Origin of the sequence: Streptomyces roseicoloratus (assembly GCF_004117935.1) — a bacterium.
Taxonomy (GTDB): domain Bacteria; phylum Actinomycetota; class Actinomycetes; order Streptomycetales; family Streptomycetaceae; genus Streptomyces; species Streptomyces roseicoloratus.
The window spans coordinates 115343-171959 of sequence record NZ_SDOY01000131.1; the positions used below are offsets into that span (position 1 = coordinate 115343).

A 56617-nucleotide genomic window follows, 5' to 3' on the forward strand; every position below is an offset into this window, starting at 1 on the left:
CCAGCCGGTCTCCATGCTGATCCCGCGCGTCGTCGGCTTCAAGCTGACCGGCGAGCTGCCCACCGGCACCACCGCCACCGACCTCGTGCTCACGATCACCGAGATGCTGCGCAAGCACGGCGTCGTCGGCAAGTTCGTCGAGTTCTACGGCGAGGGCGTCGCCGCCACCTCCCTCGCCAACCGCGCCACCATCGGCAACATGTCGCCGGAGTTCGGCTCCACCGCCGCGATCTTCCCGATCGACGGCGAGACCCTGAACTACCTCAAGCTCACCGGCCGCTCCGAGCAGCAGGTCGCGCTCGTCGAGGCGTACGCCAAGGAGCAGGGCCTCTGGCTCGACCCGGCCGCCGAGCCCGACTTCTCCGAGAAGCTCGAGCTCGACCTCTCCACCGTCGTCCCGTCGATCGCCGGCCCGAAGCGCCCGCAGGACCGCATCGTCCTCGCCAACGCCGCCGAGCAGTTCGCCCAGGACGTCCGCAACTACGTCGACATGGTCGACGAGGCGGGCCAGGAGTCCTTCCCGGCCTCCGACGCCCCGGCCGTCTCCAGCGCGATCCCGTCGAACCCGGTCCAGGTCACCGCCCCCGACGGCTCGACCTACACCCTCGACCACGGTGCGGTGACGGTCGCGGCCATCACCTCCTGCACCAACACGTCGAACCCGTACGTCATGGTCGCCGCCGCGCTCGTCGCGAAGAAGGCCGTCGAGAAGGGCCTGACCCGCAAGCCGTGGGTCAAGACCACCCTCGCCCCGGGCTCGAAGGTCGTCACCGACTACTTCGACAAGGCGGGCCTCACCCCGTACCTCGACAAGGTCGGCTTCAACCTCGTCGGCTACGGCTGCACCACCTGCATCGGCAACTCCGGCCCGCTGCCGGAGGAGGTCTCCAAGGCCGTCAACGAGCACGACCTCGCGGTGACCTCGGTCCTCTCCGGCAACCGGAACTTCGAGGGCCGCATCAACCCCGACGTCAAGATGAACTACCTGGCCTCCCCGCCGCTGGTCGTCGCGTACGCCCTCGCGGGTTCCATGAAGGTGGACATCACCAAGGACGCCCTCGGCACCGACCAGGACGGCAAGCCGGTCTACCTGGCCGACATCTGGCCCTCCGAGGCCGAGGTCAACGACGTCGTGGCGAACGCCATCGGCGAGGACATGTTCTCCAAGTCGTACGAGGACGTCTTCGCGGGCGACGCCCAGTGGCAGGCCCTGTCGATCCCGACCGGCAACACCTTCGAGTGGGACGCCGAGTCGACCTACGTCCGCAAGCCCCCGTACTTCGAGGGCATGACCATGGACCCGGAGCCGGTCTCGGACATCTCCGGCGCCCGTGTGCTCGCCAAGCTCGGCGACTCGGTCACCACCGACCACATCTCCCCGGCCGGTGCCATCAAGGCCGACACCCCGGCCGGCAAGTACCTCACCGAGCACGGTGTGGAGCGTCGTGACTTCAACTCCTACGGCTCGCGCCGGGGCAACCACGAGGTCATGATCCGCGGCACCTTCGCCAACATCCGCCTGCGCAACCAGATCGCGCCGGGCACCGAGGGCGGCTACACCCGCGACTTCACGCAGGAGGGCGGCCCGGTCTCCTTCATCTACGACGCGTCGCAGAACTACCAGGCCGCCGGCACCCCGCTGGTCATCCTGGGCGGCAAGGAGTACGGCTCCGGCTCGTCCCGCGACTGGGCGGCCAAGGGCACCGCGCTCCTCGGCGTCAAGGCCGTCATCACCGAGTCGTACGAGCGCATCCACCGCTCGAACCTCATCGGCATGGGCGTCCTCCCGCTGCAGTTCCCGGCCGGCCAGACGGCCGACTCGCTCGGCCTGACCGGCGAGGAGACCTTCTCCATCGCCGGCATCACCGAGCTGAACGAGGGCCGCACCCCGAGCACGGTCAAGGTCACCACCGACACCGGCGTCGAGTTCGACGCGGTCGTCCGCATCGACACCCCCGGTGAGGCGGACTACTACCGCAACGGCGGCATCATGCAGTACGTGCTGCGCAACCTGATCCGCGGCTGAGGATCAGCACGGCGGTAGTGCGGCGGTAGCCCAGCGGTAAGGGCCGGTCTCCATGGAGACCGGCCCTTACCCGTACCCCGTACGGCGTCAGCCCAGCAGCTCCACCTCCGCCAGCTCGCCGCCCGAGGCGCCCCCACCGCCCGAGCCACCCGACCCGCCCGAACCGGCGATCACCAGCCGGTACTTCGCGTACGCGGCCGGCTTCGCCACCGAGAACACCCGGGTCTGCCGGTCCCAGGCGAAGGACTCGCCGTCACGCCGGTCCAGATCCGTCCAGACCGTCCCGTCCGCCGAGCCCTGGAGCACCCAGCCCGCCGGCGCCTTCGTCCGGTCCGCCGACGAGGTCAGCGTGTACCGCACCGCCTTCACCGCCCCCGGCACCGGGAGCTCGACCGCGCCCGCGACCGGCCCCGCCGTCGCCGACGTGTCGTCGAACAGCGGTCCCGTGCCCGCGACCAGGTCCTTCCGCGGCGACGGCACCTTGTCGTCCCGGGTGATCGAGACGGGCGCCGCGCTGTCGCCCGTGCCCCACGCCGAAGGCCGGGGGCCCATCTCGAACGTCAGCGTGCCGCCCTTCGCGAGCAGCTCGTGCGGCAGCGCGGTCGAGCTCCACCGCTTGCCGTTCAGCCGCACGCCCTGGACGTAGATGTTGCGGGCGCTGTTGCGCGGCGCCTCCACGACCAGCGTGCGGCCGTTGTCCATCCGCACCGTCGCCTTCGTGAACAGCGGCGAACCGATCGCGTACTCGCCGCTGCCCATCACCAGCGGGTAGAAGCCGAGCGAGGAGAACAGGAACCAGGCCGACTGCTCGCCGTTGTCCTCGTCGCCGTGGTAACCCTGGCCGATCTCGCTGCCCGTGTAGAGCCGGGACAGCACCTCGCGGACCTTCTCGGCCGTCTTCCACGGCTGCCCGGCCGCGTCGTACATGTACGGCACGTGGTGCGCGACCTGGTTGGAGTGCCCGTACATGCCCATCCGCACGTCGCGCGCCTCGGTCATCTCGTGGATGACGCTGCCGTACGAGCCGGCGACGTCGGGCGAGGCCGTCTCGGGCGTCGAGAAGTAGGCGTCCAGCTTCTTCGCGAGACCCGCGCGCCCGCCGTACAGATTGGCCAGGCCCCGGGAGTCCTGCGGGGCGGTGAAGGCGTAGCCCCAGCCGTTGGTCTCCGTGTAGTCGTAGCCCCAGATCCGCGGGTCGTACGACGCCGAGGGCACCCGCCAGGCGCCCTTGGCGTCCCGGCCCTGGAAGAAGCCGGCCTCGGCGTCGAACAGCGACACGTAGTTCCGTGCCCGGTCGAGGAAGTACGCCGACTCGTCGCGGTAGCGCTTCTCGCCGGTCTTCTCGTAGAGCGCCCGGCCCATCCTCGCGATGCCGTAGTCGTTGAGGTAGCCCTCCAGCGACCAGGACAGGCCCTCGTGGGTCGCGGTCGACGCGTAGCCGGTGAAGGGCGAGGTCTCCATGCCCTTGCGGCCGACGCCGCGGCTCGGCGCCACGACGGTGGCGTTCTTCAGGGCCGCCTCGTACGCCGCCTCCGCGTCGAAGTCGACGCCCTTCACGTACGCGTCCGCGAAGGCCACGTCCGAGGAGGTGCCGGTCATCAGGTCCGCGTAGCCGGGGGAGGACCAGCGGGAGATCCAGCCGCCGTCCTTGTACTGCTGGACGAAGCCGTCGACCAGCTCGCCCGCCTTCCGCGGGGTGAGGAAGGAGTAGGCCGGCCAGGTGGTGCGATAGGTGTCCCAGAAGCCGTTGTTGACGTACGGCCTGCCCTCGACGACCTTCGCGCCGGTACGGGTCGGGGTGTCGGGACCGGCCGGGGCGGAGAACGGGCTGGCGTACTTGTACGTGGAACCGACCTTCTCGAAGGCGGAGTTGGGGTACAGGTACAGCCGGTAGAGGCTGGAGTAGAGGGTGACCAGCTGGTCGTGGGTAGCGCCCTCGACGGTGACCCGGCCCAGCACCTTGTCCCAGGCCTTCCGGGCCCGCTCGCGGACGGCGTCGAAGCCGGTGCCCTCCGGGATCTCGTCGGCGAGGTTCGCCTTCGCCTGCTCGACGGAGATCAGCGAGGTCGCGATCCGCAGGGTGACCGTGCGGTCCTCGCCCGCGTCGAGGCGCAGGTGCCCCTTCACGCCCTGGGCGGCGGAGGAGACGACCGGCGCGTCGAGGACGCCGTACACGAACATCCGGCCCGCGCCCGTCGACAGGCCGCTCTTCACGTCCGAGTAGGCGGTGAAGGAGCGCGTCGCCGGGTCGAGGGTGAGGCCGCCCTGGTCGGTGACGTTGTCGAGGACGAGGCTCGCGTCGTCGCCGGGATAGGTGAAGCGCATGACGGCCGCGTGGTCGGCCGGGGCGATCTCGGCCTTCAGACCGTTCTCGAACGTGACGGCGTAGTGGTGCGGCTTCGCCGTCTCGTTCGCGTGCCGGAACGGCAGGGCGCGGGCCGCCTTGTCGGTGGGCGGGACGCCGGCGGCGGCCGAGGGCATCACCTGGAAGGTCTGCCGGTCGCCCATCCAGGGGCTGGGCTGGTGGCTGGCGGACAGCGCCTGGAGGGTGGGCAGGTTGTCGGCGTTGTTGCCGCGCGCGTACTCGTAGATCCAGCTCTGGCTCGCCGCGTTGGTGACCGGCGTCCAGAAGTTGAAGCCGTGCGGGACGGCGGTGGCCGGGAAGGTGTTGCCGCGCGAGAAGGAGCCGGAGGAGTGGGTGCCGCGGGTGGTCGACGCGTAGTCGGAGAGCCGGCCGTGCGGCTTCACCGGCTGCTTCGGCACGATCGCGAGGTCGTCGATCCAGCCCTGGAACGTGCCCGGTCCCCTGGGCGCGTCGTACGCCACCAGGATCCGGTCCACGGTCTTCCCGTCCGCGACCTCGCCGATCCGCGAGGAGACCTGGTTCCACTGGTTGACGTAGAGCCGCTTGGCGGCGCCCTGGCCGCCCGGGGTGAGCCGCCCGCCGTACGCGTCGGTGGCGCCCAGGTCGCTCAGATAGGTGCCGTCGGTGAAGGCGAGGTCCACGGAGACGTTCGTGGCGGGGTAGTTCAGGTCGGTCTCCGAGGCCGACATCGACGGGAAGACCTTGTACGACAGCTCGGTGTTCCGGACGATCCGGATGTCGGTGTCGAAGACCTTGTTGTACGAATACGCCCGGCCCTCGGCCTTGTGGGTGCCGGCGTAGCGCAGCGCGCGCTTTCCGGTGAAGCCCGCGCCGGCCTTGGCGGTGGGGGAGCCGCTGGGGCCGCGGTCGGTCTGGCTGCGCATGTCCTCGGGGACGGGCTGGGAGGTGTCACCGTTCGAGAACTGAACGTCGGCGAGCTGGGTGAGGCCCGCGCCCGCGTTCCTGGTGATCTCCAGCCGGTAGTGCGCGTACGCGGTGGCGCCGCCGCCGGGGATGTCGTACGTCCGGGTCTCGAAGCGCTTGGCGAAGCTCTCGCCGGTGCGGGTGTCGAGGACCGTCCACTCCTTGCCGTCGGCGGAGCCCTTGAGGGTCCAGTCGCGCGGATCGCGCTCGGCGGCGTCGTTGGCCGAGGTGAGCGCGTAGGCGGCGAGTTCGACCGGGGACTCCAGGTCGAACTCGATCCACGCGGTGGGCTCGAACACCAGCCACTTGGTGCCGGGCTGGAGGTCGACCAGGTTCTCCTTGACCTCGCCCGCGCCGGCGTGCTCGCCGCTGGCCCGCAGGGCCGTGACCTGGTCGGTCACGTTTCCGGGGATGCCGGTGACGAAGCCGCCGTCGACGCCGGACGTCCGCTTCCTCCCGTCGGGCCCGGTGTCGACGGTGTTCCGCCAGGTCGGCTGTGCTTCGTCCGCTTCGAAGGAGGTGGTGAACTCCCGTGCGATTCCGCCGGGTTGGTCCGATGCGCCCGGAACCGCCTGAGCCACCGCGGGGGTGAGGGTCAGGATCAGCGCCGCCGAGGCCGCCAGGGAGACCGCTCTGAGTTGGGGGTGCATGCCGTGTCGTCGCTCCTGCCGCTGGGTCTAGACAACGTTGTCAAACCAATTGCGCGAGAACTCAGGAGAAGGGCAAGCCTCCGGCGGTGTCAAGGGTGTTGACGTCGAAACGGGGGAGGAAACGGGGCAGAAACGGCTCGGATATCCCGCAGGTCTCAACTCGGAGAAGACTGCGCGGGAAAGCTGGTTTCGATCTTGCTCCCGCGACGGGAAGTGGACTATACCTGTCGGCGTCCCGCCCGTCGTAGCAAACCAAGCCCGACCGACGACGGCCCGACGCCTGCACGACCCAGCTGCAATTGACCGCGGTGGCGGGGCCCTTCGCCTGAGGCGAACTTTGTACGGGCGACCGGTACACCGCCTGAGTCCTGAATGAAGGCGAGGACTTGAGCATGGGATCCACCTCCGCCCCGAACAACGAGGGCCTCGGCCGCCGTGATCTGATCAAGCGTTCCGCCGCACTCGGCCTGATCTCGGTGCCCACCATGAGTTTCCTGTCCGCGTGTGCCTCCGGGGGAGGCGGCGACACGAACACGGACAAGCCCAAGGGCGAGATAACGAAGGACAACCCCTTCGGCGTCGCCAAGGGCGGCAAGATCGACGTCGTCGTCTTCAAGGGCGGATACGGCGACGACTACGCCAAGGCCTGGGAAGCCAGCTTCAACAAGAAGTGGGGCGTCACCGCGACCCACACCGGCACCCAGGAGATCACCGGCAAGCTCCAGCCGCGCTTCAACGCCGGCAACCCGCCGGACATCGTCGACAACTCCGGCGCGCAGAAGATCAAGATCGACGTCCTCCACAAGAGCGGCCAGCTGCTCGACCTGGCCGAGGTCCTCGACGCGCCGTCGGTCGACGACCCGGGCAAGAAGGTCCGCGACACCCTCATCCCCGGCACCATCGACGCCGGTCTGCAGGAGGGCAAGGTCGTCGCCCTCAACTACATCTACACGGTGTGGGGCCTGTGGTACTCCGGCAAGCTCTTCAAGGAGAAGGGCTGGACCGAGCCGAAGACCTGGGACGAGTTCCTCGCGATCTGCAAGGACGCCACCGCCCAGGGCATCGGCGGCCTCGCCCACCAGGGCAAGTACCCGTACTACATCAACGTCGCCATCATGGACCTGATCGCCAAGACCGGCGGTCTGGAGGCCATGAAGGCCATCGACAACCTCGACCCCAAGGCCTTCGTCGGCTCCGACGCCGCCAAGCAGGCCGTCGAGGCGATCTACGAGGTGGTCGAGAAGGGCTACCTCATGCCCGGCACCAACGGCCTGGAGCACACCGAGTCCCAGACCCGCTGGAACCAGTACAAGGCCGTCTTCATCACCTCCGGCTCCTGGCTGGAGAACGAGCAGCTCAAGCAGACCCCGGCCGACTTCGACATGAAGTTCATGCCGATGCCGCTGCTGCCCGGCAGCAAGATGCCCTACGAGGCGATCCGGGCCGGCTCCGGCGAGCCCTTCATCATCCCCGCCAAGGCCAAGAACCTGGCCGAGGCGAAGGAGTTCATGCGGATGATGCTCTCCAAGGAGTGGTCCACGCTCTTCGCCAAGGAGGCCAACTCGCTCACCATCCTCGCCGACGGCGTGGACCCGAGCGTCAAGCTCCGGCCGGGCACCCAGTCCACGGTCGAGGCCTCCAAGAGGGCCGGCACCAACACGTTCCGCTACCTGTACACCGAGTGGTACAGCGAGATGGACACCGAGATCCAGAACGCGTCCAACGAGCTGATGGCCAAGCGCATCCAGCCCGCGGAATGGCTCAAGCGGGCCCAGGCCGCCGTCGACAAGGCCGCGAAGGACCCGGCGGCCAAGAACAACCGCCGCGACTGACGCGCCGACCGGGACGCGACACCTCATCCGGGGACATCAGGGACAGGAACGCCATGCGCAAAGGGCAGTACACGTTCGTCACGGGATTCCTCCTCGTACCCGTGGCCCTCTATCTGGTCTTCGTCATCTGGCCGTACGTCCAGACGTTCGGCTATTCGCTGACCGACTGGAAAGGCCAGTCACAGGACTTCTCCTTCGTCGGCTTCGACAATTACGCCGCCCTCTTCGAGGACGACGTCTTCCTGGGAGCGGTCTGGCACAACATCCTGTTCCTGGTGTTCGTCCCGGTGGTCACCATTCTGCTCGCCCTCTTCTTCGCCTTCATGGTGAACGCGGGCGGGCGGAGCCGGGCCGGCGGCGTCGCGGGCGTCGCCGGATCCAAGTTCTACAAGGTCGTCTACTTCTTCCCGCAGGTGCTCTCCCTCGCGATCCTCGCGGTGCTCTTCGGCGCCGTGTACCGCAGTGACGCCGGCGGCATGCTCAACGGCCTCCTCCTCAAGCTCGGCCTCATCGACGCCGACCAGCCGGTGGAATGGCTCAACGAGCCCGACTTCGTCCTGTGGGCCCTCGTCGCGGTCGTCGTCTGGCACGGCGTCGGCTTCTACCTGGTGCTGTTCTCGGCCGCGATGCAGTCCATCCCGCGCGACGTCTACGAGGCGGCGCTGATCGACGGCGCCGGACGCGCCCAGTCCTTCTTCAAGATCACGCTGCCGCTGCTCTGGGACTCCGTGCAGACCGCCTGGGTCTACCTCGGCATCGTCGCGATGGACATGTTCGTCCTCGTCTCCACCATGACCTCCGGCGACTACGGCGGTGGGCCCGACCACCACAGCGAGGTCATGTCGACGGTCATGATGCGCAACTTCCTCTACTTCGGTAAGAGCGGCTACGCCTGTGCCATGGGCGTCGTGATGCTGCTGCTCACCCTGATCGTGTCCGTGGTCACGCTGCGCGCCACCCGCCGCGAGCGCCTCGAGTTCTGAGCGGGAGAACGACGATGACTGCACCCATCCAGAAGTCCGACACCACCGTCCCGGCCGGGGCCGCCGTGCCGCGGCAGCGCGCGGCGGGCAAGGGGCGCGAGCCCGCGTCCGGCCCGGTCCGCGAGGGCATCGTCCTCAACGTCTTCTCGCACGGCTTCCTCGCCCTGTGGGCGCTGATGATCGTGCTGCCGCTGATCTGGCTGGTCCTGAGCTCCTTCAAGACCGACAGCCAGATCGCCGGGTCCGCCTTCGGCTGGCCGGAGAACTGGTCCCTGGACGTCTTCAGCCGCGCCTGGGCCAAGGGCATCGGCGACTACTTCGTGAACACCGTGATCGTCCTGGTGTTCTCGGTGCCGCTGACCATGCTCTTCGGCTCGATGGCGGCGTACGTGCTCGCCCGCTACGAGTTCTGGGGCAACCGGCTCGTCTACTACTTCTTCGTGGCCGGCGCCATGTTCCCGGTCTTCCTGGCGCTCGTCCCGCTCTTCTTCATGGTGAAGATGCTCGGGATGCTCAACACCTACCAGGGCCTGATCCTGGTGTACGTCGCCTACTCGATGCCGTTCACCGTCTTCTTCATGCACTCCTTCTTCCGGACGCTGCCGACGGCGGTCTTCGAGGCGGCGATCCTGGACGGCGCCTCGCACACCCGGGCCTTCTTCCAGGTGATGCTGCCGATGGCCAAGCCGGGCCTGCTCAGCGTGGGCATCTTCAACACGCTGGGGCAGTGGAACCAGTTCATCCTGCCGACGGTGCTCATGCAGCCGCAGAGCGGTGACGACCCGGAGCGCTACGTGCTCACCCAGGGCCTCATCCAGCTGGAGCAGCAGCAGGGCTACGAGACCGACCTGCCGGTGCTCTTCGCCGGCGTGACCATCGCCATGATCCCGATGCTCGTCGTCTACCTGTCCTTCCAGCGGCAGGTCCAGGCGGGTCTCACTTCGGCCACGCTCAAGTAACGAGCCGGTCGCCCGCCGTCCGGCCCCGGAGAGTCCGCTCTCCGGGGCCGGACTTTTTCATTCCGGATTCGACTACCGTCGAGGACTTGACGGCGACAAGCCCCACGAAGGAGCTTGGAGTTCATAACTTGTACACGTCGTAGGGTGGAGAGAGTCAATGGAGACTCCGGGGTCGCAGTCCTCGCTGCACCGGGCCAATCTCGAGCGGGTCGTCCGGGCGGTACGGATGGCCGGATCGCTCACCCAGGCGGAGATCGCCCGGACGACCGGCCTGTCGGCCGCCACGGTCTCCAACATCGTGCGGGAGCTGAAGGACGGCGGCACCGTCGAGGTCACGCCGACCTCCGCGGGCGGGCGCCGGGCCCGCAGCGTCTCGCTCAGCGGCGACGCCGGCATCGTCATCGGCGTCGACTTCGGGCACACGCACCTGCGGGTCGCGGTCGGCAACCTGGCCCACCAGGTGCTCGCCGAGGAGTCCGAGCCGCTGGACGTCGACGCCTCGGCCGCGGAGGGCTTCGACCGGGCGGAACAGCTGGTCAGCCGCCTGATCGCGGCCACCGGCATCGGCCGGGACAAGGTCGTCGGCGTGGGCCTGGGCGTTCCGGGTCCGATCGACGTCTCCTCGGGCCTCCTGGGCTCCACGTCGATCCTGCCGGGCTGGAGCGGGATCAACCCCGCCGACGAACTCTCGGCCCGCCTCGGCGTGCCCGTGCACGTCGACAACGACGCCAACCTCGGTGCCCTCGGCGAGCTCGTCTGGGGCAGCGGGCGGGGCGTCAGGGACCTGGCGTACATCAAGGTGGCCAGCGGTGTCGGCGCCGGTCTGGTGATCGACGGACGGGTCTACCGGGGCCCGGGCGGCACGGCCGGCGAGATCGGGCACATCACCCTGGACGAGTCCGGTCCGGTCTGCCGCTGCGGCAACCGGGGCTGCCTGGAGACCTTCACGGCCGCCCGCTACGTCCTGCCGCTGCTCCAGCCCAGCCACGGGCCCGGTCTGACCATGGAACGGGTGGTCCAGCTGGCCCGCGAGGGCGACCCGGGCTGCCGCCGGGTCGTCGCGGACGTCGGCCGCCACATCGGCAGCGGCGTCGCCAACCTCTGCAACCTCCTGAACCCGAGCCGGGTCGTGCTCGGCGGCGACCTCGCGGAGGCCGGGGAGCTGGTCCTGGCGCCCATCAGGGACTCCGTCTCGCGCTACGCCATCCCCAGTGCCGCCCGGCAGCTGTCGCTGGCTCCCGGCGCCCTGGGCGGGCGCGCGGAGGTGCTGGGCGCCCTCGCCCTCGTGCTCAGCGAGATGGGCGATTCGACGCTTTTGCAGGGATCCGAGGGTGGTTTTTCGGCCGCCTCGAGCCCCAAGTCGCCTGCCTTCACTTAGATAACGAATGGCACCGTTGCCATCTCGTTAAAGATTTACTTCTTGACGTCGCAGCCACGGCCGAGTTGACTTCCAGCCACCTCGGCCGCAACGTCGCGGCCTCGTCAGGGAGGCAACACCACATGAACGCAGTAACGCGTCGCGTCGTCATAGGTACGGCCGCGGTTTCCATGGCCCTCTCGCTCGCCGCCTGTGGCCAGGCCGGCGACAACTCCGACGGTGCGAGCGGCGGCGACGGCAAGACCATCGGTCTGCTGCTGCCCGAGAACAAGACCACGCGCTACGAGACCTTCGACCGCCCGATCATCGAGGCGAAGATCAAGGCCCTCTGCTCCGACTGCGAGGTCAAGTACAACAACGCCGCGCAGGACACCGAGACGCAGAAGAAGCAGTTCGACGCGCTGGTCACCCAGGGCGTCAAGGTGATCATCCTGGACTCGGTCGACTACAAGGCCACCAAGTCCTGGGTCCAGCAGGCTGAGAAGAAGGGCGTCAAGGTCGTCGCGTACGACCGCCTGGCCGAGGGCCCGATCTCCGCCTACGTCTCGTACGACAACGAGAAGATCGGCCGCCTGCAGGGCGAGGCCCTGGTGAAGGCGCTCGGCGACAAGGCGAAGGACGCCAACGTTGTCATGATCAACGGTTCGCCGACCGACCCGAACGCCCCGCTGTTCAAGAAGGGCGCCCACAGCGTCCTCGACGGCGGCGTGAAGAAGGTCGTCTACGAGCAGGACATCCCGGACTGGTCCCCGGACGAGGCCAACAAGAAGATGGGTGCCGCCATCGACTCCCTGGGCAAGACCGGCTTCCAGGGCGTGTACTCGGCCAACGACGGCATGGCCGGCGGCATCATCACCGCCCTCAACAAGCAGGGCCTCAAGCTCCCGGTCGGCGGCCAGGACGCCGAGCTCGCCGGTCTGCAGCGCATCCTCAAGGGCGACCAGGCCTTCACGATCTACAAGCAGATCAAGCCCGAGGCCGAGACCACCGCCGAGATCGCGGTCAAGCTCCTCAAGGGCGAGAGCATCGACGGCCTGACCCCGGTCAAGGTCACCAGCCTCACCGGCGAGTTCAAGGACATCCCGGCCAAGCTGTACGACGCGCAGATCGTGACCAAGGAGAACATCGCCTCCACGATCATCGCGGACAACGTCTACAAGGCGGCCGACATCTGCACCGCCGAGTACAAGGCGGCCTGCGACGCGGCGGGCATCAAGTAGCCCTCCGCCCCACGGAACCGGTCCGGCGCACCCCGCCCCGTCTCACGCCCCGCAAGCGGGGGCGGGGCGCCGGACTCCTCTCGTACCCCTTCTTCTCTCTCCCCGAAGGGGCTCCTCCCTCCCCCTCCCCGAGGGGCGGGAACCCCCGCACCACATCCCCGCCGGTCAGGCGGCGAAGGAGATGATTCACGTGTCCGCTACGCCCGTGCTGGCGTTGCGCGGGGTCTCCAAGCGGTTCGGCGCCGTCCAGGTGCTCACCGATGTCGATCTGGAGATCCATGCCGGAGAGGTCGTCGCCCTGGTGGGCGACAACGGCGCCGGCAAGTCCACCCTCGTCAAGACGATCTCGGGCGTCCACCCGATCGACGAGGGCACCATCGAGTGGGACGGCCGTCCGGTCCAGATCACCAAGCCCCACGACTCCCAGAACCTCGGGGTCGCGACCGTCTACCAGGACCTGGCGCTCTGCGACAACCTCGACGTGGTCGCCAACCTCTTCCTCGGCAGTGAGCTCAGCTCTGCCCGGGTCCTCGACGAGATCGCCATGGAGAAGCGGGCCCGGGAGCTCCTGGACACCCTGTCCATCCGCATCCCGTCGGTCCGCATACCCGTGGCCGCCCTCTCCGGCGGCCAGCGCCAGGTCGTGGCCATCGCCCGCGCCCTGATCGGCGACCCCAAGATCGTCATCCTGGACGAGCCCACCGCCGCCCTCGGCGTCGAGCAGACCGCACAGGTGCTCGACCTGGTGGAGCGGCTGCGCGAGCGCGGCCACGGAGTCATCCTCATCAGCCACAACATGGCCGACGTCCGCGCCGTCGCGGACAAGGTCGCCGTCCTCCGCCTCGGCCGCAACAACGGTGTCTTCGACGTCAAGGACACCACCCACGAGACGATCATCGCCGCCATCACCGGTGCCACGGACAACGCCGTGACCCGCCGGCAGGCCCGTACCGCCTCGAAGGAGGACGCCAAGTGAGCGACCTCACGAAGAACCCCGCCCCGGAGACCCCGGAAACCCCGCAGACCCCGCAGACCCCGGACACCCCGGCCACGGCCGCCGAGGAGTCCGCCGCCCCGGTGCCGGCCGTCGACCCCCGCCTCCTGGTCCGCGAGGAAGGCATCAAGGGCTACTGGACCGAGTTCACCCGCAAGATCCGCGGCGGCGAGCTCGGCTCGCTCCCCGTGATCCTCGGCCTGATCGTCATCGCCGTCGTCTTCCAGCTCCAGAACAGCAACTTCCTGTCCGCGAGCTCGGTCGCCAACGTCGCCGTGTACGCCTCAGGCCTCGGCATCATGGCCGTCGGCATCGTCTTCGTCCTCGTCCTCGGCGAGATCGACCTCTCCATGGGTTCGGTCGCCGGTGTCGGCGCCGCCGTCTGGGCCGGCCTGCAGGTCGGCAACGGCATGAACGAGTGGGTGGCCATCCTGCTCGCCGTGCTCTCCGGCACCGCCATCGGCGCGCTGCACGGCTTCTTCTTCGCGAAGATCGGCGTCCCCGCCTTCGTGGTCACCCTGGCCGGCTTCCTCGGCTGGATGGGCCTCCAGGAATGGCTCATGGGCGGCGAGGGCTCCATCAACACGCCGTCCGGCAGCGTGGTGGAGAACCTCACCAACTACTTCTTCGCCGACAAGATCGCCGCCTACGGCCTCGCCCTGGTCGCCATCGCCGCGTACCTGTACTCGCTGCTGCGCGACAGCAGCCGCCGCAAGGCCGCCCTCCTGCCGGCCCGCCCGCTCAGCGAGATCGTGCTGCGCACCGCCGTCGTCGCGATCCTCGTCCTCGTCGTCGCCTACGTCATGAACGAGCCCGCCGGCGCCCGCGGCCTGCCGCTCGCCCTGGTGCTCTTCCTGGCCGTGCTGGTGCTCGCCGACTTCGTCGCCCGCCGCACCCTCTTCGGCCGCAAGGTGTTCGCGGTCGGCGGCAACGCCGAGGCGGCCCGCCGCGCCGGCATCAACGTGGACCGGGTCCGGATCGCCGTCTTCGCGATCTCCGGCACCCTCGCCGCCTTCGGCGGCCTGTTCATCGCGAGCCTCTCCGGCGGCGCGACCAAGAGCCTCGGCGGCGGCAACACGCTGATGCTGGTCATCGCCGCGGCCGTGATCGGCGGCACCAGCCTCTTCGGCGGCCGCGGCAAGGTCTGGTCGGCACTCCTGGGCATGATCGTGATCCAGTCGATCCAGCAGGGCCTGAACATGATCGGCATGTCCAACGCGATCCAGAACATGATCACCGGCGCGGTGCTGCTCGCCGCCGTCGTGATCGACTCGGTGTCCCGCCGCACGCAGAAGACCGCGGGCCGCGCGTAACGCACATCACGGACAGTCCGCCCGGCGCCGGGAAACCGGCGCCGGGCGCTGCTGCGTCCGGACCAGTGGACGGGGCAGACGGACCAGCGGTGTGTCGGCCATCGGAGTGGTGCGGCAGCGCGGGCCCGATGCCCACGATCCAAGACGGAACATTAGACTCGACAAATCGGCAAGCTCGACCAGTTCAAAGCAAGGAGGCACGGGTGGCTCTGCTGACCCGTATCAGGGGACCGCGAGACCTGGACCGGCTCTCCTCGGAACAGCTGGACCAGCTGGCCGAGGAGATCAGGTCGTTCCTCGTGGACGCCGTCTCCAAGACCGGCGGGCACCTCGGCCCCAACCTCGGCGTGGTCGAGCTGACCATCGCCCTGCACCGCGTCTTCGACTCGCCCAAGGACAAGGTCCTGTGGGACACCGGCCACCAGAGTTACGTGCACAAGCTGCTCACCGGCCGCCAGGACTTCTCCAAGCTCAAGATGAAGGGCGGCCTGTCGGGCTACCCCTCGCAGGCCGAGTCCGAGCACGACGTCATCGAGAACTCGCACGCCTCGACGGTCCTCGGCTGGGCCGACGGCCTCGCCAAGGCCAACCAGATCCTGAAGAAGGACGACCACGTCGTCGCCGTCATCGGTGACGGCGCGCTCACCGGCGGCATGGCCTGGGAGGCGCTGAACAACATCGCCGACGCGAAGGACCGCCCGCTCGTCATCGTCGTCAACGACAACGAGCGCTCCTACGCGCCCACCATCGGCGGCCTCGCCAACCACCTGGCGACCCTGCGCACCACCGACGGCTACGAGCGCTTCCTCGCCCGCGGCAAGGACATCCTGGAGCGCACGCCCGTCGTCGGGAAGCCGCTCTACGAGACGCTGCACGGCGCCAAGAAGGGCCTGAAGGACTTCATCGCCCCGCAGGGCATGTTCGAGGACCTCGGCCTGAAGTACGTCGGCCCCATCGACGGGCACGACATCGAGGCCCTGGAGTCCGCCCTCACCCGCGCCAAGCGCTTCGGCGGCCCGGTCATCGTGCACTGCCTCACCGAGAAGGGCCGCGGCTACCAGCCCGCCCTCCAGGACGAGGCCGACCGCTTCCACGCCGTCGGCAAGATCCACCCCGACACCGGTCTGCCGATCGCCTCCTCCGGCGCCGACTGGACCGGCGTCTTCGCCGACGAGATGGTCGCGCTCGGCAAGGAGCGCGAGGACATCGTCGCGATCACCGCCGCGATGCTCCAGCCCGTCGGCCTCGACAAGTTCGCCAAGTCCTTCCCCGAGCGCGTGTTCGACGTGGGCATCGCCGAGCAGCACGGTGCGGTCTCCGCGGCCGGCCTCGCCACCGGCGGCCTCCACCCGGTCTTCGCCGTCTACGCGACCTTCCTCAACCGCGCCTTCGACCAGGTCCTGATGGACGTGGCCCTGCACAAGTGCGGCGTCACCTTCGTGCTCGACCGGGCCGGCATCACCGGCACCGACGGCGCCTCCCACAACGGCATGTGGGACATGTCGATCCTCCAGGTCGTGCCCGGCCTCCGGCTCGCCGCGCCGCGCGACGCCGACCAGGTCCGTGCCCAGCTGCGCGAGGCCGTCGAGGTCACCGACGCGCCCACCGTGGTCCGCTTCTCCAAGGGCGCGGTCGGCCCGGCCGTCCCGGCGCTGCGCCGGGTCGGCGGCATGGACGTGCTGCGCGAGGCCGGCAGCGACAAGCCCGACGTCCTCCTCGTGTCCGTGGGCGCCCTCGCGCCCATGTGCCTGGAGATCGCCGGCCTCCTCGACAAGCAGGGCATCTCCACCACCGTGGTCGACCCGCGCTGGGTCAAGCCGGTCGACGAGGCCCTCGCCCCGCTCGCCGAGCAGCACCGCGTGGTCGTCACCGTCGAGGACAACAGCCGCGTCGGCGGCGTCGGCTCCGCCGTCGCCCAGGCCCTGCGCGACGCCGGCGTGGACGTGCCGCTGCGCGACTTCGGCATCCCGCCGCGCTTCCTCGACCACGCCTCCCGCCCCGAGATCCTGGCCGAGATCGGGCTGACCGCCCCGGACATCGCGCGTCAGGTCACCGGCCTGGTCTCGCGCCTGGACGGCCGGTTCGAGACGAGCAGTCAGGCCGTGGAGCCCGCGCGCGACTGACGGCGGTACGAGCCCCCGGCGGACTGACTTCCGGTCACCGAGGGTCAGCATTGGGCCGGTCGGACCACCCTTGCGGGTGCCGACCGGCCCTTCCGCGTGCATCCTGGCCTGAGGGCGGGCAGCCCCACTGCCAGGAGGTGCGACGGTGAGTACGGACCAGCAGCCACGCGCGAATTCCGGGATGTTCCGGACCAAGACGGTCGAGCAGTCGATCCGCGACACCGAGGAACCCGAGCACGCGCTCAAGAAATCCCTCTCCGCCTGGGATCTGACGGTGTTCGGTGTCGGTGTCATCATCGGCACCGGCATCTTCGTCCTGACCGGCAAGGTGGCCAAGGAGAACGCGGGCCCGGCCACCGCCCTCGCCTTCGTCGCCGCGGGCATCGTCTGCGCCCTGGCGGCGCTGTGCTACGCGGAGTTCGCCTCGACCGTGCCGGTCGCCGGATCGGCGTACACCTTCGCGTACGCCTCCATCGGCGAGCTGCCGGCCTGGATCATCGGCTGGGACCTCGTCCTGGAGTTCGCGCTCGGCACCGCCGTCGTCGCCGTCGGCTGGTCCGGATACGTCCGCTCCCTGATGGACAACGTCGACTGGCACCTGCCCGCCTCGCTCCAAGGCCCGGACGTGGCCGGCGGCACCTTCGACATCCTCGCGTTCCTGCTGGTCCTCGTGCTGACCGCGATCCTCGTCGTCGGCATGAAGCTGTCCGCCCGGATCACCGCGATCGTCGTGGCCATCAAGGTGACCGTCGTCATGATCGTCATCATCGCGGGCCTGTTCTTCATCGTCGGCGACAACTACAAGCCCTTCATCCCGCCGGCCGTCACCCCCGAGGGCGGCGGCAGCAACTGGGACTCGCCGATGGTGCAGCTGATCTTCGGCTACGAGCCCACCAACTTCGGCGTGATGGGCATCTTCACCGCCGCCTCGGTCGTCTTCTTCGCCTTCATCGGCTTCGACGTCGTCGCCACCGCCGCCGAGGAGACCAAGCTCCCGCAGCGCGACATGCCCCGCGGCATCCTCGGCTCGCTGTTCATCTGCACCGTGCTCTACGTGGCCGTCGCCCTCGTCGTCACCGGAATGCAGCACTACACCGAACTGTCCGTCAGCGCCCCGCTCGCCGACGCCTTCAAGGCCGTCGGGCACCCGTTCTACGCGGGCGTCATCAGCTTCGGCGCCGCCGTCGGCCTCACCACGGTCTGTCTGATCCTGCTGCTCGGCCAGACCCGCGTCTTCTTCGCGATGAGCCGCGACGGACTGCTGCCCCGCTTCTTCTCGGTGACCCACCCGAGGTTCAAGACCCCCTACCGGCCCACCATCCTGCTCGGCGTGGTCATCGCGATCGTCTCCGGCTTCACCAGCATCAACGAGCTCGCCACCCTGGTGAACATCGGCACCCTGTTCGCCTTCGTCATGGTCGCCGCCGGCGTGATCGTCCTCCGCCGCACCCGCCCCGACCTGCACCGCGCCTTCCGCACCCCGTGGGTGCCGGCGCTGCCGATCATCTCCATCGCCGCCTCGCTCTGGCTGATGCTCAACCTGCCCGGCGAGACCTGGTTCCGCTTCGCGGTGTGGATGGTCATCGGCGTCGTCGTGTACTTCGCGTACGGAAGGAAGCACAGCCGCCTCGGCAAGGCGGGCCAGGACGCCACGTACTGACGCCCCGGCTCAGGGCAGACCGCGCGGCCCCACGCACTCCGCGCCCGCCTCCGCCACCCGCCGCCGCAGCTCCCGGTCGGCCGTGACCACCAGGCACGGCCGGCCGGCCGCGTCCCGGGCCAGCTCCACGATCAGGTCGTCGCCGCTCCCGGGCGCCTCCTCGACCCGTACGCCGGGCACCGACTCCACGCCCCGCGCCCGGCCCTCCACGACCAGCACGATCTCGTACGCCCCGCCGTGCGGCCCGTCCGGCGGCCCGCCGCGCTCGGCGAGCCGGTCCCGCAGCCGCTCGGCGGCCCCGCGCCGGTCCTTCCACCACCCGTCGGGCACGGACCCGACCACATTGGCACCGTCGACGATCAGCAGCGGCAGCAGTTCCATGGGGACAGCATGACGGCCCGGCACCACCCCTGTGGTGCCGGGCCGTCACCCGTACGGGTCATGCCGCGGTGTTACGCGGGAACGCTCGCGACGCCCTGCGCCAGGAACCGCTTGCCGTTGACGCGCTCGGAGACGCCCTCACGGTCCAGGTACGGCGTGATGCCGCCCAGGTGGAAGGGCCAGCCGGCACCGGTGATCAGGCAGAGGTCGATGTCCTGCGCCTCGGCGACGACACCCTCCTCCAGCATCAGGCCGATCTCCTGCGCCACCGCGTCCAGGACGCGGTCGCGGGCCTGCTCCTCGGTCAGGACGACGTCGCCCTGCTTCAGGAGCGCGGCGACCTCGGGGTCGAGCTCCGGCTTGAAGCCGTTCTCCGGCTTGTAGACGTAGAAGCCGCGCTTGCCGGCCTCGACGACCGCCTTCAGGTTGGGGGAGACCGTGAAGCGCTCCGGGAAGGCGCGGTTCAGGGTCTCGGAGACGTGCAGACCGATCGCCGGGCCGACGAGCTCCAGGAGGACCAGCGGGGACATCGGCAGACCCAGCGGCTCGACCGCCTTCTCCGCCGTCTCGACGGGGGTGCCCTCGTCGATGATGTTCTGGATCTCGCCCATGAAGCGGGTCAGGATGCGGTTCACGACGAACGCCGGGGCGTCCTTCGTCAGCACGCCCGTCTTCTTCAGCTTCTTGGCGACGGCGAAGGCCGTGGCCAGCGAGGCGTCGTCGGTCTTCTCGCCGCGGACGATCTCCAGGAGCGGGAGGACCGCGACCGGATTGAAGAAGTGGAAGCCGACCACGCGCTCCGGGTGCTGCAGCTTCGAGGCCATCTCCGACACCGACAGCGAGGAGGTGTTGGTGGCGAGGATCGCGTGCGCCGGGGCGACCGCCTCGACCTCCGCGAACACCTTCTGCTTGACGGACATCTCCTCGAACACGGCCTCGATGATGAAGTCCGCGTCCGCGAAGCCGACCGCCTTGTCCAGGACACCGGAGACCAGGCCCTTGAGACGGTTGGCCTTGTCCTGGTTGATGCGGCCCTTGCCGAGCAGCTTGTCGATCTCGCCGTGGACGTAGCCCACGCCCTTGTCGACGCGCTCCTGGTCGATGTCGGTCAGGACGACCGGCACCTCGAGGCGGCGCAGGAAGAGCAGGGCCAGCTGGGAGGCCATCAGACCGGCGCCGACGACACCGACCTTGGTGACCGGGCGGGCCAGGTTCTTGTCCGGCGCGCCGGCCGGGCGCTTGCCGCGCTTCTGCACCAGGTTGAAGGCGTAGATGCCGGAGCGCAGCTCGCCGCCCATGATCAGGTCCGCGAGGGCCTGGTCCTCGGCGTCGAAGCCCTTCTGCAGGTCGCCGTCCTTGGCGGCCTCGACGATGTCGAGGGCACGGTAGGCGGCCGGGGCGGCGCCGTGCACCTTGGAGTCGGCGACGGCACGGCCCTTGGCGACGGCCTGGTCCCAGGCCTCGCCGCGGTCGACCTCGGGACGCTCGACCGTGACGGAGCCGTTGAGGACGCCGGCGGTCCAGATCAGCGACTGCTCGAGGAAGTCGGCGCCCTCGAAGATCGCGTCGGCGATGCCGAGCTCGAAGACCTGCTTGCCCTTGAGCTGGCGGTTCTGGTTGAGGCTGTTCTCGATGATGACCGAGACGGCCTTCTCCGCGCCGATCAGGTTCGGCAGGATCGTGCAGCCGCCCCAGCCGGGCACCAGGCCGAGGAAGACCTCGGGCAGCGAGAAGGCCGGCAGGGCCTTCGAGACGGTGCGGTAGGTGCAGTGCAGACCGACCTCGACGCCACCGCCCATGGCGGCACCGTTGTAGTAGGCGAAGGTCGGCACGGCGAGGCCGGACAGCCGCTTGAAGACGTCGTGGCCGCCCTTGCCGATGGCCAGCGCGTCCGAGTGCTGCTTGAGCAGCTCGACGCCCTTGAGGTCGGCGCCGACGGCGAAGATGAACGGCTTGCCGGTGATGCCGACGCCGACGATCTCACCGTTCGCGGCCTCGGCCTCGACCTGGTCGATCGCCGTGTTCAGGTGGGCGAGCGACTGCGGGCCGAAGGTGGTCGGCTTGGTGTGGTCGAAGCCGTTGTCCAGCGTGATCAGCGCGAACCGTCCGGCGGCCGCCGGGAGTTCGAAGTGACGTACGTGGGCCGAGGTGACGACCTCGTCCGGGAAGAGCTCGGCGGCGCCCTTCAGAAGCTCTGCGGTGGTGCTCACTTGCTGCCTCCGGCGTCCTTGTGGTTCGGGTTCTCCCAGATGACCGTGGCGCCCATGCCGAAGCCGACGCACATGGTGGTGAGGCCGTAGCGGACCTCCGGCTGCTCCTCGAACTGGCGGGCCAGCTGCGTCATCAGACGGACGCCGGAGGAGGCGAGCGGGTGGCCGTACGCGATGGCGCCGCCGTACTGGTTGACGCGGGCGTCGTCGTCGGCGATGCCGTAGTGCTCCAGGAACGCGAGGACCTGGACGGCGAAGGCCTCGTTGATCTCGAACAGCTGGATGTCGTCGATCGTGAGACCGGCCTTGGCCAGCGCCTTCTCGGTGGCCGGGATCGGGCCGTAGCCCATGACCTCGGGCTCGACGCCGGCGAAGGCGTAGGAGACCAGGCGCATCTTGACCGGGAGGTTGTTCTCCCGGGCGAAGTCCTCGGAGGCGATGATCGAGGCGGTGGCGCCGTCGTTGAGGCCGGCCGCGTTGCCCGCGGTGACGTTGCCGTGGACGCGGAACGGCGTCTTCAGGTTGGCCAGCGACTCCAGCGTGGTGCCCGGCCGCATCGGCTCGTCGGCGGTGACCAGGCCCCAGCCGGTCTCGCCGCCCTCGGGCGAGGTGCGGCGGACCGAGATCGGCACCAGGTCCTGCTGGATCTTGCCGTCGGCGTACGCCTTGGCGGCCTTCTCCTGCGAGCGCACCGCGTACTCGTCGGCGCGCTGCTTGGTGATGCTCGGGTAGCGGTCGTGCAGGTTCTCGGCGGTCATGCCCATGAAGAGGGCGGACTCGTCGACCAGCTTCTCGCTGACGAAGCGCGGGTTCGGGTCGACGCCCTCGCCCATGGGGTGACGGCCCATGTGCTCGACACCACCGGCGATGACGGCGTCGTACGCGCCGAAGGCGATGGAGCCGGCGACCGAGGTGACGGCGGTGAGGGCACCGGCGCACATGCGGTCGATCGAGTAGCCCGGGACGGACTGCGGAAGGCCCGCGAGGATGCCGGCGGTGCGGCCGAGGGTCAGGCCCTGGTCACCGATCTGCGTGGTCGCGGCGATGGCGACCTCGTCGATCTTCTTCGGGTCGAGGCCGGGGTTGCGGCGCAGCAGCTCCCGGATGGCCTTCACGACGAGGTCGTCGGCGCGGGTCTCGTGGTAGATGCCCTTCGGGCCCGCCTTGCCGAACGGGGTACGGACGCCGTCGACGAAGACGACGTCCCTGACGGTACGAGGCACGATGGCTCTCCTCCAGGTGCGGGATGGCACTGCTGCTGCTGGGCGCGCGGCCCGGCACGCGGCTAAGCGCGCGCTTGCTCCCCCCATGCTACTTGCGGGTAACCAGGCTGCCCAGTCCCCCCGCCCCAAGCGGCGAAGGTCACACTCTTCCGGACCCCCGTTCCGGGGCGCGCACCCGCCCCGGAAGCCGCCGGTTCCGTGCCCGGGTACGGCGAAGCCCCCGGGACCGGGACGGGTCCGGGGGCTTCGCGAACGGGATCGGGGCGGGCTCAGGCCGTCGCCGTCAGGGCCGTGACCAGCAGCGGCGTCACCAGCTCCACCTGCCACGGGCGGGCGCCGTGGCCGGTGAGGGCCGCCGCGACCGCGTCGGGCGCCGCCGCCGGCGGCTCCCAGCAGACCCGGCGCACCGTGTCGGGCGTGATGAGGTTCTCCTGCGGCAGGTTCAGCTCCTCCGCGAGGGCCGACACCGCGGTGCGGGCCGCCGCGAGGCGGGCCGCGGCCGCCGGGTCCTTGTCCGCCCAGGCGCGCGGCGGCGGCGGACCCGCCACCTGCTGGCCCGGCTGGGGCAGCTCGGCGTCCGGCAGGGCCTTCGCCCGGTCCACGGCGGCCTGCCACTGCTCCAGCTGGCGCCGGCCCATCCGCTGGCCGAAGCCGGGCAGGGCGGACAGGGCGCCCGCGTTCGGCGGCAGCGCCAGCGCCGCCTCCACGATCGCCGCGTCGCTCAGCACCTTGCCGGGCGAGACGTCGCGCCGCTGTGCGATCCGGTCGCGGGCCGTCCACAGCTCCCTCACGACCGCCATCTGGCGGCGCCGGCGGACCTTGTGCATGCCCGACGTGCGGCGCCAGGGGTCCTTGCGCGGCGGGGCGGGCGGCGCGGAGGCGATGGCGTCGAACTCCTGCAGGGCCCAGTCCAGCTTGCCCTGCCGGTCGAGCTCCTTCTCCAGTTCGTCGCGCAGGTCGACCAGGAGCTCCACGTCCAGCGCCGCGTACCGCAGCCAGGGCTCGGGCAGCGGGCGGGTGGACCAGTCGACCGCCGAGTGCCCCTTCTCCAGGGCGTAGCCGAGGACCGACTCGACCATCGCGCCGAGCCCGACCCGCGGGAAGCCGGCCAGCCGCCCGGCCAGCTCGGTGTCGAAGAGCCGCGTCGGCATCATGCCTATGTCACGCAGGCACGGCAGGTCCTGGGTCGCGGCGTGCAGGATCCACTCGGTGCCGGCCAGTGCCTCGCCGAGCCCGGACAGGTCGGGACAGCCGACCGGGTCGATCAGCGCGGTGCCCGCGCCGTCACGGCGCAGCTGGACGAGATAGGCGCGCTGCCCGTACCGGTAGCCGGAGGCGCGCTCGGCGTCGACGGCGACGGGGCCGCGGCCGGCGGCGAAGGCGGCGACCACCTCGGCGAGGGCGTCCTCGGTCGCGACGACGGGCGGAATGCCCTCGCGGGGTTCGAGCAGCGGGATCGGCAGCCCACGCGGAGGGACGTCGTCGTCCGAGGGGGCGCCCCCGGTGGTTCGCAGTGCGGTGTCACTCGCGGTGTCTTGGGCGTCGGTCACCTGTCAAGGGTATCTGTGTGTGGCAAGCGCCGGACGCCGGAACATCCGGACCGGTCGGAGACCGGGCCGGATGCGGGGGAGAGGGGACGGGGGAAGCGGAGGGATACGGAGGGGATACGGAGGGGGAGGTACGGGGCGAGGTGCAGAGGGAACGTTCCGTCGGTGGTCGGACGGTGTCGTCACCCTGTGGGCGGGGCGCCGCCGCTCAGTGGATGATCCCGGTGCGCAGGGCCACGGCGACCATGCCGGCGCGGTCGCCGGTGCCCAGCTTGCGGGCGATGCGGGCGAGGTGGCTCTTCACGGTGAGGGCCGAGAGGCCCATGGAGACGCCGATCGCCTTGTTGGACTGGCCCTCGGCGACGAGCCTGAGCACCTCGACCTCGCGGCCGGAGAGCTCGCGGTAGCCGCCCGGGTGGCTCGGGGCACCCGGGGGGCGGCGGTGGCCGAGCCGGGCGGCGGCGGAACCGATCGGAGCCGCGCCGGGCCGGGTGGGGTGGCCGATGTTGGTACGGGTTCCGGTGACGACGTAGCCCTTGACGCCCCCGGCGAGGGCGTTGCGGACGGCGCCGATGTCGTCGGCGGCGGAGAGGGCGAGGCCGTTGGGCCAGCCCGCCGCTCGGGTCTCGGACAGCAGGGTCAGACCGCTGCCGTCGGGGAGGTGGACGTCGGCCACGCAGATGTCGCGCGGGTTGCCGACGCGGGGACGGGCCTCCGCGATGGACGACGCCTCGATGACGTCGCGCACCCCGAGCGCCCACAGGTGGCGGGTGACGGTGGAGCGGACGCGCGGGTCGGCCACGACGACCATGGCCGTCGGCTTGTTCGGGCGGTAGGCGACCAGGCTTGCGGGCTGCTCGAGGAGAACGGACACCAGGCCTCCTGGGGAAGGTGCGGGACGGAGCCGGCTCGGGGAAGAAGCCGGGGGCGAACCCGTGCTGTGAAGGGGTCACTGACTCCTTCGGCAGCTGGGCCGCCCGCCTTTAGGGAAAGATCACGATTTAGTGAGTAACAATTGGGGCAATTCGGACGCGCGATCGATCATCGTACGAGCCTCACGCGTTCGGCACTCGAAAGTGTCCGAAAAACGATGCTGTGAGACCTCTGTCGGTCACCCGCACGTGACCCGCACGGTCATCCGCCGGTGTGTCGTCACTGCTGCTGCGGTCCCCGCCGCTGAGGCAGGGTGACGACCCCCGCCCCCGACGTCGTCCCCGCGCCCGGCTCCGCCGGCGCCGGCGGCAGCCCCGCCACCTGGCACAGCAGATCGCACCAGGCCGCCAGGTGCGTCCCCGCGTCCGGCACCCCGGCCGGACCCTCCTGCGGCGTCCACGAGGCCCGGATCTCGATCTGCGTCGCCGGCCGCCGCTCCGCGAGCCCGCCGAAGTAGTGCGAGCCCGCCATCGTGACGGTGCCGCTCGCCTCCCCGTACGCCAGGCCCCGCGCCTCGAACGCCCCGGTCAGCCAGGCCCAGCAGACCTCCGGGAGCAACGGGTCCGCCGCCATCTCGGGCTCCAGCTCCGCCCTGACCAGCGTCACCATCCGGAAGGTGCCCTTCCAGGCCTCGTGCCCGGACGGATCGTGCAGCAGCACGAGGCGCCCGTCCGCCAGGTCCTCCTCGCCCTCCACGACCGCCGCCTCCAGGGCGTACGCGTACGGGGCCAGCCGCTGCGGCGGCCGGGTCGGGTCGACCTCGATCTCCGGCCGCAGCCGGGCCGCGCGCAGCCCCTCGACCGCCCGCCGGAACGCCGCCGGCACCGGGTTCCTCTCCGTGGGTTCCACGCTGTCGCCCGCCGTCTGCCTCGTCCCTCGAATGCCGTCGGAATGATCGGAAGAATGTCCCTGAGCCGCAGCCATGCGGGGAAGAGTAGGCGGAACGGGGCCCGTGCGCAGGGAGGGACACCCGGGCGGGGCAAGCGGCTTCTCGCCACATGCGAAGATTCTTGGCGTGAGCGCCAACCACGGCCCCGAGGGGCAGCAGACGAAGCACCAGCAGCAGACGTACGACTCCGCCTTCCTCAAGGCGTGCCGGCGCGAGCCCGTGCCCCACACGCCCGTCTGGTTCATGAGGCAGGCCGGGCGGTCCCTGCCCGAGTACCTCAAGGTCCGCGAGGGCATCCCCATGCTCGAGTCCTGCATGCGGCCCGAGCTGGTCACGGAGATCACCCTGCAGCCGGTGCGCCGCCACAAGGTCGACGCGGCGATCTACTTCAGCGACATCGTCGTCCCGCTCAAGGCCATCGGCGTCGACCTCGACATCAAGCCGGGCGTCGGCCCGGTCGTCGCCGAGCCGATCCGCACCCGCGCCGACCTGGACCGGCTGCGCGACCTGACCCCGGAGGACGTCTCCTACGTCACCGAGGCCATCGGCATGCTCACCGCCGAGCTCGGCGCCACTCCGCTGATCGGCTTCGCCGGCGCTCCGTTCACCCTCGCGAGCTACCTCGTCGAGGGCGGTCCCTCGCGCAACCACGAGCACACCAAGGCGCTCATGTACGGCGACCCGCAGCTGTGGGCCGATCTGCTCGACCGCCTCGCCGAGATCACCTCCGCCTTCCTCAAGGTGCAGATCGAGGCCGGCGCCTCCGCCGTCCAGCTGTTCGACTCCTGGGTCGGCGCCCTCGCCCCCGCGGACTACCGCCGCTCGGTCATGCCGGCCTCGGCGAAGGTCTTCGACGCGGTCGCCCACTACGGCGTCCCTCGCATCCACTTCGGCGTGGGCACCGGCGAGCTGCTCGGCCTCATGGGCGAGGCCGGTGCCGACGTCGTGGGCGTCGACTGGCGCGTCCCGCTCGACGAGGCGGCCCGCCGGGTCGGCCCCGGCAAGGCGCTCCAGGGCAACCTCGACCCGGCCGTGCTGTTCTCCTCGCGGGAGGCCGTGGAGACCAAGACGGACGAGGTCCTGGCCGCCGCGGCGGGCCTGGAGGGCCACGTCTTCAACCTGGGCCACGGCGTCCTGCCGACCACCGACCCGGACGCCCTGACCCGCCTGGTGGACTACGTCCACACCCGCACCGCCCGCTGACCGCCGGGCCCGGGCGCCCGGCCGGGCCGGCTGCCCGCCGGGCCCGCTGACCGCCGGGCCCGGGCGCCCCGGGCAGGATGGCGTCCGCCGAGCCGGTTTCCGTGGCGGCACGCACGCTCGCACGCGAGGCGCGCGTGCGAGCGTGCCACGTGCGTGCCACGGCCGGACCCCGCGGCCGCGAGGTCAGCCCGCCGGCCGGACGGTCAGCCCGCCGCCCGGACGGCCCCGACCGCCTTGCGCGCCGCGACGAGCACCGGGTCCCAGACCGGGGAGAACGGCGGCGCGTAGCCCAGGTCCAGGCCGACCATCTGCTGCACCGTCATGCCCGCCGTGAGGGCCACCGCCGCGATGTCCACCCGCTTCCCGGCGCCCTCCCGGCCGACGATCTGCACGCCGAGCAGCCGCCCGGTCCGCCGCTCGGCCAGCATCTTCACCGTCATGTTCGCCGCGCCCGGGTAGTAGCCCGCGCGGCTCGTCGACTCGACCTTCACCGACACGAACCGCAGGCCCACCGCCCGGGCGTCCTTCTCCCGCAGCCCGGTCCTGGCGATCTCCAGGTCGCACACCTTCGACACCGCCGTCCCCACCACACCGGGGAAGGTCGCGTAGTCGCCGCCCACGTTGGAGCCGATCACCTGACCGTGCTTGTTGGCGTGCGTGCCCAGCGGAACGTGCCGCTCCCGCCCCGACACCAGGTCGAGGACCTCCACGCAGTCACCGCCCGCCCACACGTTCTCCTGTCCGCGCACCCGCATCGACAGATCGGTGAGCAGCCCGTCGTACGTGCCGAGCGGCAGACCGGCGGCCCGCGCCAGCGAGGTCTCCGGCACCACGCCCGTGCCGAGCACCACCACGTCCGCCGGGTACTCGCCGTCGTCCGTCGCCACCGCCCGCACCCGGCCGTCCTCACCCGTGAGGATCTTCGTCACCGGCGCCGAGCCGACCGTCGTGATGCCCAGACCGTCCATCGCCTCGTGCACCAGCCGGCCCATGTCCGGATCCAGCGTCGCCATCGGCTGCTCGCTCCGGTTCAGGACGGTCACCTCGAAGCCGTGCCCGAGCAGCGCCTCCGCCATCTCCACGCCGATGTAACCGGCGCCGACCACCACCGCCCGCCGGCCCTTCGCCCGGGCCAGCGCGTCGATCAGCGCCTGGCCGTCGTCCAGGGTCTGCACGCCGTGCACGCCCGGCGCGTCGATCCCGGGCAGCGGCGGCCGCAGCGGACGCGCGCCCGTCGCGATCACCAGCTTGTCGAAGCCCGTCCAGGACTCGGTGCCGGACTCCAGGTCCCGGGCGCGCACCCGCTGCCGGTCCAGGTCGAGCTCGGTCACCTCCGTGCGCATCCGCAGGTCGATGTCCCGGGCCCGGTGCTCCTCCGGGCTGCGGGCGATCAGCCCGTCGAGGGAGGCGACGTCGCCGCCCACCCAGTACGGGATGCCGCAGGCCGAGTACGAGCTGAAGTGCCCGCGCTCGAAGGCGACGATCTCCAGTTCCCCGGAATCCTTGAGCCTGCGGGCCTGCGACGCGGCGGACATGCCCGCCGCGTCGCCGCCGATGACCACCAGTCGCTCTGTCATACGAACACGCTACGACGACGCGGCCGTTCGGCCGGGGCCTTGGGCGTCTTCCGTGTCTTGGGAGTCTTGGGAGTCTTCGGAGTCTTCGGGGCCTTCGGGGTCTCTGCGTCCTAGGCGTCTGCCCTGTCTTCCGGGTCTTCGGCCCGCGCCGCCGGCACACCCGCCGCGTTCGCCGCGCCCGCGGCGTCCGGAGCCGGCCACGGGCGGGCACCCCGGGCGTCGGCCCGGTCCCGCGCCCGCCGGCGCAGGCGCGGGCGGAGCGCCCGGCGCCACACCGCGTACAGCACCGCCCCGACCGCGAGCCACGGCGCGAGCGCGGCGAGGACCACCAGGATCCAGGCGACGGCCGCGACCAGGGCGTCCCAGCCGCCGCGCAGGGCGTCACCGAGGCCCGGCCGCCGGTCCTCCTCGGCGGCGTGCGGACCCTCGGGCTCGGACAGCCGGAGGGTGATCGTCGCCAGCGTCGTACGGTCCTTCAAGGAGGCCTGCTGGGCCAGCAGCGACTCCAGCTCCGCCTGACGGCGGCTCAGTTCGCCCTCCAGGGTCACCACGTCGCTCAGCCGCGTGGCCCGGTCCATCAGCGCGCGCACCCGGGCCACGCTCGCCCGCTGGGTGGCGACGCGGCTCTCCACGTCCACGACCTGCTCGGTGACGTCCTTGGCGTCCGCCCTGCGGGCCAGCAGCCTGCCCGCGCCCGCCAGTTCGGCGAGCACGGAGTCGTACCGCTCCTGCGGCACGCGGAGCACCAGCCGGGAGGTGACATGGGTGTCGTCGACCCGTTCGGTCGTCTCGTTCTCGACGTGACCGCCCGCGCCGGCCACCACCCGGCGGGCCGCGGCCGCCCCCTTCGTCGCGTCCCCGACCTCGACGTCCAGTTCGGCGGTGCGGATCACGTGCTGCCGGGCCGCCGCCCGGGCGGAGCCGCCCGGCGGTGTGGTGGAGGCGGGCGAGGCTGTGTCCGCGGCCCCGGAGCCGGTGCCGGCGGCCCCGTCGGCCGCGGACTCCGGTCCCGCGTACGCCGGCTTCTCCGCGCTGACGCCCCCCTTGCCGTCCGCCTTCGCTCCGGCCCCGATGTCGTTCGCCCCGCAGCCCGTCAGGACGAGCGAGACGGTCAGCAGCGCCGTGGCGGCGGCCGTACGACCTCTTCGCATCCGAACCCCCCAAGGTCCTCGTGAGTGTGTGTCGCGTCGTGGTGCCCGTTGGACGTGGGCGCGGGGGAGCGGGTTGCGGTCCGGCGGTAGCGAAGCGGTCACGGTACGGCCTCGGATCGGGAGGGCACGGGCGATTTGAGAGAGTGGGTCCCATGAGCGGCCCCAGGAACGCGAACGTGAACGTGAACGCGCAGACCACGCCCGACCGGACCACGCCCAGCCCGACCACGGACGGACGGCCCTCGGCCGGACCGGTCACCGTCGGCCGGTCGCCCGCCGGGCCGCCGCACGTCGTCGTCGTGGGCGGCGGCATCTCCGGACTCGCCGCCGCCCACCGGCTCGTCACCGCCGGCGCCCGGGTCACCCTCCTCGAAGGCGGCTCCCGGCTCGGCGGCAAACTGCTCGCCGGGGAGATCGCCGGGGCACCCGTCGACCTCGGCGCCGAGTCCCTGCTCGCCCGCCGCCCCGAAGCCGTCGCGCTCGCCGAACGGGTCGGCCTCGCCGACCGGATCCAGGCCCCCGCCACCACCACCGCCTCCGTCTGGTCCCGCGGCGAGCTCGTGCCCATGCCCAAGGGCCACGTCATGGGCGTCCCGGCGGACGGCCGGGCCGTCGAGCGGCTGCTCTCCGCCGAGGCCGTCGCCCGCATCGAGCGCGACCGCGAGCTGCCCCCCACCGAGATCGGCGAGGACATCGCCATCGGCGCGTACGTCGCCGAGCGCATGGGCCACGAGGTCGTCGACCGGCTCGTCGAACCCCTCCTCGGCGGCGTCTACGCGGGCGACGCGTACCGCATCTCCATGAAGGCCGCCGTCCCCGCCCTCTTCCGGGCCGCCCGCACCCACGCCACGCTCGGCGAGGCCGTCCGCGCCGTCCAGCGGGCCGGCGCCGCCACCCCGGCCGACGCCGCGGGAGCCGGCACCGGGATCGCCGGCGGCGGCCTCGGCGGCGCCGCCTTCGCCGGCCTGCGCGGCGGCATCGGCACCCTGCCGCTCGCCGTGGCCGACGCCGTCCGCGCCGCCGGCGGCGAGATCCGCACCGGCACCCCCGTCACCGGCCTGCGCCGCACCGGCCCCGACGGCTGGCAGGTCGTGACGCCGGAGCGGACCTACGCCGCCGACGCCGTCGTCCTCGCCACGCCCGCCGGACCCGCCGCCGCGCTCCTCGCGGACCACGCGCCCGCCGCCTCCGCCGAGCTGGACGCCGTCGAGTACGCCTCGATGGCCCTGATCACCCTCGCCTTCCGGCGCGCCGACCTGCCCGACGGCACCGGCCTGCCCGGATCCGGCTTCCTCGTGCCGCCCGTCGACGGCCACACCATCAAGGCCTCCACCTTCGCGAGCCGGAAGTGGGGCTGGATCGCCGACGCCGCGCCCGACCTGTTCGTGCTGCGGACCTCCGTCGGTCGGTACGGCGAGGAGGAGCAGGTCCACCGCGACGACGCCGACCTCGTCGACGTCTCACTCAAGGACCTGGGCGCCGCCACCGGCCTCGCCGCCCGGCCCGTCGCCACCAGCGTGACCCGCTGGATCGGGGGCCTGCCCCAGTACCCGGTCGGCCACCTGGCCAGGGTCGGACGCATCCGCACCGCCGTCTCCGCCCTGCCCGGCCTCGCCCTCGCCGGCGCCGTCTACGAGGGCGTCGGCATCCCCGCCTGCGTCGCCTCCGCCCACCGGGCGGCCGACGAGATCCTGGACGAGATCATCGCCACGTCGCAAAAGGCCGACCCTGGTGCGGGACACTGTCCGTGACGGGCGAGAATAGGCGTATGAGTGCGCCCGAAAAGATCCCGAACGCCGGTAAGAAGGCGAAGGACCTCAACGAGGTCATCCGCTACACCCTGTGGTCTGTGTTCAAGCTGCGCGACAACCTGCCCGAGGACCGGGCCGGCTACGCCGACGAGGTCCAGGAGCTGTTCGACCAGCTCGCCGCCAAGGACATCACGATCCGCGGCACGTACGACCTGTCCGGTCTGCGCGCCGACGCCGACGTCATGATCTGGTGGCACGCCGAGACGAGCGACCAGCTCCAGGAGGCGTACAACCTCTTCCGCCGTACGAAGCTGGGCCGCGCCCTGGAGCCTGTCTGGTCGAACATGGCGCTGCACCGCCCCGCCGAGTTCAACAAGTCGCACATCCCGGCCTTCCTGGCCGACGAGACCCCGCGCGACTACGTCTCGGTCTACCCGTTCGTGCGCTCGTACGACTGGTACCTGCTGCCGGACGAGGACCGCCGCCGGATGCTCGCCGACCACGGCAAGATGGCCCGCGGCTACCCGGACGTGCGCGCCAACACGGTCGCCTCGTTCTCGCTCGGCGACTACGAGTGGATCCTGGCCTTCGAGGCCGACGAGCTCCACCGGATCGTCGACCTCATGCGCCACCTGCGGGCCTCCGAGGCGCGGATGCACGTCCGCGAGGAGATCCCGTTCTACACCGGCCGCCGCAAGAGCGTGCCGGACCTGGTGGCCGGCCTGGCCTGACCGGCCGCCGCTCCTGTCCCGGTCACCGTCCGGCGCCCAGCCGGGCGGTGATCCCTCGACCCGGAAGATCAGACGGCCGGCGGAGTTCCGCCTGCCGCTCCAGCGACACCGGGTCCGGCTCCGGGTGCGGCGCGCATGACGCGCGCCGCACCGGCGTCCCTTCCTTCCCGTCCTCCGCCTTCGCGACGGCCGGCACGGCACCCGTGAGCAGATAGCGCTCCAGGTAGCCGTTCACACAGGCGTTCGGCCCGCCCGCGGTGCCGTGGGTGCCGGCGTTCCGCTCGGTCACCAGCGCCGCGCCCGCCAGCCTGCGCTGCAGCTCCAGGGCTCCCTCGTACGGCGCCGCCGCGTCCCGCTCCGCCGCCAGGATCAGCACCGGCGGCAGCACGCCTCGCCCGGTCCGCACGTCCAGCGGCTTCTGCCGCGGCGCCTTCCAGTACGCGCAGGGCAGGTTCGCCCACACGTTGTCCCAGGTCTCGAACGGGGCGAGCTTCGCGAGCCGGGTGTTGTCCCGGTCCCACAGCGCGAAGTCCTCCGGCCAGGGCGCGTCGTTGCACTCCACCGCCGTGTAGACGGCCGTCGCGTTGCCCGGGTCGGTGCCCTCGGCCGCACCCGCACCCGCGTTCGTGCCGGCGCCGTCCGGCGCGGCCACCGGCGGGGCCGGCGGGGCGGCCTGGGCGACCAGCGGCTTCGGGTCGCCCGCCAGATACGCCCCGAGGGCGCCCGCCCGGGCGGGCCAGAACCGGTCGTCGTACAGCGCCTGGAGCATGGCCGAGTGCAGCTGCCCGGGGCCGACCTTCCCGGCCGCCGGCGCGGCGGCCAGCTCGGCCCGCACCTTCTCGTAGTTCTCGGCCACCTCGCCGGGCGTCGCGCCCAGGCCGTACACCGCGTCGTGCTTCGCCGCCCAGGTGCGGAAGTCCGTCCAGCGGCGCTCGAAGGCGAGCGACTGGTCGAGGTTGTGGACGTACCAGATCCGCTCCGGCGCCGGGTTCACCGGCGCGTCGAGGACCATCCGGCGCACCCGGTGCGGGAACAGCGTCGCGTACAGCGCACCGAAGTACGTGCCGTACGAGGCGCCCAGGTACGTCAGGCGGCGCTCGCCCAGCGCGGCCCGCAGCACCTCCAGGTCGCGGGCGTTGTTGAGCGAGTGGTAGTGCCGCAGTGCCGCGCCGGTGCGGCGGGCGCAGCCCTGCGCGTACGTCCTGGCGCGGGCGATCCGCTCCTGCTTGAAGACCTCGGACGGCACCGTCGGCGCGAGCGTCGGGCCCTTCGCGCGGTCGGCCGGGTCCTGGCAGGAGACCGGCGCCGAGCGGCCCACCCCGCGCGGGGCGTAGCCGACGAAGTCGTACGCGGCGGCGATGCGCCGCCAGGCCGGCAGGTCGGCGGCGAGCGGGAACCAGGTGGAGGAGGCGCCGGGGCCGCCCGGATTGTGCACCAGCGCGCCCTGCCGGCCGTCCGCCGGGCCCGAGGCCTTCACCCGGCTCACGGTGAGCGGGATGCGCGTGCCCTCGGGGTGCGCGTAGTCGAGCGGGACGCGCACCGTGCCGCACTCCACCGGCGCGGGCAGCCGCTCGACCGCCGGACACGGACCGAAGCGGATGCCCTCGGCGGCGGCCTTCCCGGCCGCGACGGCGACGCCCCGGCTCTCGGCGGGCGGCGCGTCGACCGCCGGAGCCGTGGCCGGAAACGCGGCCGCCGGGGCCGTGGCCGCCGGAAGCGCGGCGGCAGGAGCGGTCTGAGCGGAGACGGAGGCGGGCCCCAGGAGGGCGGTGGGGGTGACGAGGGCGGACAGCAGCAGCGCGACGGACTTCATCGGCGCGTCCCCTTCTCTTTCCGGGCCCGGGCGGGCGGGGCGGCACGGGGCGACACAGGGATCGTTGGCGGCCGGGGCGGCCAAGTAAAGGAACTACGACGGGTGTCGGCTGTCATGTCCCCGAAAGGCCGCACGCAGCGCGGGTTCCAGGACGACCGTGCCGCGCCGCGCGAGCGCCGTCATCGGGTCCGTCGACGAGAGCCCGGCGAGCAGCCGCCGCCCGGCGGGCGAGGCCCAGCAGCCCGCTCCGCCGGCCCGCGCGACCAGCAGACACAGCCCGCCCGCCAGCAGCGGCATCGCGAACCACGCCGCCACCGGCACCCGCACGCCCTCCGGCACGAGCAGCACCGCGGCCGCGGCCAGCACCAGGGTCAGCAGGAACGCGCCGAGCAGCCCGCGCCCGCCCGCCACCGAGGTGCGCCGCTCCGCCTCGGGCAGCGCGAGCCCCCGTGCCACCAGGCCGTCCGCGAGCGCCCGTACGCACGAGGTGCCCGCGACCAGCGGCCGTACCGCCCGGACCGGGGACTGGCCGCCGGGCCCGATCGCCCGGAGCACCGCGCGCTCCAGCTCGTCCCGGCCGCCGTTCCCGTCCACGACGGTCGCCCAGCCGGTGTGCGCGAGCAGCACCAGACGGGCCTGATGCAGGCTCACCAGGGCCAGATCGGCGACCCGCAGCGGACCGCCCGCGAGGTACGCCGCCTCGACGACGGTCAGCTCCTCACCGCCCTCGCCCGGGCCCCGCGCGTCGACGAGCACCGCGTCCCGGCACACCCGCGTACAGGCCACACCCGTGACCACGAGCGAGACCAGGAGCAAGGGAACCCACACCATGATCCGGTTGTACGGGAGGGCGGACCGGCCCGCCACCGGACGGCCGGCTCAGGAACTGCCGGAGGAACAGGAGCTGCTGCTGGAGGAGGAACAGGAGCTGGACGAGGAGGAGGAGCAGGAACTGGACGAGGAAGAGCAGGAGCTGCCCCCGGAGGAGCAGGAGCTGCCGCCGGAGGAGCAGCTCGACGACGGCGAACCGGAACCCGAGCCCGAACCGGACCACGAGGAGCACGACACCCCGCCCCCGGAGCACGAGCCGCTCCCGGAGCACGAGCCCGCTCCGCCGCAGCCGCCGCCCCCGCTCTCCCCGCCGGCCGCCGCCGCGCACCACACGACCGGCAGCAGGACGGCCGCGTCGAGGGGGGACGAGGACGACGAGGACGACGAGGACCTCGCGTGGGAGGAGGCGGGGTGGATGACCGGCCGCGGCGGACGGTAGGTCCGGGCCGTCGTGGTCAGCTGCTCGCGCAGCCCCGGGTCCGGCAGCGAGCGCAGCCCCCGCAGGGCGACGAGCAGCCCCGGGTCCGCGTGGCCGCGGTCCCGCCCGTACGCCGCCACCGCGGCACGCCCGGCCGGGGTGACCCGCCGCCGCGCCCTGACCGTGCACAGGACCGCGGCGGTCAGCCAGGCGGCGAGCACCGGCAGCACCAGCAGGAAGAGCGGCACGCCTCCACCCGGACCGGTCAGGTCCGCCAGCGTGAAGAAGAAGGAGAACAGCGTCAGGACGCCGCCGAGGAACCCGAGGAACGTTCCCCACTGCGCGGCCGAGCGGCGCGGCCGGGGCTCCATGAGCAGCCCGCGTGCCGCGAGCGCGTCGCCGACCTCCTGGACGGCGGGGTGCCGCATCACGGCGATCCGCAGCGGTCCGAGCGCCCCGCTCGCCGCGCCGGCCAGCTCCTGGAGCACGGCCCGCTCGACCGGATCGTGCGCGGTCGGCCGCAGCACCCGCACGATGCCGGGGCCGCCGACCGCCAGACGCCCGTCGGCGTGCAGCGAGGCGATGGCCGTGTCGACGACCCGGGCCGGGCCGCCGTTCAGGAACGCCGCCTCGTAACGGTCGTGGACATGGCCGCCCTGGCCGCGCCCCAGCCGGCCCAGCTTGACGAAGAGCACGGCCGTGGCCGGCACGCCGACCAGGTAGGAGAAGACCACGAATCCGGTCATGGCTGCCTCACACCCTTCCCAGGGCCGTACGGATCCGGTGCCCGAGCCGGGCCGCCGGGCCCGGCGGCCGGACGCCCGCGCGTTCCCGCCACCAGGCGGTGAGCCGCTCGCGCGCCGCCGGGTCCTCGGGCCGCCCGGCGACGAGCAGCCCCTCGACGAAGTCGAGGGCGTCGTGCCGGTAGCCGTCCGTCATGGGCCGGTTCCTCGCGTACGAGAGGAACGCGGGCCGGTAGTCCTCGCCGAGGATGTCCGGCAGCTCGGGCGCCACCTTGGCCACGACGTCGGCCCGCTTGGCCGCGAGCGCCCGCCGCTGCACGCCGAGCCGCCGCACGTCGAACCCCTCGGGCGCGGGCGTCCCGGCGACCAGCGCGGAGAGCAGCGCCACTTCGGCGACACCGACCCGCTGGCGGGCGGCGTCGGGGGCGGCGGTGCGGGGGACGGGGACGGCGGTCCGGGCGGCCGGCGCGGCGCCCGGCGGGGCCGGGGCCGGGTCGGGTGCGGGTCCGGGTGCGGGCGGGGGTGTGGGCGTCTGTGCCGGAGCCGGTACGGATGAGGTTGCGGGGACGTGCTCCGGTGCCGGCACCGGCACCGGCACCGGCACCGGCATCGGGTCGCCGGAGACCCGCGCGCCCGCGCCGATGAGCAGCGGCCGGGACCGCGCGGGAGGCTCGGCGTCGACGGCGCCGGTGTTCCTCCGCGTGCTCGCGCTCGTCAGCGTCGTACGGATCGCGTCGAGTTCGGCGGCCAGCTCCTCCGGAGCGGGGAAACGGTCGTCCCGTTCCAGGAGCACGCCCGGCGGCGAGACCCGGGAGGCCAGGTCCGCCAGGATGTCCAGGACCGGCCGCGAGACCGGGTGGGCGTGGGTGTCGTGCCAGACACCGTCGCGCTCGAGACCGCCCGCCACGTGCACGTACGCGAGGGCCTCGACCGGCAGCGCGGCCAGCGCCTCGGCCGGGTCCTCGCCCCGGTTGACGCGGTTGGTGTGGAGGTTGGCCACGTCGACGAGGAGCCGCACCCCCGTGCGCTCCACCAGTTCCGCCAGGAACTGGCCCTCCGTCAGCTCCTCGTCCGGCCAGGAGACCAGGGCGGCGATGTTCTCCAGGGCGAGCGGCACCGGCAGCGCGTCCTGGGCGATCCTGACGTTCTCGCAGAGCACGTCGAGGGCGTCCCAGGTGCGGGGCACCGGCAGCAGGTGCCCGGCTTCGAGCAGGGGCGTCGCGGTGAGCGGACCGCCGGCCCTTACGAACGCGATGTGCTCCGTCACCAGCGGCGCGCCGAGCGACTCGGCCTTCCCGGCCAGCGCGGCGAGCCGCCCGGCGTCGGGCCGGTCGGCCCCGCCGAGCCCCAGCGAGACCCCGTGCGGCACCACGGTCACCCCGCGCGCCCGCAGCCGTGCCAGGGATTCGGGCAGGTGACCGGCGCAGATGTTCTCCGCGACGACCTCGACCCAGTCGACTCCCGGCAGCGCCTCGACCGCGTCCGCGATCTCCGGCCGCCAGCCGATGCCGACCCCGAGTTCCTTCATGTCTGCCATGTCCCCCTCCTTCGGTCCCCCACGTGATGGCCCCGGAGCGACCGTTCGAATCCGGTCGTGGAGACGTTCAGAGCTTGATTTGAGGTTTCGCCGCGCGAACCCGGCCGCGGGGGAGCCGTCAGGGTGCCACGACGCCGAGGGCCGGGAACTCCGACACCACCGTGCAGGAGCCCGGGGCGATCTCGGTGAACCCCGCGTCCCGGACGACCGGGAGTCCGCTCGTCGTGAGCCGCGCCCAGCGCTCCGGAGCCGCCGTGCGGACCGCGAGCGGGAAGCCGGCCGCGCGCCAGGCCTCGCGGTCGGCGTCCGGCAGCCGCCACCACAGCAGTTGGGCGCCGTGTCCGGCCTGCGCCATCGTCTTGCCCGCCGACATGTCGAGCTCCGGGTTGAGCCACAGCACGGCCGCGCCGTCCGGGACCGGCCCCGGCTCGGCCGGGTCGTCCAGGTCGGTGCCCGACACCTGGAGCTTGACGAGGTCCTTGGGCCAGCCGTCCAGCGGGACGGGCGGGAAGACCCGTACCTCCGTGCCGTGCGGCGTCGACACCGTGATGCCCGGAAGCGCCGAGGCCCGGCGCCACTCCGCGCCGCGCGCTCGGCGCACGACCTTGCGGATCCGCGCGTCCTGCCAGTCCGTCATGGCCCGCGCCCACTCGCCCTCGCCGGCGGAGCGCTCGTCGGCGAGGATCTCCAGGACCGCGCGGGCGGCGGACTCCAGGGCGTCGGTACGGGCCGGGGGCGCGGCCTTCTCGATGCGGACCACGAGCGGGAGGACGTACTGCGGCTTCTCGTCACGGGGGTCGGCGGCGGCCGGGGTCGCGGTGTCGTTGCTGCTCACCCGGCAAGTCTGCCATCGCGCGCCGGGCGGTTTCCCGCGGGTTTCCTCTTCGTCCCTTCTTGGAGGAACCATCGGTTCCGGGTCAGGATGCCTGACATGAAGAGCGATCTTTTCACCAGGGAGTACCTCGCCGAGACCGCGCCGGTGCCGGGGATGACCCTCCAGAACCCCAAGTCGGTCAAGTACACCGTGAACGGCGAGATGCACGCCCGGCAGGGCTCGATGATCGCTTTCCGCGGGAACCTGCAGTTCGAGCACAAGGGCCAGGGACTCGGCGGCCTGCTCAAGCGCGCGGTGACCGGCGAGGGCCTGGCCCTGATGGCCGTCCGCGGGCAGGGCGAGGCGTGGTTCGCGCACGAGGCGCAGAACTGCTTCATCGTGGAGATCGAGCAGGGCGACGCGCTGACCGTCAACGGCCGCAACGTGCTCTGCTTCGACCCCACCCTGCAGTACGAGATCAAGACGGTGAAGGGCGCCGGAATGACCGGCGGCGGCCTGTTCAACAGCGTCTTCACCGGTTACGGCAAGCTCGCCCTGATGTGCGAGGGCAACCCGATCGTCATACCGGTCACCCCGCAGGCCCCGGTGTGCGTCGACACGGACGCCGTCGTCGGCTGGAGCGCCCAGCTCCAGACCTCGCTGCACCGCTCGCAGTCCTTCGGCTCGATGATGCGCGGCGGTTCGGGCGAGGCCGTCCAGCTGCGCCTGGACGGCCAGGGCTTCGTCGTCGTCCGCCCGAGCGAGGCCACCCCGCAGAAGGTCTCCAACTGACCGGCGCACGGGCATGATCCTCGAAGGCGTCGGCCGCCGATACGGCCCGCGCGGGCCGTGGGTCCTGCGCGAGGTGGGGCTCACCCTGCCCGCGGGCACCCTGACCCGGTTCACCGGCGGCAACGGCACCGGCAAGTCGACCCTGCTGCGCCTCGTCGCGGGCGTCGACGCGCCCGGCGCGGGCCGGATCACCGGCCGCCCGGCCCGTACCGCGTACGTACCCGAGCGCTTCCCCGCCGCGCTGCCGCTCACCGCGGCCGGCTACCTCGTCCACCTGGGCCGGATCCAGGGCCTCGGCGGGCGGGAGGCCCGAGCGCGGGCGGCGGAGTGGCTGGAGCGCTTCGGCGCCGCCGCTCACCGCGACGCGCCGCTCGCCGAACTCTCCAAGGGCACCAGCCAGAAGGTGGCCGTGGCGCAGGCCCTGCTCGCCGAGCCGGGCCTGCTCGTCCTCGACGAGGCCTGGACCGGCCTCGACACCGGCGCCCGCGCCGCACTCGACCGCGCGGTGCGCGAGCGGGTCGCGGCGGGCGGCCGGGTCGTCTTCGTCGACCACGACCCGCGCCGACTGGCGGGCGAGGCGGACGCCGAGTACGTGGTCGCGGAGGGTGGCGTGCGCCGGGCGGAGCCGGAGTGCGTGGTCGCGGAGGGTGGCGTGCGCCGGGCGGAGCCGGAGGCGCCCGTGCTCGCGCAGGTCCGTGTCACCGCCTCGGGAGGCGTCCACCCGCCACCGGGCATCGAGGGCTTCGCGACCGAACTCCCGGGCGGCGCCGGCCGGCTGACCGTCACCGTCGATGCCGCCCGCTCCGACGAGGTGCTGCGCACGCTCCTCGACGCGGGCTGGCACGTCGAGGACCTGCGCACCACGGTCACCGCCGCCCGCCCCGAGGACACCGCCCGCGCCACGGAAGGCGTGCGCGGATGACCGCGCTGCTCCGCTATCACGCCGCGCTGCTGCTGCGCTCCCAGCGCTGGCTCGCGCCCTTCCTCCTCTACGCCGTCTTCGTCGGCATCGGCGTCCAGGCGGGCGAGCCGGTGCTCGGCGCGCTCGGTTACGCGGTGGAGGGCCTGGTCCCGGTGACGGCCTGGGCGGTGCGCATCTGCCTGAACCAGGAGCCCTCGGCCGCCCGCACGGTGACCGCGGCGGCGGCCGGCCCGGCCCGGGCCCATGGGGCGGCGGTCCTGACGGCGACCGGCGCGGTGCTGCTCGTCGGGGCCGTCGCCGTCGTCGCGGTGACCGCGTTCGGCGACCCGAAGGGCGCGAGCCCGCTCTCGGCGGGCGCCGCAGGCCTGCTCGCGGCGGCCGTCTGCGTCCTGACCGGCACGGCCGTCGGCGCCCTGACCACCCGTCCCCTGATCAGGTCCCGCGGCTGGTCCCTGACGACCCTGCTCCTCGCCTCGCTCCTCGCCCTGGTGACCACGGGTTCCCCGGCCGCCGGCGCGGTCTCGGCCCTGGTCACCGCCGCGGGCCCGGGCACGGTCCCGTACCCCTGGCCCGCCCTGGCGGGCGCCGTGGCCCTGGCGGCGACGGCCGTGACCCTGGCGTGCAGGACCACGGCCCGGCGCGGCTGAGCGCGTCCTCCTGGCGGTGCCCGCAACGAGTACGTCATCAGCGCCTTGCCGCCGATGGCCCAGACGGCCTTGGCCACCGGATCGTAGGCGCTCCTGCGAATGGTCCGCGGTGTCCGTGCTCCTGATGTACGTGTCCGACAGCCGCTTGATGATGTTGCGCGCCCCGGTCAGGACATCAGCTCCGAGACCTTCACGAAGCGGTAGCCCTTCGCGCGGAGCTCCGGGACGATGCGCCGGATGGCCCGCTCCGTCACGGGGGCCGCGCTGCGGGTGCAGTGCATGACGACCAGGGAGCCGGGCTTCACGCCGTCGAGGACCTGGTCGGCGACCGCGTCGGCGTCCTTCGCGAAGGCGTCGCCGCTGACCACGTCCCACTGCACGGCGGTGACGCCGGCCGGGGCGAGGGCGCGGCGGGCGGCGTCGTCGTAGCAGCCGCCGGGGAAGCGGAAGTACGGCACGACGTTGGTGGCGCCGGCGTCGCGGAAGGCGTCGAAGGCCCGCTGGACGTCGGCCGCCATGTCGGGCCGGGCGACGGTCGGCAGTCCGTAGCAGGGTTCGGCGAAGGCGTAGTGGCTGTAGGAGTGGTTGGCGATCTCGAAGAGGGGATCGTTGCCGATGGAGCGCGCCTGGTCCGGGTACTCCTCGGCCCACCGTCCCGTCATGAAGACGGTCGCGTCCACCTTCAGCCGGCGCAGCGTCGCGATGAGCTGCGGGTTGTCGAAGTGCTCGCCGCGGGCGGCGCGCGGGCCCTGGTCGGCGGTCATGTCGGCGTCGAACGTGAGCGCGACGACCTTCTCGGCGCTCTTCGCCCGGTGGCTGTAGACGGCGGTGAGCCCGCCGGCGCCCGGGGCGAGCGTCGGCGGGGCCTTGCGGGCGGGCCGGGCGGGCGCGGCCTGGTGCCCGGCGGCGGGCGGCACGGCCTTCGCGCCGGGCGCGGCCGAGGACGGTGCGGCCGACGAGGCGGGCGAGGCGGAGGTGGTGGGTGTGGCGGGCGAGGCCGGTGCGGCAGGTGCGGGTGAGTCGGCCGCGCCCCCGCCGCAGCCGACGAGTACGGCGCCCAGCAGAGTCAGCGCCGACAACTTTCGTGCAGGATTGGTCACCCACGGAAAATATCCGATCAGATCGGCTCGTCGTTCGCGGCTCGACAACGGCAGGGCCCGAGTCCACGCGACGAGCCGACGCCCCACGGTCTGGGAAGCCCGCCCGCCCTTCGCGCCGGAAGGGCGGGCACGCGCCGCGTCACCGAGGGGCGCCGCTCACGACGCCAGCAGCCTCGCCCGGCACTCCGCCACGTCGAAGTCGCCCTTCGGATACCGCGGGTCCAGGTCCTCCAGGTGCTCGAGGAGGAGGCGGCTGATCGCCCAGTTGCGGTACCACTTGCGGTCCGCCGGGACCAGGTACCACGGCGTCCGCTCCGTCGCGCAGCGCCGCAGGGCGATCTCGTACGCCTCCTGGTACGCCGGCCACAGGGCCCGCTCCTCGATGTCGCCCGCGTTGAACTTCCAGTGCTTCTCCGGGTCGTCGAGGCGGCGCAGGAGCCGGGCGCGCTGCTCCTCGTACGAGAGGTGGAGGAAGACCTTCACCACGGTGACGCCGCCGTCCGCGAGGGACTTCTCGAAGCCGGCGATCTCGCCGTAGCGGTTCTCGATCTCGGTGCGGGGGACCAGCTCGCGGACCCGGGCGATCAGGACGTCCTCGTAGTGCGAGCGGTCGAAGATGCCGATCTCGCCCGGCTCCGGCAGCGCCCGCGCGACGCGCCACAGGAAGGGATGGGCGGCCTCCTCCTCCGTCGGCGCCTTGAACGCGCGGACGCGGCAGCCGGACGGGTTGAAGTGGCCGATCACGTGCTTGACCGTGCCGCCCTTGCCACTGGTGTCCATGCCCTGGAGCACGAGCAGCAGCCGGCGCCGGTCGCCCGCCGTGCTCGCCGCGTACAGCCGCTCCTGGAGCTCCGCCAGGCGCGGCGCGAGGGTGGCGATCGCGGCGAGACCGGCCTGTTTGCCGGCCGGACCGCCGGGCGTCCCGGCGGCGTCGTACGCGGAGAGGTCGACCGGCTCGCCGACGGGAAGCCGCAGCAGCCGGCGCAGCGACGGCTCGTCCCGGCCGGTCTTCGTCTTCGCCTTCGTCCTCGGCATCCGCCCGCCCGCCTTCCTGCCGCCCGTCGGACCCCCGGCCCCGGGCCCTCGGCCCGTGCCGTTCGCCCTGCCGCTCCGCGCTCTGCCGTGTCGCTCTGTCGCTCTGCCGTTCTACCGATCCTGCGCGTCCAGCGCCCGTGACACCACCGCGAACGCCCGGTCGAGCAGTTCCAGCGGGTCCTCCGCCGCGTCGGTGTCGCTCCAGCGCTGCAGCGCCGTGTGGAAGGCGACCAGCGCCGTTCCGGCCGCGAGCCGCGGATACAGGTCGGCCGCCGGGTCGAGGCCCTGGCGGCGTGCCGGCTCCGCCGCCAGGGCCTCGCGCCACTCGGCCTGCCGTTCCAGGAGGCGGGCCAGCAGGGCCGGCGTCCGGAGGATCAGCTGGACCACCCGCAGCGCGCGGGCCGCGTCGTCGACGAAGCCCCGCGCCTCCGACCCGCCCGCGGTCAGGCCGGTACGGTGAGGCCCGGTCGCTCCGGATCAGGCGTACGCCCGGTCCCACGGCCCCCGTACCGCGAACGTCGTCCCCGGTGTGTAGCAGTTCACGTACATCGTCCTGCCGTTCGGCGAGAACGTGACGCCCGCGAACTCGCCCCACTCCGGGGCGTCCGGGGTGCCCAGGTTCTGGGCCCCTCGCGCGACCGCGTACACCTCGCCCCTCCGGCTCACGCCGAAGACGTGCTGCGCGCCGTCGCCGTCCTCGCAGACCATCAGGCCGCCCGCCGGGGCCAGGCAGATGTTGTCCGGGGACTCGCCGGGGAGCCGGGGGTCGGTGTCCGGGCCGAAGACGACGACGAGCGTGAGGCGGCGCCGGCCCGGCTCGTACTTCCACACCTGGCCGAAGTGCGTGGCGCCCGAGCCGTCCGACACGCGGGCGAACGACGACACGAAGTACACCGAGCTGCCGCCCCAGTAACAGCCCTCCAGCTTCTGCGCGTGCGTGATGCCCCGCCGGCCGAAGTCCTGCAGCCGGATCGGCGTCTCGGCCGCCGACGGGTCGGGTACGGGCACCCACTCGATCCCGTCGAAGCGCGTGCCCGCCTCCCGCACCACCGACAGGTCCGGCACGCCCGGCACCCGCATCGCCTGCAGCGCGCCGCCCGCGCGCAGCGAGCCGGTGCCGCCGAGCGGCTTCTCCGGCAGGAAGCGGTAGAACAGGCCGAAGGGATGCTGGAAGGCGTCCTCCGTCTCGTACACGATCCCGCTGTACGGGTCGACCGCGACGGCCTCGTGCTGGAAGCGGCCCATCGCGGTGAGCGGCACGGCCCCGGTGCGGCGCGGGTCGGCGCCGTCGACCTCGAAGACGTAGCCGTGGTCCTTGGTGTAGCCGCTGGTGCCCGCCTTGTCCTCGGTCTCCTCGCAGGTCAGCCAGGTGCGCCACGGCGTCGGCCCGCCCGCGCAGTTGACGGCCGTGCCCGCGATGGCGACGCGCTCGTCCAGGACCTCGTCGCGGCGGTCGAGCGTGAGGGCGGTGCAGCCGCCCTTGGCCGCCGGGTCGTAGGTCAGCCCGTCGACGACCGGTACGCCGATCTTCCCGGTGGTGCGGTTCTCGTGGTTCCGTACGAGGTGCACCCGGCCGCCGCGGCCGGCGAAGGCGCCCATGCCGTCGTGGTTGCCGGGGACCGGACCCTCGCCGGAGCGGAGCGGGTCGCCCTGCCGGGACAGGACCTTGTAGTGGAAGCCGGCCGGGAGGTCGAGCAGCCCGTGCGGGTCGGGGACCAGCGGGCCGTAACCGGAGTGGCGGCCGAGCGCGGCGGAGGCGGCGGCGGTTCCCGTGAAGAGTTCGGAGAGGGCGCCGGTGAAGGCGATACCCGCGGTGGCGGTGAGGATCTGACGTCGTGTTGCGGACATGAGGCAACCCACTTCCTGTGGCGGAACCCCCATGCCGGAGGCCATGGGGGTGGTACAGGACTGCGTGTGTGGTGTGACGTGTGACCCGCATGTGTGTACCACGCACGGTGGTGACCCGTGAACCATGCGGGTCCACGTTGCCTCAGGAGGCGGACGGGGAGACGGACCGGAGGCGAGGGCTCAGGAAGCCAGCTCGGCCGTCAGCGTGATCTTCGTGCCCGTCAGCGCCTGGCTCACCGGGCAGTTCTTCTTGGCGTCCTCGGCCAGCGCCTGGAACTGCTCCGCGTCCAGGCCCGGCACCTCGCCCCGTACGGTGAGGTGGCTGCCCGTGATGCCCGTGCCCGGCACGAAGGTGACCTCGGCCTTGGTCTCCAGGCGCGTCGGCGGGGTGTCGTTCTTGGCGAGGATGTTCGAGAACGCCATGTTGTAGCAGGAGGAGTGTGCGGCGGCGATCAGCTCCTCCGGGCTGGTCACCCCGTTCGGCTCCTCGGTGCGGGCCGGCCAGGAGACCGGGTACGAGCCGATGCCGGAGGAGTCGAGCGTCACGACGCCCGATCCCTTGAGCAGGTCACCCTGCCAGACGTTGTGGGCGGTACGCGTAGCGGCCATGGTGCATCCCTTTCGATCGGGTACGGCCCCCAAGCTACTGCGCCACGAGCCCCTTCGCGTCGCGTGCCAGGGCCGTGAGCCGGGAGATCGCCCGGAAGTACTTCTTCTTGTACCCGCCGTTCAGCATCTCGTCACTGAACAGCCGGTCGAACGGCAGTCCGGAGGCGAGCACGGGTATCTCGCGGTCGTAGAGCCGGTCGGCGAGCACGACGAGCCGCAGCGCCGTCGACTGGTCGGGCACCGGCCGGACGTCGGTCAGGCAGACCGCGGTCAGGTCGTCGGTCAGCGCGCCGTACCGGCTCGGGTGGACCCTGGCCAGGTGTTCGAGCAGGTGCGGGAAGTCGTCGAGGGAGGCGCCGGGCGTGGCGTACGCCGTCCTCGCGACGGTCTCGTCGTCGTACGGGGCCGGGGCCTCGGGCAGGCCGCGGTGGCGGTAGTCCTCGCCGTCGATGCGCAGCGGCCGGAAGTGTGCCGACAGGCCCTGGATCTCGCGCAGGAAGTCGGCGGCGGCGAAGCGTCCCTCGCCGAGCTTGCCGGGCAGCGTGTTGGAGGTCGCGGCGAGCGCGACGCCGTTCTCGACCAGGCGGCTGAGCAGGGAGGACACCAGGACGGTGTCGCCCGGGTCGTCGAGCTCGAACTCGTCGATGCACAGCAGCCGGTGCCCGCTGAGGGTCTGCACGGTCTGCTGGAAGCCGAGGGCGCCCACCAGGTTGGTCAGCTCCACGAAGGTGCCGAAGGCCTTGAGCGCGGGCTCGGCCGGGGTGGCGTGCCAGAGGGAGGCGAGGAGGTGGGTCTTGCCGACGCCGTAGCCGCCGTCGAGGTAGACGCCGCGCGGGCCCGCCGGCGCCGCCTTCTTCGGTGCCTTGGAGAACCAGCGGCGCTTGCCCGCGCCGGTCGCGTGGGCGCCGCCCAGGGTCTCGGCGAAGCCGCCGAGCACCTTGACGGCGTCGATCTGGGTGGGCTGGTTCGGGTCCGGGATGTACGTGTCGAAGCGCACGGAGTCGAACCGCGGGGGCGGCACCATCTCCGCCACCAGGCGGTCGGCGGGGACGTGGGGCTCTCGGGAGCAGAGCGAGAGCGGGGCGGCTTCGGTGGAAGACGCTTCGGTCATGGCACGAGTCGACACAGTTATCCACTCTAAGCGCCGTGTCAGACTGCCGGGATGCGACGCCTGTTCCCTGTGACGGACATGACAGCTGCCGACCTCCCCCGCGACGCCCCCGATCCGGACCGGGAGTGGTCCTTCGACGAGCTCGCCGACGCCTACGCCTACCCGCCGGAGGCGGAGACGGTGCCGTGGCTGCGGGCCAACATGGTGTCCTCGCTCGACGGGGCGGGCCAGCACGACGGCCGCTCCCAGCCGCTGTCCTCCGAGACCGACATGCGGATCTTCGGGATCCTGCGGGCGCTGGCGGACGTGGTCGTGGTCGGCGCGGAGACGGTACGGCTCGAGGGCTACCGGCCGGCCCGGGCGCGGGAGGTCTTCGCGGAGCGCCGGGCGGCGGCGGGGCAGGGCCCGGCCCCGGTGATCGCGGTGGTGTCCGCCTCGCTGGACCTCGACTTCTCGCTTCCGCTCTTCACCGAGCCGCTGGTGCCGACGCTGGTCCTCACCGGCGCCGCGTCCTCTCCGGAGCGGCGGGCGGAGGCCGAGCGGGCGGGCGCGGAGGTGGTGATCGCGGGCGACGGGCCGGGCGTCGACCCGGAGCGCGCGGTGGCGGCGCTCGCGGAGCGGGGGCTGCGGCGGCTGCTGACCGAGGGCGGGCCGCGGCTGCTCGGCCAGTTCGTGGCCGCGGACGTGCTGGACGAGCTGTGTCTGACGGTCTCGCCGACGATGACGGCGGGCACCGCGCAGCGGATCGCCGGAGGGCCCTCGGTGGAGGTTCCGAAGCGCTTCGCCGTGGCGTCGCTGCTGGAGCAGGACGGCTTCCTCTTCACCCGCTACCGTCGGATCTGACAATCGGCGGAATTTGTCGTTCCGCTTAGCGTCCGCTGGGCACACTTACTCTCGCAGTCCCCGTGGGGCCACGGGGAAGGATGGTTTCCGCAGAAGGGCTCCTGAGGTGTTCACAAGCGTTCTGATGATCGAGAAGCCCCTCACGTCCGTCGACGTGGACTTCGTCACCACCCTGCACGGTGACGAGCGGGTCGCGTTCATCGTGTTGATGCAGCCGCGGGGTGACCAGGCCGATGTCCTGCTGCGCGCCATCGACGACGTCGCCATGGGCGAACTGAAGGAAGCGGCGCGCGAGGGCGACAAGCCCGAGGGCAAGGACGCCAGGCCGGTGGCCGAGCAGGCCCTGGAGGTCTCCCTGAGGGCACTGAGAAACGCGGGCTGCGAGGCTGTCGGGCAGGTGGTCGAGGACCATCCGCTGGACAAGATGAAGACGGTGGTCGACGAGTCCTCGGCCGACGAGGTCATCGTCCTGACGGCCCCGCACTACGTGGAGGAGTTCTTCCACCGGGACTGGGCCTCCCGAGCCCGCCACAAGGTGGGCGTCCCGGTCCTGAAACTCTTCGCCCACAGCGAGTAACCCGAACGCCGCCCGCCGCCATCGCACCACGGCCGCCACCCGCACGGCGCCGCGCCGTAGTGGTGCGGCCAGGAACAAGGAGCGAAGGCGCCGCTGAGGGCGCCGTCCCGTGTGCCCACCCGTCCCGCCCTGCGGGACGATTGCCCACACGGGGGTGGGTGCGGCTGAGGCCCCGCGCAGCCGGGAGGGGGTCATACGGGGGTGGGTGCGGCTGAGGCACCGCCCCGCCCCGCCGGGCGCGGGTCCACACAGCGGGGACACCAGACCGCACCGCCCCGCCGGGGCGCGACGACCGCGCCGCCCCGCCGGGCGCGAGCCCACACCGCCGTCCCGGCGGGTGCGGGCGCGCGTGGCCGGGGGGCGGTGGGGCGAGCCACTAGGCTGGGGGCTCGTCATCGTCACGTACCCGGGGAGAGAACCGCATGGCACCCGCCATCCCTGCCGCCATGGACCGACCGCACTTCATCGGCATCGGCGGTGCCGGAATGTCGGGCATCGCGAAGATCCTCGCCCAGCGGGGCGCCAAGGTCGCCGGCAGTGACGCCAAGGACTCGGCGACCGCCGAGTCCCTGCGGGCCCTGGGCGTCACCGTGCACATCGGTCACGCCGCCGGGCACCTCGCCGACGACGCCTCCGCCGTCGTCGTCTCCAGCGCCATCCGCGCCGACAACCCCGAGCTGGCCCGCGCCGCCGAGCTGGGCATCCCCGTCGTGCACCGCTCCGACGCGCTCGCCTCGCTCATGGACGGCCTCAGCGCCGTCGCCGTCGCCGGTACGCACGGCAAGACCACCACCACCTCGATGCTGTCCGTCGCCCTCACCGAGCTCGGCCTCGACCCGTCGTACGCCATCGGCGGCGACCTCGCGGGCCCCGGCACCAACGCCCGGCACGGCGAGGGCGCGATCTTCGTCGCCGAGGCCGACGAGAGCGACCGCAGCTTCCAGAAGTACGACCCGGCCGTGGCCATCGTCCTCAACGTCGAGCTGGACCACCACGCCAACTACGCCACCATGGACGAGATCTACGAGTCCTTCGAGGCCTTCGCCGCCAAGATCCGCCCCGGTGGCACCCTCGTCGTCGGCGAGCACGCCGGCGCCCGCGAGCTCGCCGCGCGGGTCTCCGGCAACAAGGACCTGACCATCCTGACCGTCGGCGAGGACGAGGGCGCCGACGTCCGGATCCGCCGGATCACCCCGAAGGGCATGACCAGCGAGGTCGTCGTCGTGATGGACGGCACCGAGCACGTCTTCACCGTCTCCGTGCCCGGCCGCCACTACGCCCACAACGCCGCCGCCGCGCTCGCCGCCGGCTCCCGCGCCGGCGTCGACCCGGCCGAGCTCGCCCAGGCCCTCACCGCGTACACCGGCGTCGGCCGCCGCCTCCAGCTCAAGGGCGAGGCCGCCGGCGTCCAGGTCATCGACTCGTACGCGCACCACCCCACCGAGATGACGGCCGACCTGGAGGCCATGCGCGGCGCCGCCGGCGCCTCCCGCCTCCTGGTCGTGTTCCAGCCGCACCTCTTCTCCCGCACCCAGGAGCTCGGCCGCGAGATGGGCGAGGCCCTGGCCCTCGCCGACGGCTCCGTGGTCCTCGACATCTACCCGGCCCGCGAGGACCCGATCCCCGGCGTCACCAGCGAGCTGATCATCGACGCCGCCCGCGCGGCCGGCGCCGACGTCACCGCCGTCCACGAGAAGTCCGACGTGCCGGACGTGATCGCGGGAATGGCGAAGCCCGGCGATCTCGTTCTCACCATGGGTGCGGGCGACGTCACGGACCTGGGTCCGCGGATCCTGGCCCAGCTGGCCGGCTGACCCGCCCTTGTCGAGCCGAGGCCGAGGAGCGAGAGAGATGGCGTACGAGGTCGAGAAGACCGACGAGGAATGGCAGGCGCAGCTGACGCCGTCGGAGTACCAGGTGCTCCGGCTGGCCGGCACCGAACCGGCCTTCCGCGGTGAGTACACGGACACCAAGACCAAGGGCGTCTACTCCTGCCGGGCGTGCGGCGCCGAGCTCTTCACGTCCCACGAGAAGTTCGAGTCGCACTGCGGCTGGCCGTCCTTCTACGACCCGAAGGACAGCTCCGCGGTCGAGCTGGTCGCCGACACGTCCCACGGCATGATCCGCACCGAGGTCCGCTGCGCACGCTGCGGTTCCCACCTCGGTCATGTCTTCGAGGGCGAGGGGTATCCGACCCCGACCGACCAGCGCTACTGCATCAACTCGATCTCGCTGCGGCTCCAGCCGGCGGACGAGAGCTGAGCGGTACGACCCGACCACACGGCGATGTCGCGAGACCGCGGTGCCGCCGGACAGACCCCGGACGGACCCCGGACGGACCGCAGCACCGCGACACCCGAACACACCGCCTGAGCCGGCCCGGCGCGTCACGCCTCGGCCGGCTCAGGCGTCTCCGGCCTCGACCGGGTTCTCCTCCGCCCCGCACACCGGGCACAGCCCCCGGTACGTGACCTCCACCGCCGTCACCGTGAAGCCGAAGCGTTCCGCCTCCGGCAGGCCCGCCAGCGGGTCGCCCTCCGGGTGGACGTCGCGGACCGTGCCGCAGCCCGCGCACACCAGGTGCTGGTGGGCGCTGTGGGCGTTCGGGTCGTAGCGCTTGGCGCGGCCCACGCTGGAGACCTCGACCACCTCGCCGAGCGAGACCAGCTCGCCCAGCGTGTTGTAGACCGTCGCCCGCGAGATCTCCGGCAGCCGCGCCGTGGCGCGGGCCAGCACCTCGTCCGCCGTGAGGTGGACGTGCTCGCCGTCGAGCACCTCGGCGACCACCCGTCGCTGCGCGGTCATCCGCCAGCCGCGCCGGCGCAGCCGTTCCAGCAGATCGCTCATGATCACCAGCCTTGCTGTGCCGTGGTGCACGTACGAGGAGCCGTACCTGGTCAAGTGCGCGTGACCATTGTGAGCATTCCGTACGAGTCCGGCCGTCGTATTGACTTGGACAGAGTCCACCATAGGATCGACTCCAGTAGTAGCCAAGAGGGTGGGTCCGGAAGGAAAGACCGATGTCTGAGCAGAATCACGATCCGCTGGTCACCGAAGACGAGGCGGCGAAGGGCGGCTGCCCGGTGGCGCACGGCCGGGCCGCGCACCCGACGCAGGGCGGCGGCAACCGCCAGTGGTGGCCCGAGCGGCTCAACCTGAAGATCCTCGCCAAGAACCCCGCCGTCGCGAACCCGCTCGGCGAGGACTTCGACTACACGGAGGCCTTCAAGGCCCTGGACCTGGCCGCCGTGAAGCGGGACATCGCCGAGGTGCTCACCACCTCGCAGGACTGGTGGCCCGCCGACTTCGGCCACTACGGCCCGCTCATGGTCCGCATGGCCTGGCACAGCGCCGGCACGTACCGCATCAGCGACGGCCGCGGCGGCGCCGGCGCCGGTCAGCAGCGCTTCGCCCCGCTGAACAGCTGGCCGGACAACGGCAACCTCGACAAGGCCCGCCGTCTGCTGTGGCCGGTGAAGAAGAAGTACGGCCAGAGCATCTCCTGGGCCGACCTGCTGATCCTCACCGGCAACGTCGCCCTGGAGACCATGGGCTTCGAGACCTTCGGCTTCGCCGGCGGCCGCGCCGACGTGTGGGAGGCCGACGAGGACGTCTACTGGGGCCCCGAGACCACCTGGCTCGGCGACGAGCGCTACACCGGCGACCGCGAGCTGGAGAGCCCGCTCGGCGCCGTGCAGATGGGCCTCATCTACGTCAACCCGGAGGGCCCCAACGGCAACCCGGACCCGATCGCCGCGGCCCGCGACATCCGCGAGACCTTCCGCCGCATGGCGATGAACGACGAGGAGACCGTCGCCCTCATCGCCGGTGGCCACACCTTCGGCAAGGCCCACGGCGCCGGCCCGGCGGACAACGTCGGCGCCGACCCCGAGGGCGCCCCGCTGGAGCAGCAGGGCCTCGGCTGGAAGAACGCGTACGGCACCGGCAAGGGCGCCGACACGATCACCTCCGGTCTCGAGGTCACCTGGACCACCACGCCGGCCCGGTGGAGCCACGACTTCTTCAAGCACCTCTTCGAGTACGAGTACGAGCTCACCAAGAGCCCGGCCGGCGCCCACCAGTGGGTCGCCAAGGACTCCGAGGAGATCATCCCCGACGCCCACGACGCGTCGAAGAAGCACCGCCCGACCATGCTCACCACCGACCTGTCGCTCCGCTTCGACCCGGTCTACGAGCAGATCTCGCGCCGCTTCTACGAGAACCCGGACCAGTTCGCGGACGCCTTCGCCCGCGCCTGGTTCAAGCTGACGCACCGTGACCTCGGTCCGGTCGCCCGCTACCTGGGCCCGGAGGTCCCCTCCGAGGAGCTCATCTGGCAGGACCCGCTGCCGGCCCGCACCCACGAGCCGGCCGACGCCGCCGACCTCGCCTCCCTCAAGGAGCGGATCCTCGGCTCCGGCCTCACCGTCACCCAGCTGGTCTCCGCCGCCTGGGCCGCCGCCTCCTCCTTCCGCGGCAGCGACAAGCGCGGCGGCGCCAACGGCGGCCGCATCCGCCTGGAGCCGCAGCGCAACTGGGAGGTCAACAACCCCGACGAGCTCGCCCAGGTGCTGCGCGTCCTCGAAGGCATCCAGGAGTCCTTCAACGCGGGCCGCACCGACGGCAAGCAGGTCTCCCTCGCCGACCTCGTCGTCCTCGCGGGCAACGCGGCCGTCGAGAAGGCCGCCAAGGACGCCGGCCTCGACGTCGAGGTGCCGTTCACGGCCGGCCGCGTCGACGCCTCCGCCGAGCAGACGGACGTCGAGTCCTTCGCCGCCCTGGAGCCCACCGCCGACGGCTTCCGCAACTACCTCGGCAAGGGCCACCGCCTCCCCGCCGAGTACCTGCTGATCGACAAGGCGAACCTGCTCACCCTCTCCGCCCCGGAGACCACGGTCCTCGTCGGCGGTCTGCGCGCCCTCGGCGTGACCCAGCCGCAGACCTCGCTGGGCGTGTTCACCGAGACCCCGGGCAAGCTGACGAACGACTTCTTCGTCAACCTGCTCGACCTCGGCACCGAGTGGAAGTCCACCTCCGCGGACCAGACCACGTTCGAGGGCCGCGACCTGGCCACCGGCGAGGTCAAGTGGACCGGCACCCGCGCCGACCTGGTCTTCGGCTCGAACTCCGAGCTGCGCGCCGTCGCCGAGGTGTACGCCTCGGACGACGCGAAGGAGAAGTTCGTGACGGACTTCGTCGCGGCCTGGGCCAAGGTCATGGACCTGGACCGGTTCGACCTGGTCTGATCACCGACGGCCCCGGGACCGAGCTCCGTTCGGCCCCGCCTGATCAGTGATCGGCCTGTCCGTGGACCCCGGCGGTTCTCCGCCGGGGTCCACGGCGTTCCCGGGGCCCGGGGCCCACGGCGCGCTTCGGACGCTCCGGGACACACGGCGGCACCCAGGCGCCGGCCACGGCCTCCGGGCACGGGGACCCAGGGCGTGCGCCGAAGGCACCCAGGGCGCCGGCCGCGCCGAAGGCCCGGTCCTCACCGGTTCAGTGGACGGACAGTCCGCCGTCCACGAAGACCGCCTGCCCGGTGACGTACGCCGAGGCGCGGCTCGCCAGGAACACGGCCGCGCCCTCGAAGTCCTCGGCGAGCCCGTTCCGCCCGATCATCGTGCGGGCCGCCAGCTCGGCGACCTTGGCGGTGTCGGAGGACAGCCGCTCGTTGAGCGGCGTCAGCACGAAGCCGGGCACGAGGGTGTTCACGGTGACGCCGTACGGCGACCACGCCTCGGCCTGCGAACGCGCCAGCGACTCGAGCCCGCCCTTCGCCACTCCGTACGCCCCGGACTGCACGAACGCGCGGTGCGCCTGCTGGGACGTGACGTGGATGATCCGCCCGAACCCGCGCTCGGCCATCCCGGGCCCGAACCGCTGCCCCAGCAGGAACGGCGCCTCCAGGTTCACCGCCATCGTCCGGTCCCACACCTCGTCCGTGAGCTCGGAGAGCGGCGGACGCAGGTTGATCCCGGCCGAGTTGACGAGGATGTCGGGCTCGGCGCCGCCGAGCGCGCGTACGGCGTCCTCGGCGGCCTGCCGTACGCCCGGACGGGTGGCCAGGTCCCCGCTCACCCAGGCGGCGCTCGCGCCGAGTCCGGTGAGTTCGTCGACCGTGTCCTTCAACTCCGCCTCGCGCCGCGCGACGATGACGACGGACGCACCCGCGCGCGCCAGGGCACGGGCGATGGCCCTGCCGATCCCGGAACTTCCGCCGGTGACGACGGCGTTGAGACCGGACAGGGAGAACAGCTCGTCCAGGTACGTCATTACAGCTGCTCGCACCCGCCGACGAAGGCACTCCAGGCGGCGGGAGCGAGCGCGAGCTGAGCATCCTCGGGCCGCTTGGAGTCACGGACGTGGACAGTGGTGGGGCAGGCGGCGACCTCGACACAGTCGCCGTCACCGCCGCTGCTGTACGTGGACTTCTGCCACGAGAGGGCGACTTCGACGCAGTCGCCGCTGCCGCCGCTGCTGTAACTGCTCTTGAACCAGGCCAGGTCAGTGGTGCTCATGTAGCTCCTCGCATCTGCCGCAACAGGCTCTGGGAGTCTTCCAGGGTAAGCGCCTGTGACCGCATCCTGTCATACCGCCTCTTGAGGATTCCGACCTCTTTGGCGTCGGAGATGAGCATTCCAGCCCGCTGGCCTTCGACGTATCCGTACCAGCGATTCTCGGGAGTCTCCAGCATCTGCATTGGGCCATCGAGCCCCGCGTGGTGGGCACGGCTCATCGCCATCACCTGCACCTCGATGTTGCGCCGCTCGGACATCCGCAGGATGTGCTCGATCTGAGCCCTGTGGACGTCGGGCCCGCCCGTCTCCCTCCGCAGCACGTGCTCCTCGATGATGAAGCTGTACGAGGTGTTGACCCGCTCCGTCAGCAACTTCTGCCGCTTCATGCGCGCGACGAGGTTCTCCTCGATCTCCGCGTCTCCCATCGGCGGCAGTTGCTCCTCGAAGAGCGTCCGCGCGTACGGCTCGATCTGGAGCAGGCCGGGGATCAGCCGGTTCTCGTACGTGTAGAGGCACAGCGCCGTCCGCTCCAGCGTCGCCCACCGCCGGAACCAGTTCGCGAGGCCCGGTTCCCGTGACAGGTGCTTCGCCGCGCCTCTGATCGCGCCGAAGCCCTCCAGGATCTCCTCCGACCTGTCCACCAGCTTCGGCGAGGGGAACCGTCGGCCCTGTTCGACGGAAGAGATCGTCTCCACCGAGTAGCCCGCCCGGGGCGCGAACTCCTCCTGTGTCAGCCGCGCCCGCCTGCGGAACGCCTTGAGCACCTCCCCGAACGCCCTGAGGCTGTCGGAGGTCTCCGGTTCTGTGTAGTCGTCCGATGTCATCACGCACACCTCCCACCCCGCATCGTCACGGGCCGTGATGAGTACTGTCCACCCTCCGAGCTCGTACGCTTACGGAGCGTACGGGTTTCTGACCTGGGAACCGGCCTTCAGGGCCGCCATCTTGGGGCTCATGACCACCTCTCAGATCGCTCGGGCCGACGAAGTTCCGGTTACCGTACGTGTGTTCACCCAGCGTTTCAGCTCGACGCCGCGCGGCGCGCGCCTCGCCCGCCGGCTCGCGCTCCACCAGCTCGACCGCTGGGGCCTCGCGCCGCACGGCAGCGCGCTCTCCGACGTGGCCGCGCAGATCGTCGCCGAGCTCGCCGCGAACGCCGTGACGCACGGCCGGGTGCCCGGACGGGACTTCGAGCTGACCCTCGCGTACGAGCCGGGCGTCCGGCTCCGCATCGACGTCGCCGACACCCGTACGGAACGCCTGCCCGCCCTCGTACCCTTCACCGGCCCGCTCTCCGAGACCGGTCGCGGGCTGCTCCTCGTGGCGGCGCTCGCGAGCCGCTGGGAGATCGTGGACCGGGTGTCGGTGGGCAAGACGGTCCGCGCCGAAGTCGATCTCTGACGCGGGACGGGGCCGCGGGACGGGGCCGCGGGAACCGGTCGCAGGGCTTCGGCGGACCCGGAATCGCCCCGTCCCTGTCCGCCCTTGGTAACAGACCCGCACGGCGTGCATGACCGTCCGTCTCCGCGCGCACACTCTGCTCGACGAGCAGCAGTTCGACGGCACGGGGGAAGTGGTAGCGGACATGAACACACGGGGGAAGTCCTACGCGGTCGGCGCGGCGATGGTGGTCGCGCTCCTCACGGCGACGGCGTGCGGACCGAACGAGACGGACGACGCGGGCGCCGCCGGCGGGTCCTCCGCCCGGCCGAGCCCGACGGACTCGGCGGGTTCGACGGGGACGCCGAGCCCGACGAGCCCGACGACGTCGACGGAGCCCACCAGCGTGTCACCGAGCACGACGGCCTCGGCGAAGCCGAGCCCCAGCAGTGGCAAGGGCAGTGGCAAGAGCAAGGGCGGAGGCGGTGGCGGGAAGAGCGGTGCCGTGGCCGACTGCGTCGTGGCGGACCTCGGGGTCTCCGCCGTCAAGGAGCCCCCGAACAGCAAGGAGTCCAGGCACCTCCTGATCACCGTCCAGAACACCGGCGACGCGACGTGCAACCTCTACGGCCACCCGTACGTGCGGCTCGGCGCGGACGCGCAGACGACGGTGCCGGTGATCAAGGACAGCGACCCCGACCCGGGCAGGCCCGTCACGATCGCTCCCGGAGAGGAGGCGTACGCCGCGCTCCTCGTCGCCGGCGGCAAGAGGGACGAGTACGCGGCGCGGAGCATCACCCTGACGCTCCAGGGCCGCAAGCCCGGCACCAAGGCGGGCGGGGCGGTCGACGTGCCCATGCCCGTCGCCACGCTGTACGCGGACGACGGTCAGCTCGTCACGTACTGGACGACGGCCGAGGGCATGGCCCTGGACTTCATCATGTCCAAGTGACGGGACAGGATGCCGACATGACCGATCACACGTCGGCCGCAGCCTGGCCGCCCGCCCCGGCCAAGACCGAGCGGCTCGTGCTCCGCGAGTCCGAGGCGCGGGAC

48 protein-coding genes and 1 pseudogene (2 of these 49 cut by a window edge) are annotated in these 56617 nt (G+C 72.0%); 24 read left to right on the forward strand and 25 right to left on the reverse strand.

Features of this window, described 5'->3' with window-relative positions; all coding sequences use genetic code 11:
• Positions 1-2026: the 3' portion of an aconitate hydratase AcnA gene (acnA, locus tag ESG85_RS19670; RefSeq protein WP_128981018.1), read on the forward strand. The gene continues 689 nt to the left of window position 1, outside the view; the window shows 2026 of its 2715 coding nt (coding positions 690-2715); the start codon falls outside the window, past its left edge; it ends in the stop codon at positions 2024-2026.
• Positions 2027-2113: 87 nt separating this feature from the next.
• Here acnA and ESG85_RS19675 read toward each other — a convergent pair whose 3' ends face one another.
• Positions 2114-5965 (reverse strand): GH92 family glycosyl hydrolase, encoded by a 3852-nt coding sequence (locus ESG85_RS19675; protein WP_128981020.1) that lies wholly within the window; start codon positions 5963-5965, stop codon positions 2114-2116.
• A gap of 392 nt (positions 5966-6357) precedes the next feature.
• On the opposite strand from ESG85_RS19675, the gene ngcE reads away from it, so the two are divergent.
• The 9 genes from ngcE to ESG85_RS19720 all read left to right on the forward strand — a co-directional run bounded on the left by ngcE (position 6358) and on the right by ESG85_RS19720 (position 18427).
• Positions 6358-7797 (forward strand): N-acetylglucosamine/diacetylchitobiose ABC transporter substrate-binding protein, encoded by a 1440-nt coding sequence (ngcE, locus tag ESG85_RS19680; RefSeq protein WP_128981022.1) that lies wholly within the window; start codon positions 6358-6360, stop codon positions 7795-7797.
• 53 nt (positions 7798-7850) lie between these two features.
• On the forward strand, positions 7851-8780 hold the full coding sequence (locus tag ESG85_RS19685) for a carbohydrate ABC transporter permease (protein WP_128981024.1): 930 nt from the start codon (positions 7851-7853) through the stop codon (positions 8778-8780).
• A gap of 14 nt (positions 8781-8794) precedes the next feature.
• Positions 8795-9739: a carbohydrate ABC transporter permease gene (locus ESG85_RS19690; protein ID WP_128981026.1), complete on the forward strand. Its 945-nt coding sequence runs from the start codon at positions 8795-8797 to the stop codon at positions 9737-9739.
• Between the two features lie 157 nt (positions 9740-9896).
• Positions 9897-11117 (forward strand): ROK family transcriptional regulator, encoded by a 1221-nt coding sequence (locus ESG85_RS19695; protein ID WP_128981028.1) that lies wholly within the window; start codon positions 9897-9899, stop codon positions 11115-11117.
• A gap of 122 nt (positions 11118-11239) precedes the next feature.
• Entirely contained in the window at positions 11240-12337 is a 1098-nt protein-coding gene (locus tag ESG85_RS19700) for a sugar ABC transporter substrate-binding protein (protein ID WP_246095167.1), read from the forward strand.
• Positions 12338-12518: 181 nt separating this feature from the next.
• Positions 12519-13313, forward strand: a complete 795-nt coding sequence (locus ESG85_RS19705; protein ID WP_128981030.1) for an ATP-binding cassette domain-containing protein — start codon at positions 12519-12521, stop codon at positions 13311-13313.
• The gene (locus ESG85_RS19710) at positions 13310-14644 is read left to right on the forward strand and encodes a sugar ABC transporter permease (RefSeq protein ID WP_128981032.1); all 1335 of its coding nucleotides are present in this window, start codon (positions 13310-13312) and stop codon (positions 14642-14644) included. Before ESG85_RS19705 ends, ESG85_RS19710 begins: the two co-directional genes overlap by 4 nt.
• Before the next feature lie 203 nt (positions 14645-14847).
• Positions 14848-16767: a 1-deoxy-D-xylulose-5-phosphate synthase gene (gene dxs / locus ESG85_RS19715; protein ID WP_128981034.1), complete on the forward strand. Its 1920-nt coding sequence runs from the start codon at positions 14848-14850 to the stop codon at positions 16765-16767.
• Between the two features lie 181 nt (positions 16768-16948).
• Positions 16949-18427, forward strand: coding sequence for an amino acid permease (locus ESG85_RS19720; RefSeq protein ID WP_425471256.1), 1479 nt, complete (start codon positions 16949-16951; stop codon positions 18425-18427).
• A 9-nt stretch (positions 18428-18436) separates the two neighbouring features.
• On the opposite strand, the gene ESG85_RS19725 is transcribed toward ESG85_RS19720, so the two are convergent.
• The 6 genes from ESG85_RS19725 to ESG85_RS19750 all read right to left on the reverse strand — a co-directional run bounded on the left by ESG85_RS19725 (position 18437) and on the right by ESG85_RS19750 (position 25645).
• The gene (locus ESG85_RS19725) at positions 18437-18808 is read right to left on the reverse strand and encodes a PIN domain-containing protein (RefSeq protein ID WP_128981038.1); all 372 of its coding nucleotides are present in this window, start codon (positions 18806-18808) and stop codon (positions 18437-18439) included.
• 71 nt (positions 18809-18879) lie between these two features.
• The gene (locus ESG85_RS19730; protein ID WP_128981040.1) at positions 18880-21018 is read right to left on the reverse strand and encodes a 3-hydroxyacyl-CoA dehydrogenase NAD-binding domain-containing protein; all 2139 of its coding nucleotides are present in this window, start codon (positions 21016-21018) and stop codon (positions 18880-18882) included.
• The gene (locus ESG85_RS19735; RefSeq protein WP_128981042.1) at positions 21015-22241 is read right to left on the reverse strand and encodes a thiolase family protein; all 1227 of its coding nucleotides are present in this window, start codon (positions 22239-22241) and stop codon (positions 21015-21017) included. The genes ESG85_RS19730 and ESG85_RS19735 overlap by 4 nt, the downstream gene beginning before the upstream one ends.
• 269 nt (positions 22242-22510) lie before the next feature.
• Positions 22511-23791, reverse strand: a complete 1281-nt coding sequence (locus ESG85_RS19740; protein WP_128981044.1) for a ribonuclease D — start codon at positions 23789-23791, stop codon at positions 22511-22513.
• 205 nt (positions 23792-23996) lie between these two features.
• On the reverse strand, positions 23997-24662 hold the full coding sequence (locus ESG85_RS19745; RefSeq protein ID WP_017242457.1) for a response regulator transcription factor: 666 nt from the start codon (positions 24660-24662) through the stop codon (positions 23997-23999).
• Between the two features lie 278 nt (positions 24663-24940).
• Positions 24941-25645, reverse strand: coding sequence for a DUF3000 domain-containing protein (locus ESG85_RS19750; protein WP_128981046.1), 705 nt, complete (start codon positions 25643-25645; stop codon positions 24941-24943).
• Between the two features lie 91 nt (positions 25646-25736).
• Between ESG85_RS19750 and hemE the strand changes: the two genes are divergently transcribed.
• Positions 25737-26813: a uroporphyrinogen decarboxylase gene (hemE, locus tag ESG85_RS19755; protein WP_128981049.1), complete on the forward strand. Its 1077-nt coding sequence runs from the start codon at positions 25737-25739 to the stop codon at positions 26811-26813.
• Positions 26814-27016: 203 nt separating this feature from the next.
• Here the strand turns inward: hemE and ESG85_RS19760 are convergent, their stop codons facing one another.
• Both ESG85_RS19760 and ESG85_RS19765 read right to left on the reverse strand, forming a co-directional pair.
• Positions 27017-28390 (reverse strand): FAD-dependent oxidoreductase, encoded by a 1374-nt coding sequence (locus tag ESG85_RS19760; RefSeq protein WP_128981051.1) that lies wholly within the window; start codon positions 28388-28390, stop codon positions 27017-27019.
• A gap of 110 nt (positions 28391-28500) precedes the next feature.
• On the reverse strand, positions 28501-29541 hold the full coding sequence (locus tag ESG85_RS19765; protein ID WP_128981053.1) for a DUF4349 domain-containing protein: 1041 nt from the start codon (positions 29539-29541) through the stop codon (positions 28501-28503).
• A 152-nt stretch (positions 29542-29693) separates the two neighbouring features.
• On the opposite strand from ESG85_RS19765, the gene hemG reads away from it, so the two are divergent.
• Positions 29694-31292 (forward strand): protoporphyrinogen oxidase, encoded by a 1599-nt coding sequence (gene hemG, locus ESG85_RS19770; RefSeq protein WP_128981056.1) that lies wholly within the window; start codon positions 29694-29696, stop codon positions 31290-31292.
• Positions 31293-31309: 17 nt separating this feature from the next.
• Positions 31310-32023: a hydrogen peroxide-dependent heme synthase gene (gene hemQ, locus ESG85_RS19775; RefSeq protein ID WP_128981058.1), complete on the forward strand. Its 714-nt coding sequence runs from the start codon at positions 31310-31312 to the stop codon at positions 32021-32023.
• 22 nt (positions 32024-32045) lie between these two features.
• On the opposite strand, the gene ESG85_RS19780 is transcribed toward hemQ, so the two are convergent.
• The 5 genes from ESG85_RS19780 to ESG85_RS19800 all read right to left on the reverse strand — a co-directional run bounded on the left by ESG85_RS19780 (position 32046) and on the right by ESG85_RS19800 (position 38200).
• Entirely contained in the window at positions 32046-33836 is a 1791-nt protein-coding gene (locus ESG85_RS19780; protein WP_128981060.1) for an alpha/beta hydrolase, read from the reverse strand.
• A gap of 93 nt (positions 33837-33929) precedes the next feature.
• Entirely contained in the window at positions 33930-34667 is a 738-nt protein-coding gene (locus tag ESG85_RS19785) for a TIGR04222 domain-containing membrane protein (protein ID WP_128981063.1), read from the reverse strand.
• A gap of 48 nt (positions 34668-34715) precedes the next feature.
• Positions 34716-35831, reverse strand: coding sequence for a TIGR04222 domain-containing membrane protein (locus ESG85_RS19790; protein ID WP_128981065.1), 1116 nt, complete (start codon positions 35829-35831; stop codon positions 34716-34718).
• A 7-nt stretch (positions 35832-35838) separates the two neighbouring features.
• Positions 35839-37356 (reverse strand): MbnB/TglH/ChrH family RiPP precursor modification enzyme, encoded by a 1518-nt coding sequence (locus ESG85_RS19795; protein ID WP_128981196.1) that lies wholly within the window; start codon positions 37354-37356, stop codon positions 35839-35841.
• A gap of 127 nt (positions 37357-37483) precedes the next feature.
• Positions 37484-38200, reverse strand: a complete 717-nt coding sequence (locus ESG85_RS19800) for a peptidyl-tRNA hydrolase (RefSeq protein ID WP_246095168.1) — start codon at positions 38198-38200, stop codon at positions 37484-37486.
• Positions 38201-38296: 96 nt separating this feature from the next.
• On the opposite strand from ESG85_RS19800, the gene ESG85_RS19805 reads away from it, so the two are divergent.
• From ESG85_RS19805 to ESG85_RS19815, 3 genes are read left to right on the forward strand one after another with little or no spacing between them, the layout of a single operon-like run.
• Positions 38297-38971 (forward strand): AIM24 family protein, encoded by a 675-nt coding sequence (locus ESG85_RS19805; RefSeq protein WP_128981069.1) that lies wholly within the window; start codon positions 38297-38299, stop codon positions 38969-38971.
• 13 nt (positions 38972-38984) lie between these two features.
• The gene (locus ESG85_RS19810) at positions 38985-39893 is read left to right on the forward strand and encodes an ABC transporter ATP-binding protein (protein WP_128981071.1); all 909 of its coding nucleotides are present in this window, start codon (positions 38985-38987) and stop codon (positions 39891-39893) included.
• On the forward strand, positions 39890-40540 hold the full coding sequence (locus tag ESG85_RS19815; protein WP_128981073.1) for an ABC transporter: 651 nt from the start codon (positions 39890-39892) through the stop codon (positions 40538-40540). The genes ESG85_RS19810 and ESG85_RS19815 overlap by 4 nt, the downstream gene beginning before the upstream one ends.
• A gap of 167 nt (positions 40541-40707) precedes the next feature.
• Here the strand turns inward: ESG85_RS19815 and ESG85_RS19820 are convergent, their stop codons facing one another.
• The 6 genes and pseudogenes from ESG85_RS19820 to zapE form a co-directional block, all read right to left on the reverse strand.
• A complete protein-coding gene (locus ESG85_RS19820) occupies positions 40708-41640 on the reverse strand; it encodes a polysaccharide deacetylase family protein (protein WP_246095169.1) in 933 nt (310 codons plus the stop codon).
• A 156-nt stretch (positions 41641-41796) separates the two neighbouring features.
• Complete coding sequence (locus ESG85_RS19825; protein WP_128981075.1) at positions 41797-42675, reverse strand: PPK2 family polyphosphate kinase; 879 nt, start codon at positions 42673-42675, stop codon at positions 41797-41799.
• Positions 42676-42786: 111 nt separating this feature from the next.
• A pseudogene (locus ESG85_RS19830) lies at positions 42787-43086 on the reverse strand (acyl-CoA-like ligand-binding transcription factor); the annotation flags it as partial.
• A gap of 66 nt (positions 43087-43152) precedes the next feature.
• Complete coding sequence (locus ESG85_RS19835; protein WP_128981077.1) at positions 43153-44523, reverse strand: alkaline phosphatase PhoX; 1371 nt, start codon at positions 44521-44523, stop codon at positions 43153-43155.
• A gap of 180 nt (positions 44524-44703) precedes the next feature.
• Positions 44704-45132, reverse strand: a complete 429-nt coding sequence (locus ESG85_RS19840) for an OsmC family protein (protein ID WP_128981079.1) — start codon at positions 45130-45132, stop codon at positions 44704-44706.
• 34 nt (positions 45133-45166) lie between these two features.
• A complete protein-coding gene (zapE, locus tag ESG85_RS19845; RefSeq protein WP_128981081.1) occupies positions 45167-46243 on the reverse strand; it encodes a cell division protein ZapE in 1077 nt (358 codons plus the stop codon).
• A 51-nt stretch (positions 46244-46294) separates the two neighbouring features.
• Here zapE and ESG85_RS19850 point away from each other — a divergent pair, with 51 nt between their 5' ends.
• The 4 genes from ESG85_RS19850 (at position 46295) to msrB (ending at position 49925) form a co-directional block, all read left to right on the forward strand.
• A complete protein-coding gene (locus ESG85_RS19850) occupies positions 46295-47086 on the forward strand; it encodes a pyrimidine reductase family protein (protein WP_128981083.1) in 792 nt (263 codons plus the stop codon).
• 106 nt (positions 47087-47192) lie between these two features.
• Positions 47193-47663: an indole-3-glycerol phosphate synthase gene (locus ESG85_RS19855; RefSeq protein ID WP_128981085.1), complete on the forward strand. Its 471-nt coding sequence runs from the start codon at positions 47193-47195 to the stop codon at positions 47661-47663.
• A 422-nt stretch (positions 47664-48085) separates the two neighbouring features.
• Positions 48086-49477 carry a UDP-N-acetylmuramate--L-alanine ligase gene (gene murC, locus ESG85_RS19865; protein WP_128981089.1) on the forward strand — a complete coding sequence of 464 codons (1392 nt, stop codon included), beginning with the start codon at positions 48086-48088 and terminating at the stop codon, positions 49475-49477.
• 37 nt (positions 49478-49514) lie between these two features.
• On the forward strand, positions 49515-49925 hold the full coding sequence (msrB, locus tag ESG85_RS19870) for a peptide-methionine (R)-S-oxide reductase MsrB (RefSeq protein ID WP_128981091.1): 411 nt from the start codon (positions 49515-49517) through the stop codon (positions 49923-49925).
• 141 nt (positions 49926-50066) lie between these two features.
• Here the strand turns inward: msrB and ESG85_RS19875 are convergent, their stop codons facing one another.
• The gene (locus ESG85_RS19875; RefSeq protein WP_128981093.1) at positions 50067-50510 is read right to left on the reverse strand and encodes a Fur family transcriptional regulator; all 444 of its coding nucleotides are present in this window, start codon (positions 50508-50510) and stop codon (positions 50067-50069) included.
• Between the two features lie 173 nt (positions 50511-50683).
• On the opposite strand from ESG85_RS19875, the gene katG reads away from it, so the two are divergent.
• Positions 50684-52909, forward strand: coding sequence for a catalase/peroxidase HPI (gene katG / locus ESG85_RS19880; RefSeq protein WP_128981095.1), 2226 nt, complete (start codon positions 50684-50686; stop codon positions 52907-52909).
• Positions 52910-53159: 250 nt separating this feature from the next.
• Here the strand turns inward: katG and ESG85_RS19885 are convergent, their stop codons facing one another.
• From ESG85_RS19885 to ESG85_RS19895, 3 genes are read right to left on the reverse strand one after another with little or no spacing between them, the layout of a single operon-like run.
• Positions 53160-53936, reverse strand: coding sequence for an SDR family NAD(P)-dependent oxidoreductase (locus ESG85_RS19885; RefSeq protein ID WP_128981097.1), 777 nt, complete (start codon positions 53934-53936; stop codon positions 53160-53162).
• Positions 53936-54181: a DUF397 domain-containing protein gene (locus tag ESG85_RS19890; protein WP_128981099.1), complete on the reverse strand. Its 246-nt coding sequence runs from the start codon at positions 54179-54181 to the stop codon at positions 53936-53938. Before ESG85_RS19890 ends, ESG85_RS19885 begins: the two co-directional genes overlap by 1 nt.
• Entirely contained in the window at positions 54178-55005 is an 828-nt protein-coding gene (locus ESG85_RS19895; protein WP_128981101.1) for a helix-turn-helix domain-containing protein, read from the reverse strand. The genes ESG85_RS19890 and ESG85_RS19895 overlap by 4 nt, the downstream gene beginning before the upstream one ends.
• Before the next feature lie 130 nt (positions 55006-55135).
• Between ESG85_RS19895 and ESG85_RS19900 the strand changes: the two genes are divergently transcribed.
• Positions 55136-55582, forward strand: a complete 447-nt coding sequence (locus tag ESG85_RS19900; protein WP_128981103.1) for an ATP-binding protein — start codon at positions 55136-55138, stop codon at positions 55580-55582.
• Positions 55583-55786: 204 nt separating this feature from the next.
• On the opposite strand, the gene ESG85_RS36025 is transcribed toward ESG85_RS19900, so the two are convergent.
• The gene (locus ESG85_RS36025; RefSeq protein ID WP_164986273.1) at positions 55787-56035 is read right to left on the reverse strand and encodes a hypothetical protein; all 249 of its coding nucleotides are present in this window, start codon (positions 56033-56035) and stop codon (positions 55787-55789) included.
• A gap of 31 nt (positions 56036-56066) precedes the next feature.
• On the opposite strand from ESG85_RS36025, the gene ESG85_RS36030 reads away from it, so the two are divergent.
• Both ESG85_RS36030 and ESG85_RS19915 read left to right on the forward strand, forming a co-directional pair.
• Positions 56067-56513, forward strand: a complete 447-nt coding sequence (locus ESG85_RS36030) for a DUF4232 domain-containing protein (protein WP_246095171.1) — start codon at positions 56067-56069, stop codon at positions 56511-56513.
• Between the two features lie 17 nt (positions 56514-56530).
• On the forward strand, positions 56531-56617 hold the start of the coding sequence (locus ESG85_RS19915; RefSeq protein WP_128981107.1) for a GNAT family N-acetyltransferase. The gene runs 495 nt beyond the window's last position; 87 of the gene's 582 nt are visible here — the first part of the coding sequence; its start codon is at positions 56531-56533; the stop codon falls past the right edge of the window.

What these genes read in the sequence shown, in the direction of transcription:
- ESG85_RS19750 (WP_128981046.1), bottom strand. Translation starts at nt 25,645, where the DNA reads ATGGCTGCGGCTCAGGGACATTCTTCCGATCATTCCGACGGCATTCGA.
- ESG85_RS19790 (WP_128981065.1), bottom strand. Translation starts at nt 35,831, where the DNA reads ATGACCGGATTCGTGGTCTTCTCCTACCTGGTCGGCGTGCCGGCCACG.
- ESG85_RS19720 (WP_425471256.1), top strand. Translation starts at nt 16,949, where the DNA reads ATGTTCCGGACCAAGACGGTCGAGCAGTCGATCCGCGACACCGAGGAA.
- ESG85_RS19685 (WP_128981024.1), top strand. Translation starts at nt 7,851, where the DNA reads ATGCGCAAAGGGCAGTACACGTTCGTCACGGGATTCCTCCTCGTACCC.
- ESG85_RS19785 (WP_128981063.1), bottom strand. Translation starts at nt 34,667, where the DNA reads ATGGTGTGGGTTCCCTTGCTCCTGGTCTCGCTCGTGGTCACGGGTGTG.
- ESG85_RS19695 (WP_128981028.1), top strand. Translation starts at nt 9,897, where the DNA reads ATGGAGACTCCGGGGTCGCAGTCCTCGCTGCACCGGGCCAATCTCGAG.
- ESG85_RS19900 (WP_128981103.1), top strand. Translation starts at nt 55,136, where the DNA reads ATGACCACCTCTCAGATCGCTCGGGCCGACGAAGTTCCGGTTACCGTA.
- ESG85_RS19795 (WP_128981196.1), bottom strand. Translation starts at nt 37,356, where the DNA reads ATGAAGGAACTCGGGGTCGGCATCGGCTGGCGGCCGGAGATCGCGGAC.
- ESG85_RS19765 (WP_128981053.1), bottom strand. Translation starts at nt 29,541, where the DNA reads ATGCGAAGAGGTCGTACGGCCGCCGCCACGGCGCTGCTGACCGTCTCG.
- ESG85_RS19835 (WP_128981077.1), bottom strand. Translation starts at nt 44,523, where the DNA reads ATGTCCGCAACACGACGTCAGATCCTCACCGCCACCGCGGGTATCGCC.
- ESG85_RS19890 (WP_128981099.1), bottom strand. Translation starts at nt 54,181, where the DNA reads ATGAGCACCACTGACCTGGCCTGGTTCAAGAGCAGTTACAGCAGCGGC.
- ESG85_RS19690 (WP_128981026.1), top strand. Translation starts at nt 8,795, where the DNA reads ATGACTGCACCCATCCAGAAGTCCGACACCACCGTCCCGGCCGGGGCC.
- murC (WP_128981089.1), top strand. Translation starts at nt 48,086, where the DNA reads ATGGCACCCGCCATCCCTGCCGCCATGGACCGACCGCACTTCATCGGC.
- ESG85_RS19885 (WP_128981097.1), bottom strand. Translation starts at nt 53,936, where the DNA reads ATGACGTACCTGGACGAGCTGTTCTCCCTGTCCGGTCTCAACGCCGTC.
- ESG85_RS19840 (WP_128981079.1), bottom strand. Translation starts at nt 45,132, where the DNA reads ATGGCCGCTACGCGTACCGCCCACAACGTCTGGCAGGGTGACCTGCTC.
- msrB (WP_128981091.1), top strand. Translation starts at nt 49,515, where the DNA reads ATGGCGTACGAGGTCGAGAAGACCGACGAGGAATGGCAGGCGCAGCTG.
- hemQ (WP_128981058.1), top strand. Translation starts at nt 31,310, where the DNA reads ATGAGTGCGCCCGAAAAGATCCCGAACGCCGGTAAGAAGGCGAAGGAC.
- ESG85_RS19875 (WP_128981093.1), bottom strand. Translation starts at nt 50,510, where the DNA reads ATGAGCGATCTGCTGGAACGGCTGCGCCGGCGCGGCTGGCGGATGACC.
- ESG85_RS19805 (WP_128981069.1), top strand. Translation starts at nt 38,297, where the DNA reads ATGAAGAGCGATCTTTTCACCAGGGAGTACCTCGCCGAGACCGCGCCG.
- katG (WP_128981095.1), top strand. Translation starts at nt 50,684, where the DNA reads ATGTCTGAGCAGAATCACGATCCGCTGGTCACCGAAGACGAGGCGGCG.
- ESG85_RS19700 (WP_246095167.1), top strand. Translation starts at nt 11,240, where the DNA reads ATGAACGCAGTAACGCGTCGCGTCGTCATAGGTACGGCCGCGGTTTCC.
- ESG85_RS19760 (WP_128981051.1), bottom strand. Translation starts at nt 28,390, where the DNA reads ATGACAGAGCGACTGGTGGTCATCGGCGGCGACGCGGCGGGCATGTCC.
- zapE (WP_128981081.1), bottom strand. Translation starts at nt 46,243, where the DNA reads ATGACCGAAGCGTCTTCCACCGAAGCCGCCCCGCTCTCGCTCTGCTCC.
- ESG85_RS19780 (WP_128981060.1), bottom strand. Translation starts at nt 33,836, where the DNA reads ATGAAGTCCGTCGCGCTGCTGCTGTCCGCCCTCGTCACCCCCACCGCC.
- ESG85_RS19825 (WP_128981075.1), bottom strand. Translation starts at nt 42,675, where the DNA reads ATGCCGAGGACGAAGGCGAAGACGAAGACCGGCCGGGACGAGCCGTCG.
- ESG85_RS19810 (WP_128981071.1), top strand. Translation starts at nt 38,985, where the DNA reads ATGATCCTCGAAGGCGTCGGCCGCCGATACGGCCCGCGCGGGCCGTGG.
- ESG85_RS19705 (WP_128981030.1), top strand. Translation starts at nt 12,519, where the DNA reads ATGATTCACGTGTCCGCTACGCCCGTGCTGGCGTTGCGCGGGGTCTCC.
- ESG85_RS19815 (WP_128981073.1), top strand. Translation starts at nt 39,890, where the DNA reads ATGACCGCGCTGCTCCGCTATCACGCCGCGCTGCTGCTGCGCTCCCAG.
- ESG85_RS19850 (WP_128981083.1), top strand. Translation starts at nt 46,295, where the DNA reads ATGCGACGCCTGTTCCCTGTGACGGACATGACAGCTGCCGACCTCCCC.
- ngcE (WP_128981022.1), top strand. Translation starts at nt 6,358, where the DNA reads ATGGGATCCACCTCCGCCCCGAACAACGAGGGCCTCGGCCGCCGTGAT.
- ESG85_RS19895 (WP_128981101.1), bottom strand. Translation starts at nt 55,005, where the DNA reads ATGACATCGGACGACTACACAGAACCGGAGACCTCCGACAGCCTCAGG.
- ESG85_RS19725 (WP_128981038.1), bottom strand. Translation starts at nt 18,808, where the DNA reads ATGGAACTGCTGCCGCTGCTGATCGTCGACGGTGCCAATGTGGTCGGG.
- ESG85_RS19675 (WP_128981020.1), bottom strand. Translation starts at nt 5,965, where the DNA reads ATGCACCCCCAACTCAGAGCGGTCTCCCTGGCGGCCTCGGCGGCGCTG.
- hemG (WP_128981056.1), top strand. Translation starts at nt 29,694, where the DNA reads ATGAGCGGCCCCAGGAACGCGAACGTGAACGTGAACGCGCAGACCACG.